This is a genomic window from Streptomyces sp. NPDC048002 (assembly GCF_040653275.1).
In the GTDB taxonomy this organism is placed as follows: Bacteria; Actinomycetota; Actinomycetes; order Streptomycetales; family Streptomycetaceae; genus Streptomyces.
In genome coordinates this window covers 1-54,481 of sequence record NZ_JBEZNL010000049.1, presented here as the reverse complement: position 1 = coordinate 54,481, position 54,481 = coordinate 1, and the positions used below count along the sequence as shown (strand labels likewise).

The following is a 54,481-nucleotide window of genomic DNA, read 5'->3' as shown; positions in this document are numbered from 1 at the left end:
GCACCACCACGTCGACCAGGAAGGTCTGCTCGGACCGCCCGCGCTCGTCGGCCGCCGCGGGCGCCGGGGTCTCCGGGGCCGACAGGTCCCGCGCGGCCTCGGCCGTCATGTAGGTGCGCACCTCGGGCACGTCCAGATGGCTGGGTACGGTGACGACGTCGGCCATCGTGAACTCCGCGACCACCGGCCGCGGCCCCAGCGGCTCGGGGAACGGCCACTCCCGCACGGTCACCGCGTCGTCGTGGTACTCGATCCGCCCCCCGCTGAAGCGGACCCGCTTGCCGCCGCGCCGCTCCCGGGAGACGTCGCCCGCGATCCGCGTCCCCTCGGTCGGGTGCCAGCCGCTCAGCCCGTAGGCCACGTGTACCTCGTCGGCGCCGGTCCGGTCGCCCAGCGCGGCCGTGGCCAGCAGGTCGCCGAGTCCGCCGTAGAAGGCCATCGCGGGCACGACCACCGCCCCCGCCGCGCGGGCGCGCTCGTCGAAGTGCGCGAAGGTGTCGAGATTGGCCTCGATCTCGGCCGCCACGTCCACGTACGGGATGCCGGCGCGCAGCGCCGCCTCGACGACGGGTCCGGCGGTGACGGCGAACGGCCCGGCGGCGTTGATCACGGCCGCGGTTCCGGCCAGCGCCCGGTCCAGCGAGTCCGGGTCGTCGACCGTCGCCACCCTGGCCGCCAGCTCCCGACCCGCCGCCACCTCCCGCAGCCGGCCCGCGTCCCGGCCCGACAGCACCGGCACGTACCCCCGGTCCAGCAGCTCCGCCACCACGAACCGCCCGGTGTGCCCGTACGCCCCGAACACCGCCACCCGCTGGACCGGTCCCATGATCTCTCCCCGCTCTCGTCCGTTCCGTCGGGACCATCCTGGCCGGGCCGGAGGCCCCGGCGTGAGTGTCCGGAACGACACTGCCCATACAATTACGGACATGACGAGAGTCGCGTTCGCCGTCACCGACGGGATGCTGCACTTCGAACTGGCCGTGGCCCAGGAGGTGTTCGGGTCCCGTCCCGACGCCGTGCCCGGCCCCTGGTACGACGTGAGCGTGTGCGGACCGGGTCCGGTGCGCGTCGACCGCTTCCTGGTCGAGCCCGACCACGGCCTCGATCAACTCCCGCGCGCCGACACGGTGATCGTCCCCGGCTGGGCGGACATCGACGTCGAGCCGCCCGCCGACCTGGTCGACGCGGTGCGCGCGGCGCACGAGGCGGGCAGTCGGGTGGCCTCGCTGTGCACGGGCGCGTTCGTGCTGGCCGCCGCCGGTCTGCTGGACGGCAGGCGCGCCACCACGCACTGGGCGCACACGGACGTCCTGGCCGCCCGCCATCCCCGGGTGACGGTCGATCCTGACGTGCTCTACGTCGACAACGGCAGCGTCCTCACCTCGGCGGGCAAGGCCGCCGCCCTGGACCTCTGCCTCCACCTGGTCCGCGAGGACCGCGGCTCCGGCGTCGCCAACGCGGTCGCCCGCCGTCTGGTCGTCCCGCCGCACCGGGCGGGCGGCCAGGCGCAGTTCGTCACCACGCCCGTGCCCGCCCGGGACGACCATCCGGTCGCCGCCCTGCTGCCCTGGGTGATGGCGCGCCTGGACCAGCCGCTGACGGTGGAGGACCTGGCCCGCCGGGCCCGGACCAGTTCGCGCACCCTGGGCCGGCACTTCCGGGCGGCGACCGGCACCACCCCCCTGCAATGGCTGCTCAACCAGCGCATCCGCCGGGCGCAGGAACTGCTGGAGACCTCCGACGACAGTGTCGACGCCATCGCCGCCGCCACCGGCATGGGCACCGCGACGACCCTGCGCCGCCACTTCAACCGCACACTGGGCGTCCCCCCGGACACCTACCGGCGCACCTTCCGAGCCGCCCGCCCGGACGGCGACTGACACCGCGGGGGAGTGGCGCCTTGACTTGGAGCGCGCTCCAGGAACTAGCGTCACGGGCGTCGACGACGGTCGCGTTTCGAAGGGATACGGACATGCGGGTGGGCGTGCACATCAACCGGTTCGAAGTCCCCGGTGGCGACGGCGCGCTGGGCGCCGAACTCGCCGCCGCGGGCCGCGCCGCCGAGGAGGCCGGGGTGACCTGGCTCTCGGTGATGGACCACTACTTCCAGATGGAGAACAACGGCGGGGCCGAGGCGCCGATGCTGGAGGCGTACACGACCCTCGGCTACCTCGCGGCGCACACCTCCACGGTCCGCCTCGGCACCCTGGTCACCGGGGTGACGTACCGGCATCCCGGCCTGCTCGCCAAGATCGTCACCTCGCTCGACGTGCTCAGCGGCGGGCGGGCCGCGCTCGGCATCGGAGCGGCCTGGTACGACCGTGAACACCACGGTCTGGGTGTGGAGTTCCCGCCGGTCGCGGAGCGCTTCGAGCGGCTGGACGAAACCCTGCGGATCGTTCGCCGGATGTGGGATCCGAAGGACAACGGCCCCTTCGAGGGCCGGCACTACCGGCTCGCGGAGACCCTGTGCGTCCCGGCGCCCGTCAGCAGTCCGCGGCCGGAGATCATGATCGGCGGCGGGGGAGAGCGCAAGACGCTCCGGCTGGTCGCCCGGCACGCCGACGCGTGCAACCTCTTCGCGGCGGGCCCCGAGGAGGTCGCGCACAAGCTCGACGTGCTGCGCCGCCACTGCGACACCGAGGGCCGCGACGAGGCGGAGATCCGCCGGACCGTCCTCTATGTGGGGGACGCGGCGGACCGGGGCGACCTGGACGCCTTCACCCGCGACATCGAGGGCTACGCCGCGCTGGGCGTCGACACGGTGATCCTCGCGCCGGGAACGGGCGAGGTGGCCGCGTACATCGAGCGGTTCGCGGCCGGGGCGGTCCGACGGCTGGCGGAGCTGGGCTGAACGCGCGAGGGCGGGGCGGGGACGCAGGCCCCCGCCCCGCCCTTCGAGGAGAGCCTCAGGCGGCCGCGACCTCACCGGCGTGGCCGTGCACCCGCGCGATGACCTCGGTCAGCTGCGCGGCGACCTCGGCGTCGTCGGCCGGGTGGGTCTCGGCGAAGCGGACCACCGAGCCGGGGATGGACAGCTTGACGTCCTCCAGCACCTTGCCGCCGGCGATGCCCACGGCCTTGCGGGTCTCGTCCTGCGCCCACACCCCGCCGAACTGGCCGAAGGCGGTACCGACCACGGCGACCGGCTTGCCGCCGAAGGCGCCCGCGCCGTAGGGGCGCGACAGCCAGTCGATGGCGTTCTTCAGCACGGCCGGGATGGTGCCGTTGTACTCGGGGGAGAAGAACAGGAAGGCGTCGGCGGCCTGGGCGGCCTCGCGCAGCTTGGCGGCCGCGGCCGGGACGCCGCCCTCGACGTCGATGTCCTCGTTGTAGAACGGGATCTCGGCCAGGCCCTCGAACAGCTCGACCACCGCGCCCTCGGGCGCCAGCTTCACGGCAGCCTCGGCGAGCTGGCGGTTGTGCGAACCGGCACGAAGGCTGCCGACGAGCGCGAGGATGCGAACAGACATGGGAACTCCGATACGAAACGGGGATGAGGGGGGAACAGAGGAAACCGGACCGAGGTCCGTTTCGTTTCTAGCATCCTAAACGGACCGCGGTCCAGTTTTACTCCCGATGCTTTACGCTGACTTCATGTCCGCGTCCCTGCCGCCCTTCCCGCTGCCCCAGGACCCCGTCGACGAGCCCGAACTCCTCCAGCTCGGTCCGCCCGAGGACGAGCCCTGCCTGCGCGCCGACGCCGCCCGCAACCGGGCCCGGCTGCTGGAGGCCGCGGCCCGGCTGGTCGCCGAGCACGGCGCGGCCGGGGTCACGATGGAGGCGGTGGCCGCGGCGGCCGAGGTCGGCAAGGGGACGGTCTTCCGGCGCTTCGGCGACCGCACCGGCCTGCTCACCGCGCTGCTCGACCACTCCGAGCGCACCTTCCAGGCTGCCGTCATCACCGGACCGCCCCCGCTGGGACCCGGGGCGCCGCCCCTGGAGCGGCTGAAGGAGTTCGGCCGGGCCCTGCTGCGCCGGTCCGTCGACGAACTGGAGCTCCAACTCGCCGCCGAGCCCGGCCCGGAGCGCCGCTACTCCAACGCGCCCCGCCAGTTCCTGCGCGGCCACGTCCTGATCCTGCTGCGCCGGATCGTCCCCGACGCCGACTGCGAACTCCTCGCCCTGACCCTCATGGCCTACCTGGACCCGGCGATGGTGCACTACCGCAGCAAGGTCTGCGCGATGCCGCCGGAGCGCGTGGAGGCGGGCTGGCTCGATCTCGTCGACCGCGTCACGGGCCACGCGCCGCCGCCCTGAACCAGTCCCGCCCCCGCCCCACGGGGCCTTCACAGGTTCTGCAAGGATGCGGTACGTCATGGTGCAGATACCGAAAACGTCCGCGTCCGCCCCGCCGCGTTCGGTGCCCACGAGCGCCGACGTGGCCCGCCTGGCCGGCGTCTCGCGCGCGACCGTCTCCTACGTCCTGAACAACACCAGCGCGGTACGGATCAGCGAACCCACCCGGCGCCGCGTCCGCGAGGCCGCGAAGGAACTGGGCTACGTACCGCACGCTGCCGCCCGCAGCCTGCGCGCCGGGCACAGCCGGATGGTCCTGATGCCCGCCCCGGACTTCCCGGTCGGCCCCCTCTACGGCCAGTTCATGGGCGACCTCCAGTCCGCCCTCGGCCGCCTCGACTACACGGTCGTGCAGTACGGAAGCGTCGGCCTGCACGGCGACGAGGCGGCCCGCGCCTGGGCCGAGCTGCGCCCGGTCGCCGTCCTGGTCCCCGGCTCCGGGCTCGGCCCGCAGGGCGTGACGGTGCTCAAACGCTCCGGCGCCCGCGCCGTGGTCACCATCGGCGCCGAGTGCGTGGAGGGCGCCCACGCCCTCCAGATGGACCACTCCGCGGTCGGCCACAGCGCCGGCCGCCACCTGTACGAGCGCGGCCGGCGCCGGATCGGCGTCGTGGTGCCCGAGGAAGCGGGCCTGGAGGCCTTCTCCGGGCCCCGCCTGGCCGGTGTGCGGCGCGCCCTGGCCGGTACCGACGCCACCGTCACGGAGCTGCCCCTGGCCTACGAGGAGGAGGCGGCCGCCCGCCTCGCCGCCCGCTGGCGCGGGCTCGCGCTGGACTCCGTGTTCGCGTACAACGACGAGTACGCGATGCTGGTCATGAGGGCCCTCCAGGACGAGGGCGTGACCGTGCCCGGGGAGACGGCCGTCATCGGCGCCGACGACCTGATGCTCGGGCGGCTGCTGCGGCCGCGGCTCAGCACGGTCCACATCGAGCTGCCGTCCGGCCGGGACCTCGCCGAGCTGGTCGACCGCGCGGTCCGCGACCCCGCCGCCGCGCCCGAGACGCACAAGGTGCTGGGAGCCTCGGTGGTGCACCGCGACTCCAGCTGACGCACGGGAGGCACGCCATGCGCACGACCGTCGGCATCATCGGCGGCGGACCCGCCGGCCTCCTCCTGGCCCGTCTGCTGCACCGCGCCGGCGTCGACTGTGTCGTCCTGGAGATCAGGAGCCGGGAGTACGTCGAGAACCGCCAGCGCGCCGGGATGCTGGAACAGGGCACCGTCGACGCCCTGCGCGAGGCCGGAGCGGCCGGACGGCTCGACGCCGAGGGCCTCGTCCACCACGGCATCGAGCTGCGCTTCGAGCGGGAGCGGCACCGCGTCGACTTCCCGAGCCTGACCGACGGCCGCACCGTCACCATCTACGCCCAGACCGAGATCGTCCGGGACCTCGTCGCCCTGCAACTGGCCGACGGGCCACCGCTGTTCTTCGAGGCGCGAGCCCTCGCCGTGGAGGGCGCGGAGGGCGGGCGGCCCGTCGTACGGTTCACGCACGCCGGCCGCGAGCAGACGCTGACCTGCGACTGGGTCGTCGGCTGCGACGGCTTCCACGGAGTGGCGCGCGAGGCGTTCCCGGCCGCCACCAGCCGCACCTACGCGCACGACCACCCCTACGCATGGCTCGGGATCCTCGCCGAAGTGCCGCCGTCCTGCGAGGAGTTGATCTACGCGCGCGGCGAGCGCGGCTTCGCCCTGCACAGCATGCGCTCACCGTACGTCTCCCGCCTCTACCTCCAGGTCCCGGTCGGCACCGAGCTGGAGGAGTGGCCCGACGACCGGATCTGGGACGAACTCGCCGCCCGCTTCGCCGTCGACGCCGACTGGAGCCTGGGGCGCGGACCGATCGTCTCCAAGTCCGTCACCCCGATGCGCAGTTACGTCCACGAGCCGATGCGGCACGGCCGGCTGCTGCTCGCCGGGGACGCCGCCCACATCGTTCCGCCGACCGGCGCCAAGGGCCTCAACCTCGCCGTCTCCGACGTCCGGATCCTCGGCCGGGCACTCATCACCTGGTGCTCCACAGGCGACACACAACTGATCGACCGATACTCGGACGTGTGTCTGGCCCGCGTGTGGCAGGCCACCCGTTTCTCCTACGACATGACTAGGATGTTGCACGCTCAACCAGACGGGGATGCGTTCGATCAGCGGATGCAGCTCGCACGTCTGCGCCGGATCACCGCATCCCGCCACGCGGCCGCCGAACTGGCGGCCAACTACACGGGACTTCCGCTCGCCGGGTGAGTCCCACGGTGACCGAACGGAGAGCCGTCATGCCCTTGCTCGACCCCAAGTCCTGGCAGCCCCGCCCCCTCGCGGGCGGCGAGCACACCGTCACCGAACCCGCCACCGGCGAGGCCCTCGGCACGGTCGCCCTCGCCGCCGCCGAGGACGTCGCACCGGCCGCCGAGGCCGCCCGCGCGGCGCAGGCCGCATGGGCGCGCCTGCCGCACTTCGTGCGCGCCGGGGTCCTGCGCAGGGCGGGTGACCTGTTCACCGCGCACGCCGACGAACTGCGCGGCTGGCTGGTGCGGGAGTCGGGGTCCATCCCCGGCAAGGCCGACTTCGAACTGCACGTCGCCGCCCAGGAGTGCTACGAGGCCGCCGCCCTCGCCTCCCGCCCGGCCGGGCAGGTGCTGCCCAGCGAGGCACCCCGCCTGTCGTACACCCGGCGGGTCCCGGTCGGCGTGGTCGGCGTGATCTCCCCGTTCAACGCGCCGCTGATCCTCTCCATCCGCTCCGTCGCCCCCGCGCTCGCGCTCGGCAACGCCGTCGTCCTGAAGCCGGACCCGCGCACCGCGGTCTGCGGCGGCCTGGCCCTCGCCGCGGTCTTCGCCGAGGCCGGCCTGCCCGAGGGGCTGCTGCACGTCCTGCCGGGCGGCGCGGGGACGGGCGCCGCGCTGGTCGCCGACCCGCGGGTGCCGGTGATCTCCTTCACCGGCTCCACCGCCGCGGGCCGGGCCGTCGGCGAGGCCGCCGGACGCCACCTCAAGCGCGCCCATCTGGAGCTGGGCGGCAACTCCGCGCTGATCGTGCTGGAGGACGCCGACCTGGACGCGGTGATCTCCACCGCCGCCTGGGGCTCCTTCTTCCACCAGGGACAGATCTGCATGACGACCGGCCGCCATCTGGTCCACCGGTCCGTGTACGCCGCATACGTCGAGCGGCTGGCGGCCAAGGCCGACTCGCTCGCCGTCGGCGACCCGCACCGCGAGCAGGTCCACCTCGGCCCGCTCATCGACGACGGCCAGCTCGCCAAGGTGCACGGTCTGGTCGAGGCCAGCGCCGCGGCGGGCGCCAAGCTCGCCGCCGGCGGCACCCACGACCGGCTGTTCTACCGGCCCACGGTCCTCGCCGACGCCGCCGACGACACCCCGGCCTACGCCGAGGAGGTCTTCGGCCCGGTCGCCCCCGTCCGGCCGTTCGCCACCCTGGACGAGGCCGCCGCGCTCGCGTCGGACAGCGCCTACGGGCTCTCCCTCGGCATCGTCACCGGGGACGCGGCCCGCGGTCTTGCCCTCGCCGAGCGCATCCCGACCGGCATCGTGCACATCAACGACCAGACCGTGAACGACGAGGCCGTGGCCCCCTTCGGCGGTACGGCCGCCTCCGGAACCGGCGCCCGGTTCGGCGGCGAGGCCAACCTGGACGCCTTCACCGACGTCCGCTGGACGACGGTCCGCGGCGACGTGGCGCCTTACCCCTTCTAGAGCGCGGTACGCCCCGCCGGGGCGGGGCGGCCGGTGCTACTGGCCGTTCTGCTCGGCCTGGGCCTGCTGGGCGGCGACCGCCTTGCGGACCTCGTCCATGTCGAGCTTGCGGGCCTGTCCGATGACGTCCGTCAGGGCCGACTCGGGCAGCGCGCCCGGCTGCGCGAACACGGCGACCTGGTCCCGGATGATCATCAGGGTCGGGATGGACTGGATGCCGAAGGCCGCGGCCAGCTCGGGCTGCGCCTCGGTGTCCACCTTGCCGAACACCAGGTCCGCGTTCTCCTCGGCGGCCTTCTCGTAGACCGGGGCGAACTGCCGGCACGGGCCGCACCAGGACGCCCAGAAGTCGATCAGGACGAACTCGTTCTCCGTGACCGTCTGGTCGAAGTTCTCCTTGGTGAGCTCCACGGTGCTGCTCATGGCGTTGATCCCTACTTCCTCGGGTCGGGGCGAAGCCGTCCGCACAACACGGTGGGACGGGCGGGTATTCCGTGCGCTGTCGGTCACGCATCCGCGCACGTACCCATGTGGCCACGACGCACACCACCCACCAGACTGACCTCATGACGGAAACGGAACCCATCGCTTACGACGTGGTAGTGCTCGGCGCCGGGCCCGTGGGGGAGAACGTGGCCGACCGCACCCGTGCGGCCGGCCTGTCCACCGCGGTCGTGGAGAGCGAGCTGGTCGGCGGCGAATGCTCGTACTGGGCCTGCATGCCCAGCAAGGCCCTGCTGCGCCCGGTCATCGCCCAGGCCGACGCCCGCCGGCTGCCCGGCCTGAGCGCCGCGGTCCAGGGCCCGCTCGACACGGCGCAGGTGACCGCCCGGCGGGACGGGTTCACCTCGCACTGGAAGGACGACGGGCAGGTCGGCTGGCTCGACAGCATCGGCGCCGACCTCTACCGCGGGCACGGCCGGATCACCGGCGCCCGCACGGTCACGGTCACCGGCGCGGACGGCACGGAACGCGTCCTGACCGCCCGGCAGGCCGTGGCCGTGTGCACCGGCACCCGCGCCGTGCTGCCCCCGCTGCCCGGCCTCGCCGAGGTGAAGCCCTGGACCAGCCGGGAGGCCACCAGCGCCAAGGAGGCGCCCGGACGGCTGATCGTGGTCGGCGGCGGTGTCGTCGCCGTGGAGATGGCCTGCGCCTGGCAGGCCCTCGGCTCGCGGGTCACGCTCCTGGTCCGGGGCGAGGGGCTGCTCGCCCGCATGGAGCCCTTCGCCGGCGAGATGGTCGCCGAGGCCCTCGCCGAGGCGGGCACCGACGTCCGCACCGGCACCTCGGTGACGTCCGTGACCCGCGAGAACGGCACCGTCGTGGTCGTCACCGACGGCGGCGACCGGATCGAGGCCGACGAGATCCTCTTCGCCACCGGCCGGGCCCCGCGCACCGACGACATCGGCCTGGACTCGATCGGCCTGGACCCCGGCTCCTGGCTCTCCGTCGACGACAGCCTGCGCGTCACCGGCAGCGACTGGCTCTACGCCGTCGGCGACGTCAACCACCGCGCCCTCCTCACCCACCAGGGCAAGTACCAGGCCCGGATCGCGGGCGCCGCCATCGCCGCCCGCGCCTCCGGCGTCCCGCTGCTGGAGTCCGACCCCTGGGGCGCCCACAGCGCCACCGCCGACCACTGCGCCGTCCCGCAGGTCGTCTTCACCGACCCCGAGGCGGCCGCCGTCGGCCTCTCCCTCGCCGAGGCCGAAGCGGCCGGCCACCGGGTCCGCGCGGTCGACTACGACCTCGCCAACGTCTCTGGCGCCTCCCTCTACGGCGACGGCTACCGGGGCCGCGCCCGCATGGTCGTCGACCTGGAACGCGAGATCCTGCTCGGCGTCACCTTCGTCGGCCCCGGGGTCGGCGAACTCATCCACTCCGCGACGATCGCGGTGGCGGGCGAGGTCCCCCTCGGCCGCCTGTGGCACGCGGTCCCCTCGTACCCGACGATCAGCGAGGTGTGGCTGCGCCTGCTGGAGACGTTCCGGGACGACTGACCGCCCGCCGGGTTCAGTCCGGCAGGTCGAAGCCGAGTGCCGCCGCCGCCTCCTTCGGGGTCGGCTGCGTCCAGCGCTCGGCCATCGCCCGGCCGGAGGACAGGGAGCGCGGCTCGGCCCGGTCGAGGTAGAGCGTGCCGTCGAGGTGGTCCGTCTCGTGCTGGACGATCCGGGCGGGCCAGCCCGCGAACACCTCGTCCAGGGCGCGGCCGTGCTCGTCCTGCCCGGTCAGGCGGACCGCGGCCGGTCTGGCCACCACCGCCTGCCAGCCCGGCACACTCAGACAGCCCTCGAAGAACGCGGCACGATCGGGGCCGACGGTTTCGTACGCGGGGTTGACCAGGACCCGGAACGGCTGGGGGACCCGGCCGCGCACCAGGCGCACCTCCTCGGAGACCGGGGCCGGGTCCTCGATGACCGCGATCCGCAGCGGCACGCCGACCTGCGGGGCGGCCAGACCCACCCCGGGAGCCGCCCGCATGGTCAGGCGCAGCGCCTCGACGAAGCGGGACAGCAGCGCGGGCGGCAACTGGCCGTCGTAGCGCTGGGTTCCGCGCCGCAGCACCGGATCACCGGCCGCGACGATCGGCAACGGGCCCTCGGGGGCGAGGAGTTCCTCGACGAGTTCGGTCAGGGGCGGGTACGCGCTCGGTGCCGGCATCGGCTCAGGATGCCATGGAGTCCCGTCCTGTGAGCCAGGTCACGGCGAGGCCCGGGAACTCCGGGGGCACGCTCCCCGACTACTGGACCGCCACCGCACGACAAGCGCACCAGTCCCCGGAGTTCCCCCGATGCCCACCGCCCCCTCGACCTCCCCCGCGTCCGGCTCGACAGGGTCACCCCCACCGGACGGGGCCCACGCCCCCGACACCGCCCCGGCCCGCCGTACCTGGGCCACGCTGCGCCCGCTGGTGCTCCGGCTGCACTTCTACGCCGGTGTCCTGATCGCGCCGTTCCTGCTCGTCGCCGCCGCGACCGGGTTCCTGTACGCCGCCGCGTTCCCCGCCGAGAAGATCGTGTACGCGCACGAACTGACCGTCCCCGTGGGCGAGGAGAAGCTGCCGGTCTCCGAGCAGGTCGCCGCCGCCCGCGAGGCGCACCCCGAGGGCGCGGTCGCGGCCGTGCGGCCCTCGCCCGAGGACGACGCCAGCACCAGGGTGCTGCTCTCCGGCGTCGACGGCGTCGACCCGGCCCACACCCTCGCCGTCTTCGTCGACCCCTACACCGCCGAGGTACGCGGCGCGCTCGAACAGTACGGCTCCACCGGCGCGCTCCCGCTGCGCACCTGGATCGACGAGTTCCACCGCGATCTGCGGCTCGGCGAGAGCGGCCGGCTCTACAGCGAACTCGCCGCGAGCTGGCTGTGGGTGGTGGCCCTCGGCGGTCTGGTCCTGTGGTTCTCCCGGCGCCGCGCCCGCAGGAAGCTGCGCGGCACCACCGGGCGCCGCCGCACCCTCGGCCTGCACGGCACGGTCGGCGCCTGGGCCGCCGCCGGGTTCCTCTTCCTCTCCGCGACCGGTCTGACCTGGTCGCAGTACACCGGCGCCCACATCGACGAGCTGCGCACCTCGCTCGGCGGGGCGACCCCGTCGGTCTCGGCGGGCGCGGGCGGCGAGCACTCCGGGCACGGCGCCTCGGCCGCCGCCGGGAACGGGGCGCACGGAGTCGGTCTCGACAAGGTCCTCGCCGCCGCACGCGCCGAGGGGCTCGGCGACCCGGTGGAGATCGTGCCGCCCGCGGACGCGGAGTCGGCCTACGTGGTGAAGCAGATCCAGCGCAGCTGGCCCACCAAGCAGGACTCGGTCGCCGTGGACCCCGCCACCGGCCAGGTCACCGACGAACTGCGGTTCGCCGACTACCCGGTGCTCGCCAAGCTGACCCGCTGGGGCATCGACCTGCACACCGGTGTGCTCTTCGGCCTGGTCAGCCAGATCGCCCTGATGCTGCTGGCGCTCTCCCTGATCCTGCTGATCGTCTGGGGCTACCGCATGTGGTGGCAGCGCGGCCGGGGTTCCGCCTTCGGGCGGCCGATGCCGCGCGGCGCCTGGCAGAAGGTGCCGCCGCAGATCCTGGTGCCCCTGGCGGTGGCGGTGGCCCTGGTCGGCTACTTCGTCCCGCTGCTCGGGATATCCCTGCTGGCCTTCCTCGCCGTCGACATCCTGCTCGGCGAGATCGCCCACCGCCGCGCCCGCACGAAGGCCGCCGCCGGTTAGGGCGTGTGCCGCCCCAGGGCTCACGGCCGCCCGTCGGCGCGTCTACGCGGCGCCGGCCGCGAGTTCGGCGTTGGCCCGCTCGGTGATGAGGGCCAGCACGCGGCCGGCCGCCGCCAGGTCCTCCTCGGGCAGGCCGGCGTAGATCCGGGCGCTGATGGGGGCGGTCTCGGCGGAGGTCCGGTCGTACAGGGTCCGGCCGGCGTCCGTGATGCCGACCAGGGAGGGCCCCGTCCGGGACAGCAGCCCCGCCGCGATCAGCCCGTCGACCACGGTCCCGGCCTCGGCCGCGTCGATCTTCAGCGAGCCGACTATGCCCCCGACGAGAGCCGTCCGCTCCAGCGGCCCGTCGGCGAGCGCGGCGAGGCGGAGGGTGACGGACTGCTGGAAGGTGGCGCCGTGCCGGGCCAGCACGCTCTCCAGGACGGCACGGGAGGCGTAGTGGGCGAGGGCGATGACACGGGGGTTCAGCGGGGGAGTGGCGGTGGTCATGACTGCTCCTTCTGGGACTCGCTGTCGGACTCACTCTCGGACTTGCTGTCGGACTCGTTGTGCTGGGTGAACGGGTCGAGGGGCGCGTCGAGCAGGATCGCGAGGTCGCGCCGGAACTCCTGGGCGCGCGGGCCGTCCGGGCCGCCGAGGGGCGCCAGCAACTGCTGGAGGAGCCCCTGGACGACGTCGATCGCCTGCCGGGTCCGCTCCCGCCCCGGCTCGGTCAGGGCGAGCTGCACCGCGCGCGGGTCGCGAGGGTCCCGGGTGCGTTCGAGGAGGCCCGCGGACTCCAGGGCGCGCGCCAGCTTGGACACGTACAGCGGCTCCAGGCCGGTGTGGTCGGCCATCCTCCGCTGACTGGGGCGCTCACCGCCGCGCTGCATGCCGTACAACGAGGCCACCAGCGCGTACTGCGCGTGGGTGAGGCCCAGTGGTGCCACCGCGCGGTCGACCGCGACCCGCCACTTCGTGGACAGCCGCCACACCAGATAGCCGGGTGACGCCTGCTCGGAACCCTTGCTCATGAGAAATACAATACATAGCTACTATGTACATGGCTACTATTTTCTCGCCCGCACGGGGGCGGCCCGGAGTGACGGACTGACGGGGCGCCCCCGCCGGGTCTAGTTTGGGCGGCATGAGCAATCTTGATCGGGAGGCCGCGCCCTCGGTGTGCGGCGGCCGTGGCTTCGTCGTGGCGGAGCCCGTACGGGAACTCCTCAGCCCGCGCCGGGTCAGGCTCGGCGAGTCCTCCGAGGTGCGCCGGCTGCTGCCGAACCTCGGCCGCCGGATGGTGGGGGCCTGGTGCTTCGTCGACCACTACGGCCCCGACGACATCGCCGACGAGCCCGGGATGCAGGTGCCCCCGCACCCGCACATGGGCCTCCAGACGGTGAGCTGGCTGCACGACGGCGAGGTGCTGCACCGCGACTCCACCGGCAGCCTCCAGCTGATCCGCCCGCGTGAACTGGGCCTGATGACCTCGGGCCGGGCGATCAGCCACTCCGAGGAGAGCCCTCGCGCGCACGCCCGTTTCCTGCACGGCGCGCAGCTCTGGGTCGCCCTCCCGGACAGCCACCGCCACACCGAACCCCGCTTCGAACACCACGCCGACCTGCCCACGGTGACGGCGCCCGGCCTGACCGCCACGCTCATCCTCGGCGGGCTCGACGGGGCGACCTCCCCCGGAACGACGTACACCGCTCTGGTCGGCGCCGACCTGGCCCTCGCCCGCGGCGCCGACGTCCGCCTGCCGCTGGAACCGGACTTCGAGTACGCCGTGCTGTCCATGTCGGGGGAGGCGCACGTCGACGGCGTCCCCGTACTGCCCGGCTCGATGCTCTACCTCGGCTGCGGCCGCACCGAACTCCCGCTGCGCGCCGAGTCGGAGGCGGGTCTGATGCTCCTGGGCGGCGAGCCCTTCGAGGAGGAACTCCTCATGTTCTGGAACTGGATCGGCCGGTCCCAGGAGGAGATCGTCCAGGCCCGCCGGGACTGGACCGAGGGCACCCGCTTCGGCGAGGTGAAGGGCTACGACGGCGACCCGCTGCCCGCCCCCGAACTCCCGGCGACCCCGCTGAAGCCGCGCGGCCGGGTCCGTTGAGCCGGTCGGCGCGACCCCGCTGAGCTGGGGCGGGAGCGCGGTGCGGGTACGGTTCGGGGTGTTGGAGGGGCGGCCCGGCCGCCTCGGCGCGGAAGGATCCGACCCTGAACACCCCGCTCGCGGAGAGCTTGTCCGCGGTCCTGCTCGTCCTCGTCCTGGTCTGCGCGGTCGTCCGCCCCTTCGGGTGGCCGGAGGCGGTGGTGGCGGTCCCGGCCGCCGTCCTGCTGGTCGCCACCGGCGCCCTGCCCCTCGGTGACGCGCTCGACGAGATCGAACAGCTCGGGCCGGTCGTCGGCTTCCTGGCCGCGGTGCTGGTCCTCGCCCACCTCTGCGACGACGAGGGGCTGTTCCGCGCCTGCGGGGCCTGGATGGCCCGCTCGGCGGCGGGCCGGCCGCGCCGGCTGCTGGCCCAGGTGTTCCTGGCCGCGTCCGGCATCACGGCGGTGCTCAGCCTGGACGCCACGGTGGTGCTGCTGACCCCGGTCGTCTTCGTCACCGCCGCCCGGCTGGGCGCGCGTCCCAGACCGCACGTCTACGCCTGCACCCACCTGTCGAACACGGCCTCCCTGCTGCTGCCGGTCTCCAACCTGACCAACCTCCTGGCGTTCAGCGCCAGCGGGCTGAGCTTCACCCGGTTCGCGGCGCTGATGGCGCTGCCGTGGGTGGCCGCCATCGCCGTCGAGTACCTGGTCTTCCGCCGCTTCTTCGCCGCCGACCTGGACGCCGGGGCACAGGCCCCCGCCGCTGCCGAGCCACCGCGCCCGCCGATGTTCGCCCTGGTCACCGTGGTGTGCACGCTGGCCGGGTTCGTCCTCACCTCGGCGGTCGGCGTCGACCCCGCCTGGGCGGCCCTGGCCGGCGCGCTCACCCTCGCCGTGCGGGCCCTGCTCCGGCGGCGCACCACGCCCCGCGCGCTGCTCGGCGCCGCCTCCGTGCCCTTCCTCGCCTTCGTCCTGGCCCTCGGCATCGTGGTCCGGGCGGTCGTGGACAACGGGCTCGACGAGGCCCTCGGGCATCTCGTTCCCGCGGGCACGGGCCTGCCGGCGCTGTGCGCGCTCGCCGCACTGGCCGCCGTCCTCGCCAACGTGATCAACAACCTGCCCGCGGTGCTGGTGCTGCTCCCGCTGACCGCGCCCTCCGGCCCCGGAGCCGTCCTCGCGGTGCTGCTCGGGGTGAACATCGGCCCGAACCTCACTTACGCGGGCTCGCTGGCCACCCTGCTGTGGCGGCGGATCGTGCACGCCCACGACGGCGAGGTGGAGTTGAAGGAGTTCACCCGGCTCGGCGTGTACGCGGTTCCGGCGAGCCTGGCCGCCGCCGTCCTGGCACTGTGGGTGTCGCTGGCCCTGATCGGAGGAGGCTGACGCCCATGGCCGTCGTCGTCTGGACCGTCGAGGGCACCTGGCCCGCCTGTGTGGACGCCGCCCGCGCGCACACCCCGGCCGACGCCGACGTCGTCCTGCTGCACGTCACCCCGGCCGACGTCCCGGGCGCGGCGCACGGCGCCTTCGCCGGACTCCTCGGGCGCGGCCACCCCGAGCGCGACCCCGGCACCCGGCTGGAGCATCTCGCCGGGGACGCGGCACACCGACTGCTCGCGGCGGCCGCCGAGCGTCTCGGGCGGCCCTGCGAGCGCGTCGCGCGCACCGGGCGTGTCGAGCACGAGGTGCTGCGCGCGGCCGAGGGCTGCGACCTGCTGATCCTGGCCCGGGACGGTGATCCCGCCCACCGCGGCCCGCACAGCCTGGGCCCGGCGGGCCGCTTCGTCGTCGACCACGCGCCCTGCCCCGTGCTGCTGGTCCGACCGGAGTCGCCCTCGCGTCCCTGAACGGTACGTCCGCCGTCGACGGGGGAGACATGTGGCACATTCACCGCGTAAAACGTCGCGGCGGGGTACACGGGTTCGAGTGAACGCCATCGCGCAGGTCGTTGCTGTTTGACAATGATGACCATGAGGCAACAGAGTGGCGTGCTGCACGAGCACGGGGAAGGACGGGACATGCACAGGTGGGCGCGGGGTGCCGCGTGCGTACGCGCGCGTGCCTCGGTGTGTACCGGGGTGCGTGCCGGCCGACGGCGCGGCACGCGGGGCGTGGCTCCCGCGCCGCGCGCGCCCGTTCAGGCGCTCCGGCTGCCCGGATCCGCCTCGTCGTGTATCTGCGTCGCGGCGGTGGCGCAGAACGCCTCCAGCCCCTCCAGCAGCGCGATCCGCTTGGTCGTGGGCATCTGCGCCAGCACCTTGTGCAACTCCCGCTCCCTGCGGGTGCGCAGGTCGGCCAGGAAGCCCCGGCCCCGGCCGCTGAGGTGCAGCCGCACCTCGCGCCGGTCCTCCGCGCTCACCACCCGCTCGACGAAGCCGGCGGCCACCAGCCGGTCGCACAGCCTGCTCGTCGAGGGCGGCGTGGACGCCAGCGACTCGGCGAGCGTCCGCAGGTTGATGCCGTCCTGGTGCTCCAGGATGTGCAGCACCCGCAGCTGGGAAGCGGAGGTGGGTGCGGTCGAGGCCCGGCCCCATACGACTTCCAGCAGCTCGACGGCCGTGGTGGTCACACGCGCGACCTCATCGGGCTCGGGGCGGCGGAAGACAGTCACGATCACACTCTCGCAGGCACTGGGGTGCCTGTCAGCGTACTAGCAGCGGCGCTCCCCGCGGCCGACCCGGGGCGGCCCGTCCGTCCCTTCGTGGCATTCGGCCAGGTGAGCGAGGTCCGCACGTCGTCCTGTGAAAGGTTGGTGTACTTAACGTCATGAACAGATTCGCGGCCGCCGAGCGTGCTCTGCGAACGGCGGCTCCCGACGGGCTGCTCGACGCCCTGCGCGCGGTACTGGTCACTCAGTACGACGCCGACGAGGTCGAGTTGTTCATGGCCGACTACGGCCTCAGCGTGCTCCAGGGGGTGTCCCTGCCCCCGGACACCGCGGAGTCGATGTCGGTGCACTCCAGTGCGGCGGGCCGGGCCTTCGGGTCCCAGCAGCCCTACCGCGAGGAGCGGAAGGACGGGCGGGCGCGGCTGCATCTGCCCGTCAGCGTGCGCGGTGACCGGCTCGGCGTGCTGTCGGTGACCCTGCCCGGTACGGACGAGGCCCGCCGCTGGGAGACCGAACTGGCCGAGGTCGCCGAGGTGCTGGGGCGCGAGGTGATGGTGGCCGGCCGCGACACCGACCGCTACCTGCGCGCGCGGCGCCGGGACCGGCTGACCCTGGCCGCCGAGATGCAGTGGCACCTGCTGCCCGGCAGCTCCTGCTCGCGCCCCGAGTACGAACTGGGCGCCCAACTGGAGCCCGCCTACGCCATCTTCGGCGACAACTACGACTGGTCCGCCACCGCCGACCACCTCATGCTGTACGTCACCAACGGCATGGGCGAGGGCATCGAGGCGTCGCTGCTGACCAACCTGGCCATCAACGCGCTGCGCAACGCCCGGCGCGCCGGCATCGGCATCGCCGACCAGGCGGCCCTGGCCGACCAGGCCGTCTACGCCCACTACCGGGGCCGCTGCTACCTCTCCGTGCTCATGTTCGACTTCGACCTGGCCACCGGACGGGCGAGCGTGGTCGACGCGGGCTCGCCCCAACTGCTGCGGCTGCGCGACGGCGTCGTGGAGGCCGTCACCTTCGAGGCGCAACTTCCGCTGGGCATGTTCGAGGAGACCGACTACGTCGCCCAGGAGTTCTCCGTCGAACCCGGTGACCGGCTCGTCTTCGTCAGCGACGGGGTGCACGACGTCGCCTCCCCCAAGGGGGAGGCGTACGGCGAGACGGCCCTGGCCCGGGCCATGCAGTCCACCCGGCTGCTCCCCGCCGCCGAGGTACCGCGCGCCGTGCTGCGCGAACTGACCGGTCACCGCGGCGGTGCCGCACCGGACGACGACGCCCTGGTGGTCTGCCTGGACTGGCACGGCAGGCCCGAGGCGGCGGTCACAGGAAGCGCCGGACGGGGGTGACGGCCGCCTCCTTGACCCGCTCCCACGGGGAGCGCCCCCGCCACCGGGCGGGATCGATCGCGACACTGCGCTCCAGGTCGGCGTCGTAGTCCCGGTCCAGCTCCGCGGTGAAGGACTCGTCCAGCACCGCGAGCATGACCTCCTCGTCGTGGTCCATGGACCGGCGGTTGAAGTTGGTCGAACCGACCAGCGAGGCGACCGAGTCCACGGTGATGATCTTGGCGTGCATCATCGTCGGCTGGAAGTGATGGATCCGCACCCCCGCCTTGAGCAACTGCTCGTAGTGCTGCCGACCGGCGAGCTGACAGGCTCGCTGGTCGGTGTACGGGCCGGGCAGCAGGATCTCCACCCGCACCCCGCGGGCCGCGGTCGCGGCGAGCAGGTCGGCGAAGTAGGCGTCGGGGGCGAAGTAGGCGGTGGCCAGGCGGAAGCGTTCCTCGGCGGAGTCCAGCATCACCCGGATCAGGGTCTGCATGTCCTGCCAGCCGAAGCTCGCCGAGCCGCGCACCACCTGGACCACCGAGTCGCCGACCGCCTCGTGCTCGGTGAAGCGGTCCCGCTCGTCGAAGAGTTCGTCGTGGCACTCGGCCCAGTTCTGCGCGAACGCGGCGGCGATGCCGTCCACCGCCGGCCCGCGCAGCCGGACGTGGGTGTCCCGCCACTCCTCGGGCCCGCGGGCGTCGCCCTGCCACTCCTCGGCGATGCCGACCCCGCCGGTGAACGCGGTGTGCTCGTCGACGATCAGGGCCTTGCGGTGGCAGCGGTGGTTCTGCTTGAACGGCGACACCCGCACGGGCTTGCGGAACCAGGCCACCTCCACGCCCGCCGTCTCCATCCGGTCCAGCAGTTCCTGCTCTATCTCCTTGGCGCCGAACCCGTCGAGCAGCAGCCGCACGCGCACGCCCTCCCGGGCCCGGTCGGCGAGGGCGTCGGCGAACTCGTGGGCGATGTGACCCCGCCAGTACACGAACGTCATCATGTCGATCGTGTACCGGGCCGACCGCACCGCTTCCAGCATCGCGGGGAAGATCTGGTCGCCGTTGCGCAGCGGGAGGAGTTCGTTGCCCTCGGTCGCCGCGATGCCGATCAGCCGCTCCAGCCGCCGGCGCAGACGCTGCTTGCGGGCGGTCGGTCCGGCCTCCGCCGTTTCCGAGGCCGCCGGTCCGCTTTCGGTGATCATGAGGGTGCCCCCTGAGTGCTGAAGGAGGGCCGGAACCTGCTCCGGCCGGTTGGCTCCGGGTCTCCGGATGCCCCGCGGGCGCGCTCTCACGCGTACGCCCGACCGTCGTATCGAACGCGAGATCGGGGCTGAAGCGCCGTCAGGCGGGTAGACGCGCTACTCGACGGCACCAAGGAAAGGGGCAAACCATGCCAGTGGATCCCGAACCCGCCGACGAGTCCGCCACCGCGGACCGGGTCGCCGAGTCCATGATCGGGCTGTGGCGTCAGGCACACGAGGACGTCGCGCCGACGATCTCCGACGAGCAGATGCGCGGACTGCTCGTCCTGGAGACGAAGCGGGGCGATCCCACCCGAGTCGCCGAGGGCCTCGGCGTCGACGGCGCGGCGGCGGACCGGCTCTACGACCGTCTGGAGCGGCGCACCCTGGTACGCCGTGATCCGTCGGGTGAGTTCTGTCTCACCGGCGCCGGGAAGTGTGTGCTCGAAGCCACCCGGCAGCGCCGTCGGCAACTGCTGGAGCGGACCCTCGTCACGGCCGCCCCGGCGGACCGCCCGGTGCTGCGCGACGCCATCGACCAGCTCTACGGAGTGGTGCATCCCCTGGTCAGGCTGCCGCGCAGCCGCTCCCCGCAGTGACCCGGTCCGCCTACCTCCTCGTCCACGGCCTGTGCCAAGTCCTGGAGGATCGGTGACGACAGCGCGCCGCCCTGCCAGTAGTCTTCGTTCGTTGCCTTACGGCAATGACGAGCCGCTCAGCGGCTCGGCCGAGGCGATCGAGGGTGAAGCAGAAGCGAATGATCCCAACACAGCATGGCGTTGCCGGGGTGGGGGTCGCTCAGGGCGTCGCCGACGTGGAGGGCACCGCCTACGACTGGCAGGAGCCCTCCGTCCTCCTGATCGAGGACGACGACGCCGACGCGCTCCTGGTGGAGGAACTGGTCGCCGACTGCTCCCCCGGAATGCGGCTGACCTGGGTGCGCTCCCTCGCCGAGGCCCGTGAGGCCCTGACGACGGCGTCCCCGGACTGCGTCCTGCTCGACCTGCACCTGCCCGACTCCACCGGCCTGGAGGGCGTCGCGGCCGTACGGCAGTACGCCGATGTCGCCGTGGTGGTGCTGACCGGGCTGGCCGAGGAGAGCACCGGGCTCGCCGCGGTCGCCGCGGGCGCGCAGGACTACCTGGTCAAGGGCCGCGTCGAGGCGGAACTGTTCGGCCGCGCGATCCGATACGCGATCCAGCGCAAGCTCGCCGAGCACGCCGCCGCGGCCCTCCAGGCGGGGCAGTTGAGGGCGGAGGAGAACCGGCGGCTCGAACGCGGCCTGCTGCCCACCCCGCTGCTGCGCGACCCGGTCGGCCTGGAGGTCGTCGCGCGCTACCTCCCCGGCCGGGAGCAGGCCCTGCTCGGCGGCGACTTCTACGACGTCGTGCAGACCCCCGACGGCAGCGTCCACGTGCTCATCGGGGACGTCTCGGGCCACGGCCCCGACGAGGCGGCGCTCGGCGTGGGCCTGCGCATCGCCTGGCGGACCCTGGTCTTCAGCGGGGTCACCGGGGCCCGGCAACTGCGCACCCTGGAGGAGATCCTGATCGCCGAGCGCACCGGCGAGCAGATCTTCGCCACCCTCACCAGCGTGGAGGTGCTGCCCGACGGCTGCTCGACGCGGGTCATGCGGGCCGGGCATCCGGGCCTGCTGCTGCGCAGCGGCGACCGCGTGGAGTGGGTCGAGGTGGCGGGCGGACCCGCCCTCGGTGTGCTGCCCGGCGGTGTGGCACGCTGGCCGGTGGCCGAGCTGACCCTGCCGGACGACGAGGCCGGTCTCGTGCTCTTCACCGACGGGCTCTTCGAGGGCCGCATCGGACCGGGCCGCGAACGCCTCGGCGAGGAGGGCCTGCTGGAACTGGCCCGTTCGATGGCGAAGCTGCCCGCCGAGTCGTTCGTGGACGGACTGATCGGCCGCGCCGAGGCACTGGCCGAGGCCTACGGCGGCCTCGCCGACGATGTCGCCGTGCTGCATCTGCGCCGCACCAACCGAGAGAACGAGGAAGACCGACCGTGACCACGCCCGCCCCGGAGGCGCCCGCCGCCCCGGACGACGACCGCACCCGGCGCAGCCGTATCACCGTGCAGGGCTGGTTCCATGTCGCCCTGGCCGTGATGATCGCGCTGGTCGTGACCGGCTCGGTGGTCGGCTCCGCGCTCCTCGACCGGACCGCGCGCGTCTCCGACCGGCTCATAGAGGAGATCCAGCCCGCCCGCTCCGAGGCACTGCAGATGCAGAACGCCCTGCTCAACCAGGAGACCGGAGCCCGCGGCTACGTCATCTCCGCCGACCGGCAATTCCTTGATCCGTACACCGAGGGCCAGCGGGCCGAACACGAGTCCGCGGACCGGCTGCGCAGACTCATCGGCGACCGGCCGGCCCTGCGCGCCGACCTCGACGCCATCGAACGCGCGGCGGACGACTGGCGCCGCACGTACGCCGATCCGCTGATCGCCGAGGTCGACCCGGGCGACCCCCGCACGGCCGACCGGGCGGAAACAGCCCGCGGCAAGGCCGCCTTCGACGACGTCCGCGTGCTGTTCACCGCGCAGAACCGGGAACTGCTCCAGGCCAGGGACGACAGCCGCAGCGAGCTGAGCCATGTGCGCACCGTCCGCGACTGGGTGCTGGGCGGCCTGGTCGCCGCCTTCCTGCTCACCGGGGTGGCGCTGGCGGTGCTGGTGCACGCGCTGGTCGCCCGGCCTCTGGGCCGGCTGCGCACCGCCTCCCGCCGGGTCTCCCGGGGCGACTTCACCCACCGCCTCCCGGCCGGGGGACCGGCCGACATCCGGGCCATGGCGGGCGACGTGGAGGCCATGCGGCTGCGCCTGGTGACGGAGCTGGAAGCCTCCCGCGTCCAGGAGGAGCACCTGAGCCGGCAGGCCGCCGACCTGGACGACCAGGCGGTGGAACTGCGCCGGTCCAACGCCGAGCTCGAACAGTTCGCCTATGTCGCCTCCCACGACCTCCAGGAGCCCCTGCGCAAGGTGGCCTCCTTCTGCCAGCTGCTGGAGAAGCGCTACGGCGACCAGCTGGACGAGCGGGGCACGCAGTACATCGCCTTCGCCGTGGACGGCGCCAAGCGCATGCAGGTCCTCATCAACGACCTGCTCACCTTCTCCCGGGTCGGCCGGCTCAACGACGCCCACCTGCCCGTCGCCCTGGACCAGAGCCTGGACAAGGCACTGGCCAACCTGCGCGCGGCCACCGAGGAGTCCGGCGCGGTGATCGAGCGCTCCGGCCCCCTGCCCGAGGTCACCGGCGACCCGACCCTGTTCGTCATGCTCTGGCAGAACCTGATCGGCAACGCCGTGAAGTTCCGCCACGCCGACCGCCCGGTCCGCGTCGCCGTCACCTGCGAACCCGACCCGGACGCCGAGGAGTCGAGCCCGGCCTGGCGGTTCGGCGTGACCGACAACGGCATAGGCATCGCCGAGGAGTTCGCCGAGAAGGTGTTCGTCATCTTCCAGCGCCTGCACGGCCGGGACGCCTACACGGGTACGGGCATCGGTCTCGCGCTCTGCAAGAAGATCGTGGAGTTCCACGGCGGCCGCATCTGGATCGACACCACCCACACCGAGGGCACCCGTTTTCTCTTCACCCTGCCCGCGGCCCGGCCCGCCGTGTCCGACGGCACCGGCCCGTCGGACGCCGACGGGTCCACCCGTACCGTCCCGGAAGGACAGCCCGTATGACCGCGCCCGCACAGCCCATCGAGGTCCTGCTCGTCGAGGACGATCCCGGCGACGAACTGATGACCCGGGAGGCCTTCGAGGACAACAAGATCGGCAACACCCTGCACGTCGTCCGGGACGGCGAGGAGGCCCTCGACTTCCTCTACCGGCGCGGCGAGCACGGCGACGCGCCCACCCCGGACCTGATCCTGCTCGACCTCAACCTGCCCAAGTACGACGGCCGGCAGGTCCTCGAACGCATCAAGTCCGACCCGGAGCTGGCCCACATCCCGGTGGTGGTGCTCACCACCTCGGCGGCCGAGGAGGACATCCTGCGCAGCTACAAGCTGCACGCCAACGCCTACGTCACCAAGCCCGTCGACCTCGACCAGTTCATCGCCGCGGTCCGCCAGATCGACGAGTTCTTCGTCACCGTCGTACGACTGCCCGGCCGGGACATGACCCGCCCGTGAGCGGGCCCGGTCCCGACCGGGCAGTGGACGTGGGTGCCGGCGCGTGCCGTCACTCGGTGCTGAGCAGCCCCGAGCGCAGGCGCGCCAGTATGCGGGTGATGAGGCGCGAGATGTGCATCTGCGAGACACCCAACTGCTCGCCGATCTGCGCCTGAGTGCGCTCCTCGACGAACCGCAGGTGCAGGATCAGCCGGTCCCGCTCGTCCAGTTCGGCGACGAGGGGCGCGAGCGCGTGGATGTTCTCCACGAGTTCGAGCGCGGTGTCCTCCTCGCCGATGAACTCGGACAGCGCCGCCTCGCCCTCGTCGGCGTCACCGGTGATCGCGGCGTCCAGGGAGGCGGAGTTGTATCCGTTGGCCGCGATCTGCGCCTCTATGACCTCGTCCTCCGAGAGGTTCATCAGGGCGGCCAGCTCCGACACCTTCGGGGAGCGGCCCAGCCGGCTGCGCAGCTCCTCGCTGGCGCGGGCGAGTTCGGTACGGGCCTCCTGAAGGCGGCGCGGCACATGCACGGACCAGGAGGTGTCACGGAAGAAGCGCTTGATCTCACCGACGATGTAGGGCACCGCGAAACTCGTGAACTGCACGTCACGGGAGATCTCGAACCGGTCGATCGCCTTGATCAGGCCGATCGTGCCGACCTGGACGATGTCCTCCATGTCCTGTCCGCCGCTGCGGAACCGGCGGGCGGCGAAGCGCACCAGCGAGATGTTCATCTCGATGAGCGTGTTGCGCGCGTACTGGTATTCGGGGGTGCCTTCCTCCAGCACGGCGAGCCGGTCGAAGAAGGTCTTGGTCAGCGCGCGTGCGTCCTGGGGCGCGATCTTCTGAGGGTCTGCCACCTGGGGCAGCTCCGTGTCGGACTCAGTCGTCGCACCGACGAGTGCCGTCGTCATCCCAGGTCCTCCCAGCGGTCGAGGCCCACTCCCGTGAGGGGGCCGCCAAGAGCGCGGCTACCCGGTCGTGAACACACCATGCCTGCCCCACACGGAGAAATCCGAGAAATTTTTCTCCAAGCCCCGCACACGGTCGACGGGTTCGGCGAACGGCGTGCGCCGGAGCGTGTCGGACGCGGTGTGCGCGGGCACACGACGGCCGTGCGGGCAGCGCCCGCGGCCCCCGCGACAGGGGTCGTCCCCGTGACCGGTCGGCGGGCCACGGTGGGACGGGCCGCCGCCGGAGTGCTCCGGCGGCGGCGCTCGCGGGCCGGACCCCTCACGGGGTCAGCGCCTCGGGGACCGTGGCCGCGCAGGGGATGACCTCGTCGACACCCACCAGCCGCAAGGTACGGAGGACCGGCGGGAGGGGCGCGGCGATCCGCAGCCAGCCGCCCGACTCCGTGGCGCCGTGATGGGCCGCGATCAGTATGTTGATACCGCTGGAATCCATGAACGAGACCCGGCTGAGGTCCACCACGATGCGCGGCCGTCCCGCCGCGCAGGCGTCGAGGGCGGCCGACCGCAGCTGGGGGCTGGTGTCGTGGTCGACCTCGCCGGTCAGGGTGAGCACCTGGATGCCGTCCATGACGGTGGTCGTGACCGTGAGCCCGTGCCACGGTGTCTGCTCGGCTCGTTGGGCATCCATCATTCGTCCTCCGACCACGTCTGTGATACTGGCACCTGCCTGGCCCGCGCCCGGGACGCATGCCCCGCAAGCCTGGTGAACATGCCCCCCGGCCACGGGAGGCCGGTGCGGGGGAGCTTGGCTTTGATTGCGGACACGCGGGTACGTGCGTCGTACGAACGGGGTTGCGGAGGCGGGCGGATATGGGATCAGTGCCGGTGGGCCAGGGCGGCACGGCGCCGGAGGTCATGCAGACCGCCGTCGCCCTGGACGGGGACGGCAGTTGCATCGCGCAGGCCCGCCATCTCGCCGCCGCCTTCCTCGCCCGGGCGCGCACCGCCCTCGGGCTGCCGGTCTCCCAGCGCGGTGTCGAGCTGACCCAGCTGGTCGTCAGCGAGCTGGTCACCAACGCCCGCAAGTACGCGCCGGGCCCGATCGCGATGGACCTGCGCATCGTCGGGGAAGCGGTCGAGATCGCGGTCTGGGACTCCGAACCGGTCCTGCCGCTGGCCCGCGGCGCCGACCCCGCGCGGGTGGGCCGGCACGGCCTGGAGATCGTGATGGCCGTCGCCGACGGATTCGAGGTGAGCCGGGAACCGGTGGGCAAGCGCGTCACCGCCCGGGTCGCCCTCAGGGACGACACAGCGTGACCAACCCCTCGGAGTCGCTGCCGACGCAGACCCTGGCGGGCCGAGCCGGAGAATCCCATCGGCACACCCCGCGCGGTCCGCGGAAGTTGAGCGTCCTGACCGTCGACGGGCAGGTGTTCGTCTCCGCGGTGGACGACAGTTCCACCCCTCCGGTCTGGATGGTGGACGAGGGTTCCGGTGCGGCCCAAGGCGGCCGGGGGCTGCGGATCGTGCGCTCCCTGGCCGACTCCCTGGGGTGGAGCCGCGAGGGAGCCGGCAAAGCCGTGTGGGCCTGGGTGCCCGCCACCGCGGCCCCCTGACCCACCGCGCCTCCGCGTGGCGCCGGGCGGCCGCCGGGCGCGCTGCGGATACGGTCACAGTCATGGACGGTGATCTTCGAGGCTGGCGCCCGTGCCTGCTCGCCGGGGCCGTGTTCGCGGTCTGCATGGCCGGCACCACGCTCCCGACCCCGCTGTACGGGCTCTACCAGGAGAAGTTCGGCTTCTCCGAACTCACGGTCACGGTCGTCTACTCCGTCTACGCCTTCGGTGTCATCGGCGTCCTGCTGTTCGCCGGGAACGCCTCGGACGCCGTGGGCAGACGGCCGGTGCTGTGGTGGGGACTGGGCTGCGCGGCCGCCAGCGCGGTCTGCTTCCTGTGCGCCACCGCGCTGGGCTGGCTGTACGTCGGACGGCTGCTGTCCGGCCTGTCCGCGGGCCTGTTCACCGGGGCCGCCTCCGCGTACGTCATCGAGCTGGCGCCGCACGGATCCCCCAGGGCGACCTTTGTGGCGACCGCGGCGAACATGGGCGGGCTCGGGTGCGGTCCGCTGCTCGCCGGAGTGCTCGCGCAGTACGCCGACTGGCCCCTCTACCTCCCCTTCGCCGTGCACCTCGCCCTGGTGGCCGTCTCGGCCGCGGTGCTGACGCTGCTCCCGGAGACCGTTCGCGAACGGCGGCCGCTGAGCACCGTACGGCCGCAGCGGCCCGGTCTGCCGCCGCCGGTGCGGGCCGTGTTCGGACCGGCGGCCGCCGCGTCCTTCGTCGGATTCGCCCTGTTCGGGGTGTTCACCTCGGTCAGCCCGTCGTTCCTCGCCCACTCCCTGGACGTGACCGACCACGCGGTGAGCGGACTCGTCGTCGCCCTGGCCTTCTTCTCCTCCACGGCGGGACAACTCGCCGTGGGCCGGGTCGGTGTCGCCCGATCGCTCCCGCTCGGCTGCACCGCGCTCCTCGCCGGACTCGCGCTGCTCGCGGGCGCCCTGCACTGGGACCTGCTGGCCCTGGTCGTACTGAGCGCGGTCGTCGGCGGCGCCGGGCAGGGCCTGTCGTTCCGCGCCGCGCTGTCCGCGGTCGCGCAGGCCTCCGAGGCGGACCGGCGCGCCGCCGTGATCTCGGCGCTGTTCGTGGTCGCCTACACGGGCATCTCGGTGCCCGTGATCGGCGTGGGACTGCTGGTGGAACCGATCGGACTGGAGGGCGCCGGGCTGGTGTTCATCGCGTGCATGGCCCTGCTGGTCTCGGCGGCGGGCGTGTACCTGCTGCGCCGCCCGGTGCCGGAGGCGGAACCGGGCGGCGTGCGCTGACCCGCTCAGCCCTCGGCGGCGGGCCAGGTCTTCCAGACGCGCTCCAGCCGCTCGTAGGCGTCGTCGAACCAGGCGTCGTCCATCGGCACGGTCACCGTGACGCAGGTCGGGGGCACCGAGGCGTCCTCGACCGTGACCCGGGCCGTCGCCGCCGAGGCGTCCCGCTCGACGACCAGGGACGCGCCGTGCGAGAACGCCCGCCGGTCCACGTCCTGACCCGAGTCGAGCGCGTCCAGGGCCTCCTGCCACTCCCGCAGGTCCTCGGGCAGGACCCGGACCCCGAGGTGGCCCGAGACGAAGGGGGTGCCGACGACGAGGACGCCGGCGAGCACCGTCCCGTTCGTCCCCTCGTCCCCGGTGAGCCGCAGGACGACGCCGTCGCCCTCGCTTCCCATCCGCACCAGTTCGACGGAACCGTCCATCTGTACCCTCCCCGTTCACCGACCTGGCGGAAGAATAGCCCTCGCTCCCACCGGCCCCGGGCGCCTTCGCGGGCCGCCGTCAGACGACCGGGGGCATCTCGCTCGGCCGTGAGTCCAGGCCCGCGCGGTGGTTGACCCAGGAGCCCCGGGTGAAGTCCGGGACGGCGACCGGACGGCCGCCCGCCGCCAGCGACTTGACGCTCAGGGGGACGGGGGAGCACCAGACCGCGCCGTCGTAGACGTCCATGTCGGGGACGAGCCCGGCCCGCATCTGCTGCACGGTGCGCCACTGAAGGACGTAGTCCATGCCGCCGTGTCCGCCGTTGTTCGCCGCGTCGTCGCCGATCTTCAGCCACAGCCAGTGGTCGAACTCCTTGCGGTAGGCGTCGAAGGCCCGCCAGGTGTGCCCGCCGTGGTCCGGTTCGAGGTAGACCCGGCCGCCTCCGGAGGTGGTGACGCCCGCGTAGTCCTCGAAGATGCCCCGGCTGCCCGCGAGCGAGTTGATACGGCTGTACGGGCGCGGCGAGCTGACCTCGTGCTCGGCGCGGACCACCCGGCCCCTGGCGGTGTCGATCAGACAGGTGACCAGGTCGCCGTTGACATAGGTCTCCCGCCAGCTCGGGTGGGAGCGGGGGACGAAGCGCTCCCGGTAGTCGGCGAGGCCGCGGGGTTCGGTGGCGGTCGCCCGCAGGGTCGTCATGCGGTCGCCGCGGTTGATGTCCATCGCCGCGGCGATCGGGGCGAGGCCGTGCATGGCGTAGAAGGAGGCGGTGCTGCGGGTGTGCCACAGCCGCCGCCAGGAGTCGGTGTAGTAGGTGTCCGAGAACAGCAGGGCCCGGAGGTCGTGCAGATAGCCGCCGTGGCCGTTGGTGATCTCGCCGAACAGGCCGTCGTGGGCCATCTTCAGCATCGCCAGCTCGTTGCGGCCGTAGGAGCAGTTCTCGGAGAGGATCAGATGGCGGCGGGTGCGCTCGCTGGTGTCCACCAGGTCCCAGAGTTCGCGCAGTTCGGTGGCGATCGGCAGTTCGACGAGGGCGTGCTTGCCGGCCAGCAGCGCGGCACGGCCCTGCTCGTAGTGGAACTCCCAGGGCGTGGCGATGTACACGAGGTCGATGTCCTCGCGCCGGAGCATACGGGCGTAGGCGTCGGCGGAGCCGCCGTACTCGGCGGGGCGGGGGCGGCCCTCGGCCACCAGCCGGTCGGCGGTACGCGCGGCGCGGTCGGCGCGGATGTCGCAGACCGCCGTCACGGCGCAGCCGGGGACGGCGGCCCAGCCCGAGGCCATGCCGTGGCCCCGGTTGCCGAGCCCGATCAGACCGACCCGGACGGTCGCGTGGACGTCGAACGGGACCCCGGTCATCGACTTCTGGCCCGGGCGCCGGGACGGCGTGCCGTCGGCGGTGGGGCCGGAGGGGGCGGCGGAGGCTGTGGTGCCGAGCCCGGCGGCGAGGGCCCCCGAGGCGAGGGCCGAGCCCATGACGGTACGGCGTGAGACAGCAGGGATTTCAGGCATGGCGCGGATCGCTCCCAAGACGTGGCGGCCGGCTGCTGTTGCTGCCGCACGACTCTGTCCACGCCCGAGCCGCGTGTCAATAGGTGCTTGAAAACTGCTCGTTTCGAGCAAGAATGAGCAAGTGGTGTGCGAGTGGCTGGCTTTCATGGGCGTGCGCACGGTGATCAGGGCGGGCGCGAGGGGCGCGCCGGGACAGACGAAAACCCGCCCCGGGCGCAGGGCCCGAGGCGGGTGAAACCGTCGTGCGCGCGGGGTGTCCGGCCCGCGCGCCCGGGTGTCAGCGGTTGAGGACCTCCATGATCTGGGCCCGCACCACGTCCCGCAGGTCCAGCGGAAGCGCGCCGATGTCGGTGGCCTCCACCGCGGCCAGTACCGCGTCCACGTCGCCGTCGTGATCCGCGCTCGCCGTCAGGAACTCGTAGCCGTCGCGGACCGCGAGCCGCAGTTGCCTCGTGCCGTCGGAGCCGGCGTGCACCGCGGTGGCGACCACGAACGGCGGCGGGCCGCCCGCGTCCGCCTCCTGCTTGAAGTAGCCACTGGTCAGCGGGGTGCGCCAGCCGATGCTGAGCAGCACCGGACGCTTCGCCAGCAGTTCCGTCAGGTCGGTCTCGTAGACACCGGCCGAGTCCAGGACCGTCGCGCGGGCGTTGAGGACCAGCGCGGCGGGGAGCAGACAGCGCAGCGTGCTGCCCACGATGTTGCCGCCGACGGTGGCGGCCCGCCGCACGGCACCGGTGCCGATCGAGCCGGCCGCCCGCCGCAGCACCTCCGGCACGCGGTCGTCTATTCGGGCCAGGAGCACCGCCGCGCCCAGCACCTCCGGCCCGAGGGTGTTCGCCTCCGGCAGGTTCCGCAGGGACATGACGTGATCGGGGAAGCCGTCGCGTTGGTAGGTCGCCCAGGCGAGGGTGGCCCCACCGATCGGCAGTGCCCCCTCGGCGGTGTGCTGCTGTACCTCGGACACGGACGTGGGCAGATGCAACAACACGGAGCGGCCTGCTTTCCGATCGGTTCCGGACAAACGCGTAACGGATTCTCCCCGCGAGGGTGGGGGCGCATGCAGGGATCACGGATTCACTCCGCGCGCCCCGGATCCGAGTGATTGGACCTCTTGTCCAGCCCCTGGACGTGTAGTCTGGAACCGTTGGTGTGCTCGACGGGCGGGAGTGAGCGATGGCGGCCGGTGCGGCCCTGGAGTCCGAGCGGGACGCGATCGTCGCGGCCCTGACGCCGGTCGTGGACGGGCTGGTGGCGACCTTCGGGCCGCTGTGCGAGGTGGTGCTGCACGACTACCGGCGTCCGGACCGGTCCGTCGTGGCGGTGGCCGGCGCGGTGACCGGGCGGGCCGTCGGCGGGGCGATGAGCGAGATCGGCCTGCGCATGGTCGCCCACGGCCCGGACGCGGAGGACGATCTCAACTACGTCACCCGGACCGGCACGGGGAAGCTGGTGAAGGCCTCCACCCTGCTCCTGCGGGACTCCACCGGCGAGGTCTTCGGCGCCCTCTGCGTCAACCTGGACGTCACCGCGGTCAACGAGGCCCACGCGCTGCTCGGCGCGCTGGCCGGGGTCGGCCGGGCACCGGACGAGGCGCCGGTCACCACCTTCGGCAACGACATCGACTCCGTCGTCGACGCCATTCTCGACGCCCATCAGCTCCGCCAGAACCGCGGCTGGGCCGAGCTGGACCGGGCCGGGCGGCTGGAGCTGTTCCGCGGCCTGGACGGGCGGGGCGTGTTCGCCGTGCGGCGCGCCGTCGAACAGGTCGCCGCCCGGCTCGGAATCTCCCGCGCCTCCGCCTACAGCTACCTCGCCCAGGCGCGCGCCACGACCGGCCCGATCCCCGACTCCGCTGGAGGAGACGCGTGACGACCACCCCGCCCCCGATCATCACCCTCGACGACGTCCGAGACGCGGCCGAGCGTCTCAAGGGCGTCGCCCACCGCACCCCGGTGCTGCGCTCGCGCACCCTCGACGCCCTCGTCGGCGCCGAGGTCCACCTCAAGTGCGAGAACTTCCAGCGCGTCGGCGCCTTCAAGTTCCGCGGCGCCTACAACGCCGCCTCCCGGCTGGCGCCGGAGCAGCTCGCCCGGGGCATCGCCGCGTACTCCTCCGGGAACCACGCCCAGGCCGTCGCCCTGGCCGCCCGGGAACTCGGCACCACCGCGGTCATCGTCATGCCCGACGACGCCCCGCCCTCGAAACGGCGCGCCACCGAGGCGTACGGCGCCGAGATCGTCACCTACGACCGCTACACCGGCGACCGGGTCGCCCTCGCCGAGGCCCTCGCGGCCGAGCGCGGCCTCGCGCTCATCCCGCCCTACGAGCACCCCCATGTCATGGCCGGGCAGGGCACGGCCGCGCTGGAACTGCTCGAAGAGACCGGCGCGCTGGACGCGTTGGTCGTCCCGGTCGGCGGCGGCGGGCTCATCGCGGGGAGCGGCACCGCGGCGAAGGGACTCCATCCCGGGCTGCGGCTCATCGGGGTCGAGCCCGAGGCGGGGGACGACACCAGGCGGTCCCTAGAAGCGGGGCGGCGGGTGGAGATCCCGGTACCGCGGACCATCGCCGACGGCCAGGCCCTGCACACCCCCGGCGAACTCACCTTCTCCGTCAACCGACGGCTCGTCGACGCGGTGGAGCTGGTCGGCGACGACGAGATCCGGGACGCGATGCGGTTCGCCTTCGAGCGGCTGAAGATCGTCGTCGAGCCGAGCGGTGCCACGCCGCTCGCCGCGCTCCTGTCCGGCCGGGTGGGCGCGCTGCCGCCCCGGGTCGGGGTGATCCTCTCCGGCGGCAACGTCGACGCCGAGCGCTTCGCCCGGCTGTGCGGCGGTGCCGGCTGACACCGGCCGTTCTCGTTGGGCTGCGCGGTGGTGAGGGCTGACGCCGGCCGTCCGGCCCGCCTGTGCGTCCGGTGTCGGCTGACGTTGGCCGTCCGGCGCCGACTGCGCGGCGGTGCCGGCTGACACCGGCCGTTCTCTCGGGTGTGCGGTGGTGAGGGCCGACGTCGGCCGTGCGGCGCCGACTGCGCGGCGGTGCCTGCTGACGTCGGCCGGCCCGCGCCGGCTGTGCGTCCGGTGCCGGCTGGCGCCGGGCGGCCTCGGGCGGCTGTGCGGCGTCGCCCGTGGGCAGGAGCCCGCCGCCCTCATCCGGCTGTACAGCGGCGCCAGTTGACGTCGTCGGCCCCGGGCGGCCCGTGCCGGTCGCCCTCGCCCGTATGGCGGCGCCCACGGGAGAGGCGGACCATGGTAAGCGGGGTCCGGCCGCGGCGCGGCCGCTCGGATCGGCGGCCCGGCAGAGCACGACCGGACCCCGTCGGCACCGGAGCGCGGCCGGAAGGAGAGCCGTGATGATCGAAGTGAAGATGCTCGAAAAGCCGGACGAGCGGCGTGATTTCCCCAAGGGGCACCTGGAGGCCGTCCACCTGACCGGACTCGACTTCGCCATAGGGACGTTCGAACCGGGCTGGCGCTGGTCGGAGTCCGTGGCCCCGATCGCGGGGACCAAGAGCTGCGAGGTCCACCACAACGGCTATGTCGTCCAGGGCCGGATGCACATCGTGATGGACGACGACGGCGGCGAGGCCGAGGTCGGACCGGGTGACGTCTTCGTCATCCCGCCCGGGCACGACGCCTGGGTCGTGGGCGACGACCAGGTCGTCGTGTACGACTTCGCGGGCGCGATGGCCACGGACTACGCCAAGGCCAAGGACTGAGTCCCCCTCGGGGAGCCGTCACTCCCGCACGATGACGACGACCTTCGCGCGCGCGTGCTCCACCTCCAGATAGCGGATGGCCTCGGCCGCCTCGCTCAAGGGGTACGTACGTTCCACCACCGGGGTCAGACGCCCGGACTCGGCGAGTTCCCTCAGGGCCGCCAGGTTCTCCTTGCTCTGGTGCGCGGGGAGTTCCAGCAGCCGTTGGCGCGTGAAGGGCGCCGTCAGCCGTCGCCGTACGAACAGGCCCATCGGTCCCACGAGGCTGCCGCCCTCGTACACCCCGCCGCCGGAGAGCACGAGCCGGCCGGCCGGGGTGACCGCGCGCCGGAACGCGGTCAGGGAGTGGTTGCCGACCAGGTCCAGCACCGCGTCGTAGCGCAGGCCCGCGCGGGTGAAGTCCTCCCGGGCGTAGTCGATGACGTGGTCCGCGCCGAGCGTGCGGGCCGTCTCGGCGTTGCGCGCGCTGCACACCGCGGTGACCTCCGCGCCGTACGCCCTGCCCAGCTGCACGGCGAACGTGCCCACGCCCCCCGAGGCGCCGTTGATCAGGAGGCTCTGCCCCGGCCGCACCGCCGCCACGTCCCGCACGCCGATCAGGGCCGTGTTCCCGGCGAGGGGTATCGCCGCGGCCTGCTCGAAGGTCAGGTTGGACGGCTTGGGGCCCACCGAGCCGCCCGGCGCGCACACGTACTCCGCGAAGGCGCCGTCCGCCTCGCCGAACACCTCGTCGCCGGGCTTCAGGCCGGTGATCGCGGCGCCCACCTGTTCCACGAGGCCCGAGAAGTCCCGTCCCCTGACCCTCGCCCTGGGGGCCCGCAGCCCCATCATCCCGCGCGCGAGCTTCGGATCGCCGTGCATGAAATGCCAGTCGTAGGCGTTGACCGAGGCCGCGTGCACCCGCACCAGTACCTCGCCGGGGCCCGGGACGGGCCGATCGATCTCGCTGAGCTCCAGCACGTCCGCCGGGCCGTACCGGTCCTGCACCACTGCCTTCATGACCTCCCCCTTCGCCACTTCCGACAGTAGAGATCCGGACGGGTCGGGGCATCAGGGACGGACCCTGAGGTTTCTGCGGGACGCCACCCCGCCTTGCCCCCGGAAACCGATCGGTTTACTCTCGTGGGGCGGGTAGGGAAACCGATCGGTTTCCGGGTTTCGTCCCCGCAGTCCCAGCCGTGTGCCGAAACGGGAGAGTCACCATGACCGCCATCGAAGGATCCGTCGCCCTGGTCACCGGCGGCAGCCGCGGGATCGGCCGCGCGCTGGTCGCCGCGCTGTACGAGCGGGGCGCGAGGAAGGTGTACGCCACCGCCCGCGACCCGCGGACGGTCACCCACCCGGACGCCGTACCGCTGGCCCTGGAGGTGGGCGACCCGGAGTCCGTCGCGGCCGCCGCCGAGCGGGCCCAGGACGTCACCCTGCTGATCAACAACGCGGGCGCGAGCGTCAACGCCAACTTCCTGGAGTCCTCCGTCGACGACGTGCGCCGCGAGTTCGAAACGAACTTCTACGGACCGCTCCTGGTCACCCGCGCCTTCGTCCCCGTCATCGAACGCAACGGCGGCGGGCACCTCCTCAACGTCCACTCCGTGCTGTCCTGGGTCGGGCTCGCCGGCTCCTACAGCGCCTCCAAGGCCGCCCTGTGGTCCCAGACCAACTCGCTGCGCCTGGACCTCAGGCCGCGCGGCATCGAGGTGACCGGTCTGCACGTCGGCTACGTCGACACCGATATGACCACGGGTGTCGACGCCCCGAAGTCCACCGCCGAGAGCGTCGCTGCCCAGGCCCTCGACGGCATCGAGGCCGGCGCCTACGAGGTGCTCGCCGACGACATCAGCCGACAGGTCAAGGCAGGGCTGGCCGCGGACCTCGGTGCGCTCTACCCGCAGTTGGCGGCCTGATCACACCGGCAGCAGCCGGGACACCAGACCGCTGAGCTGACGGGTGGTGCGGCACTCGTGCATCTCCACCAGCGCCGCGTACTCGGGCGCCGCCGAGTCGCCGGTGCCCCAGCTCGACCGCTGTTCGGGGTTGAGCCAGTGGACGCGCCGGGCCCGGTCGGCGATCTCCCGGAGCGCCGGGAGGTTCGGGTCGCTCATGTTGGTGCGCGCGTCGCCGAGGACGAACACCGTGGTCCGCGGGCCGACCGCGTCGCCGTACCGCTCGGCGAACTCGCCCAGCGCCATGCCGTAGTCGCTGCTGCCGTGCCAGCCGGTGAGGGTGGCCTCCGCCCGGATGCGGGCGCCGAGACCCCCGGCGTCGGCCGCGCCGTGCGAGAGCAGGCCGGTCACCTCGTCGACGCGGTTGACGAAGGCGAACACCCGGACCTTGCTGAACTGGTCGTGCAGCGCCTGCACCAGCAGCATGGTGAAGTCCGAGAAGCCGGACACCGAGCCCGACACATCACACAGCAGCACCAGTTCGGGACGGGCGGGCCGCCGTCGGCGCAGCACCGGCCGCATCGGCACCCCGCCCGTCGACAGCGAACCGCGCAGGGTCCGCCGCAGATCGATCGAGCCGCGTGCCGCCCGGCGCCGACGGGCCGCCAGCCGCGTGGCGAGCTTGCGGGCGAGGGGCTGGACCGCCCTGCGCAACTCGGCGAGCTGGGCCTTCCCCGCGAACAGGAAGTCGACCCGGTCGGCGGTCGGGGCCACCGCGCGCCGGGCCAGTTCGTCCCGGTCGCGCCGCTCCGCCACCCGGCGCCGCGCCTCCACGGCCACCAGGGCCCGGAACGCCTCGATGCGCCGCCGGATCTCGTCCTCCAGCAGCCGGTCGGTGAACCCCTGACTCCCGCCCCGCGCGCGGACGTCGTCCCGGACCCGGGCCAGCAGGGTCTGCGGGCGCAGCCGGTCCAGCGCCTGGTACGAGGACCAGCCCTCCGAGCCCGGCGAGGAGCCGTAGCCGCCGAAGCCGTCGACCGCCTCCACCGCCAACCGCCCGAGCAGCGCACGGTCGTTGTCGGCGAGCGCGGAGGCCAGCCGGTCACGCAGGTCCTCCCGGTCCGCCGTCGCCCCCTCGGGCGCGCCGACGCCGCGCGGGAAGTACAGGTCGAAGACCGGGTCGAACACGGTCCGTTGGGCGGTGCCGTGCAGCAGGGTCGCCGCCAGTCCCTCCCGCAGGCGCTCCCGGTCCGCCAGACCCAGCGCCGCCACGGCCTCGGCCGCGTCCACCGTCTCCCCGGTGCCGATCCGGATGCCGTGCGCGCGCAGCGCCGCGACCAGCGAGGTCAGCCGTTCGGTGACCCCGGCGGGCGTGGTCACAGGGCGTCCAGATCGAGTTTGGCCGATGCCTTGAGGATGTCGTCCTGGTGCTTGAGCAGCACGCCGAGGCTGTCCCGTACGACGGACTCGTCCAGGGTGTCCGCGCCCAGGGCCAGCAGGGTGCGCGCCCAGTCGATCGTCTCCGCGACCGACGGCAGCTTGCGCAGGTCCATCTCCCGCAGCGCACCCACCACGCGCACCACCGAGCGGGTCAGCGCCTCGTCTAGCCCCGGCACCTTCAGGCGGACGATCCGCCGCTCCAACTCCTCGTCGGGGAAGCCGATGTGCAGGAAGAGGCAGCGGCGGCGCAGCGCCTCGGAGAGTTCGCGGCTGGCGTTGGAGGTGAGGACGACGAAGGGGCGGCGGGTCGCGGTGACGGTGCCGAGTTCGGGCACCGTCACCTGGAAGTCGCTGAGCACCTCCAGCAGCAGGCCCTCGACCTCCACGTCCGCCTTGTCGGTCTCGTCGATCAGCAGCACCTTGGGGTCGTCGCCGCGGATCGCCGTGAGCAGGGGGCGGGGGAGCAGGAACTCCTCGCTGAAGATGTCGGTGCGTGCCTCGTCCCAGGTCTCGTCGCGGCCCGCGCTGATCCGCAGCAACTGCTTGGCGTGGTTCCACTCGTACAGGGCGCGTGACTCGTCCACGCCCTCGTAGCACTGGAGGCGGACGAGCCGGGCGCCGGCGACCTGGGCGACGGCCTTGGCCAGCTCCGTCTTGCCGACCCCCGCGGGGCCCTCCACCAGCAGGGGCTTGCCCAGCCGGTCGGCGAGGAAGACGGTCGTGGCGACCGCGGGCGAGGCGAGATAGCCGGTCTCGGCCAGGCGCGCGGAGACGTCGTCGACGGATGAGAACACGCGAGCCTCCAGATCGGCGGCGACACGGGCCCCGAGCGCGTAGCGCGGGTACCGGGCGCGGTGGGTGCGGGTCCCGGGCAGGGCGTACGGACCCCGCGGGCGGGGATACGGCCCTATCTAAGCGCTTGTTCAGTGCTCGTGTCACGCCCCGGTCCGGCGGGAGGGGCGAGGGATACCGATCGGTTTCCTCCGGGGTCCGATCCGCGGTAGCCTCGCCGTATGGCCACAGACAAGGCGTCCACCAGGGACCGGCTCCTCGACGCGGCCGCCGAGCTGTTCTACCGCGACGGAGTCTCCGTCGGCGTCGAGGCGCTCTGCCGGTCCGCCGGGGTGTCCAAGCGCTCCATGTACCAGCTCTTCGCCGGCAAGGACGAGGTGCTGGCGGCCAGCCTGGAGCGGAGCATCCCCGCGTACGAGGCACGGCTGGTGCCCGCGCCCGGCGAGGCGGGCACGCCCCGCGAGCGGATCCTCGGCCTCTTCGAGCGGCTGGAGGCGGCCTCCGCCGAGCCCGGCTACCTCGGCTGCGCCTACCTGGCCGCGCTGGTCGAGCTGAAGGACCCCGCGCACCCCGCCAGCGAGGTCGCCCGCACGGTCAAGGAACGCCTGCGCGCGTTCCTGCGCGCCCAGGCGGAACAGGGCGGCGCCCACGACCCGGACCTGCTCGCCCGCCAGCTGATGCTGGTCTTCGACGGGGCCGGCGCCCGCGCCGGAGCGGGCATCGAGACCCTGGACGGCCTCCTCACGGTCACCGTCACCGCGCTGCTGGACGCGGCCGGCGTGAAGTGACCTCCGCACCTCCGGAGCGGCCGCCGCCCGCGTGCGCCCCGGACGGGTGACCACAGCGGGCGGAGCCACCGGCCCACCCGGTGCAATGGAGCGGTGACCGCGCCCCCCGACGACTGCCTCGCGCGCAACGAATGGATCTGCGGCGAGTACCTGAGCACCCGCCGCGAGATCCTCTGGGACGCGGTGGTCCAGCACCTCCAGCTGACCGCGCTCGCCGTGCTGATCGGACTGGTCCTCGCCGTACCGCTGGCCGTACTGGCCCGCCGCTGGGGCTGGGCCGCGCCCTGCGTCCTCGCCCTCACCACGATCCTCTACACGGTGCCGTCCCTGGCCATGTTCTCCCTGCTGCTGCCCGTGTACGGCCTCTCCGCGAGCCTTGTCGTCGCCGGGCTCGTGCTCTACTCGCTCACCCTGCTCGTGCGCAACATCCTCGCCGGACTGCGCGCGGTCCCCGAGGAGACGAGGCAGGCCGCGCTCGGCATGGGCTACGGCCCGGTGCGCCGGCTGCTCACCGTCGAACTGCCGCTCGCGCTGCCCGCCGCCATGGCCGGACTGCGCATCGCGACCGTCTCCGCCGTCTCCCTGGTCACCGTCGGCGCCATCGTCGGCTTCGGCGGGCTCGGCAACCTCATCTACGCCGGGATGAACACCTACTTCAAGGCGCAGGTCCTCACCGCCTCCGTGCTCTGCGTGGTCATCGCGGTCACTGCCGACCTGCTGCTGCTCGGCGTCCAGCGGCTGATCACCCCCTGGACCAGGACGGCGCGCGCGTGAACACCCTCACCGCCGCCTGGGACTGGCTCACCGACCCCGCCAACTGGAGCGGCGAGGGCGGCATCCGGCAGCGACTCCTGGAGCACCTCGCGCTCACCGTCGTCTGCCTGCTGATCAGCTGCCTGATCGCGCTGCCCGTGGCCGTCGTCCTGGGCCACCTCGGCAAGGGCGGCGCGCTCGCCGTCAACATCTCCAACATCGGCCGCGCGGTGCCCACCTTCGCCGTGCTCGTCCTGCTGCTGCTCACCCCGGTCGGCCGCTGGGGCGAGGGACCGACCGTCGTCGCGCTCGTGCTGTTCGCCCTGCCCCCGCTGCTCACCAACGCCTACGTCGGCATGCGGGGCGTCGACCGGGACGTCGTCCGGGCCGCGCGCGGCATGGGGATGACCGGCCGGCAGGTCATGTTCCGGGTGGAACTGCCCCTCGCCCTCCCGCTGCTGCTGACCGGGGTCCGGATCGCCGCCGTCCAGCTCGTCGCCACCGCCACCATCGCGGCCCTGGCGGGCGGCGGCGGACTCGGCCGGATCATCACGGCCGGCTTCAACCTCGCCAGCACCCCTCAGGTGGTGGCGGGAGCGGTGCTCGTCGCCGCCTTCGCGCTGACCGTCGAGGGCCTCTTCGAACTCGCCGAGCGACGCGCGCCGCGCCGGGCGAAGGGCACGTCATGACCGGCCGCCGCACCCGGCGGTACGGCCTCGCGGCCCTGCTGCTGCTCACCGGCTGCGCCTCGGGCCCGTCCCTGGAGAACCGCGGCGCGGTCACCGCGCCACCCGGAGACAGCCGGAGCCTGACCATCGGCTCCGCCGGATTCACCGAGAGCGACCTGCTCGCCCAGATGTACGCGCTGCTGCTCGGCCGGGCCGGCTACGACACCACCATGATCACCGTCGCCAACCGTGAACTGTACGAACCCGCCCTGGAGTCCGGGCAGATCGACGTCGTGCCCGAGTACGCGGCGACCTTCGCGGACTGGCTCAACGCCAAGACCCACGGCGCCGACGCGACCCCGGTCGGCTCCCCGGACCTCGACGAGACCATGACGGCGCTGCGCAGGCTGGCGGAGCCCCGCGGGCTGACCGTCCTGGACCCCGGGCGGGCCGTCGACCAGAACGCGTTCGCGGTGACCACCGCCTACGCCCGCGAGCACCGCCTGAAGACCCTCAGCGACCTCGGGGCCTCCGGCCTCCCGGTCCGCCTCGCGGCGGGCGACGAGTGCGTGCAACGCCCTTACTGCGCACCCGGGTTGAAGAAGACCTACGGCATCGACGTCACCGCCGTCGACCCCAAGGGCGTCGGCACCACCCAGGCGAAACGGGCCGTGCAGAACGGTCAGGTCCAGATGATGCTGACCACCACGACCGACGCCACCCTCGACGAGTTCGGCCTGGTGCTCCTCGCCGACGACAGGGGCCTCCAGAACGCCGACCACATCGTCCCCGTCGTCAACCGGGCCCGCGCGGGCGGCGACCGGGTCGGCGCGGCCCTCGGCGGCCTCAACGACGTCCTCACCACCGCCGACCTCGCGGCCCTCAACCAACAGGTCGACAGCTGGCGGCGGTTGGCCTCCGACGTGGCCCGCGCCTACCTGGAGGGCAAGGGCCTGCTGACGTGACACACCCGTGACATCCGTCACGGCACCGGTGCGGCGCGCCGTCTTCCGGGCCGTTCGCGGCGGCGGTACAGGTACCTCATGACGACGGTCGACGGGGGACGCCACCGCACGTGGTGGCAGGGCATGCGGGAATCGGTCGAAGGGGCGGAGACGGAACTGCGCCCGGAGGGGCTCACCGACATCGTGCCGGCCGGACTCGGCCCGGCCTACGCGAAGTTCGGCGACCTCTATCCCGAACAGCAGCTCCAGCTCCAGCTCCTGTACGGGGCCTCGCAGCGGGCCTTCGAGCACAACACCAGGGTCTCGGCACGCGTCACCGTGCGGCGCGTCCTCGGCAACGCCCTCGCCGACCCGCGCCTCGGCGACGTCAAACCCGACGACCATCTCGCCGAGTACCTCGACGAGGAGATAGCCGACCTGCGCGGACGGCTCGCGCAGGACAGCGCCATCGCCGTCAGCCGCGGTCTCAACGTCGGCCTGACCCTGGGCTGCGCCGCGAGTCTCGTGCTGCTCGTCGTGCCACTGCTGTGGGGTGTGGGCCTGCTCCAGGCGCTCGGCGTCACCCTCAACTGCACCAACCGCTGGCATCTGCTGGGCGCGTTCGTGTGCGGCGGGGTCGGCGCGTTCGGCGCGGTGCTCAGCGTACTGGTGCGGCTGCGGGGCAACGCCGAGCAGTTGACGAAGCGTCAGAACAGTTCCAGGGAAGGGCTGATCGTGCCCGGCCAGATGGCCCGGAGCATGCGCCACGAGGGCGTGTACCGGGTGGTCGTCGGGTGGATCCTCGCCCTCGCGGTGTACTTCCTGCTCAGCGGCGGTCTGGTGCCGGTCTTCGCGGTACCGGCCACCGCCGCCGAGATCTGCCCCTCCGCGGGGAGCCCGGGGTCGGCGGCCAAGGGCACCGACTTCTGGGGCTTCTGGTGCGCGATCGGCTTCGTCGCGGGCTTCAACGAGCGGTGGGCGTTCGGCATCCTGGGCCGCGAGGCCACCCGCAGGCCGAAGAACGCCTGAGCCGCCCGGACCGGGAGCACCCGACCCGTCGGCCGCCCGAGCCGCGCCGGGTCCTCAGGCGTCGTGGACCGAGTCGAACCGCACCCGGTCCCGGGGCACCCCGCGCGCGTCCGCGTCCACCGAACGCCGCAGCGCCTCATGGAGCTTGGCCGGCGTCAGCACTCCGAGGAAACGCGCCCCGTCCAGCACGGCGACCCACCCGGCGTCGTGCTGGAGCATCTCCCCGAACGCCTGCTTCAGCGGCGCGCCCACCGGTACCCACGCGTTCATCCGGTGCGCGTGGTCACCGACCGACCCGCCCGCCGCGAGGTCGTCGAGACCGGCCCAGCCGTGCAGTTCGCCCGCGTCGTCGAGGACCACCACCCACCGGCCGCCCTCCTCGCGGAGCCGTCCGGCCACCGAGGACGCCGTCTCACCCGTGCGGGCCACGGGCGGCTGCTCCAGGTCGGCCGCCTCGATCGCGGTCACCGACAGCCGTTTCAGGCCGCGGTCCGCGCCCACGAACTGGGCGACGTAAGAGGTCGCCGGCGCCCCGAGCACCGCCCCGGGCGTGTCGAACTGCTCGATCCGCCCCTGCCCGTACACCGCGATCCGGTCGCCGAGCCGGACCGCCTCCTCGATGTCGTGCGTGACCATCAGCACCGTCTTGCGCACGGCCGCCTGCATCCGCAGGAACTCGTCCTGCAACTGCTCGCGCACCACCGGGTCCACCGCCCCGAACGGCTCGTCCATCAGTAGCACCGGCGGGTCGGCGGCCAGCGCCCGCGCCACACCGACCCGTTGTCGCTGCCCGCCGGAGAGCTGGTCCGGATAGCGCGAGCCGTACGTCTTCGGGTCGAGCCCGACCAGGTCGAGCAGTTCGGCCGCCCGCGCCCGTGCCCTGGCGCGCTTCCAGCCGAGCAGCGTCGGCACCGTCGCGGTGTTGTCGAGGATCGTGCGGTGCGGGAAGAGCCCGACCTGCTGGATGACGTACCCGATGCGGCGGCGCAGGCGTACCGGGTCCACCGTCATGACGTCCTCGCCGTCCACCAGGATCCGCCCGGCCGTCGGCTCGATCAGCCGGTTGACCATCATCATGGTGGTGGTCTTGCCGCACCCGGACGGACCCACGAGCGTCACCAGCTCACCCTCGGCCACCTCGAAGCTCAGCCCGTCCACGGCCGTGGTCCCGTCCGGGTACCGCTTGGCGACCTGCTCGAACCGGATCATGACCACACGCTAAGGTCCCCGCGCCCGGCCGACCCTCCGGCACCGGCGAATGGCGGACCCTCGGCTAGGGCGTGCCGACCAGCACCACCTCCAGGGTGCGCGGGCCGTGCACCCCCTCCACCCGGTCCAGCTCGATGTCGCTGGTCGCCGACGGACCCGAGATCCAGGTCTGCGGACGGACCGGATCGAGCCGTTCGAGCGCCTGCGGCACCGAGGAGACGACCTGCTCGGCGACCCGGACGACGCAGATGTGGTGATCGGGCACGAGGGTGATCCGGCGGCGGCCCTGGTCGGGGGAGCCGTCCAGCACGAGGGTGCCGGTCTCGGCGATCGCCAGGGCGCAGGCGGTGACGACGCTGTCGACCCGGTCGAGTTCGCCCGCGGTGCTCGCCGCCCGGTCCGCGACCCGGGTCGCGTCCACCGCCGCCAGCCAGTGCGCCGGCAGCTCCGCCGGTACGAGCACACTCCCGGCGCCTCGCCCGGCCAGCAGCCGGGCCAGGAGCGCGGGCAGTTCCTCCTCGGAGCACCGGTGCACGAGTGCCCGGTACTCCGCCAGGTTCTCCGCCAGCAGATCCACCGTCTGCCCGGCGGTCCGCTCCCCGTGCTCGCGGAGGTAGTCCCGCGCCACCGCCCGCTCGTACGGCCGCTCGTCCGGGGTCACATCGGCCAGGGCGCGCCGCACCCGGCCGAGTACCCTCTCCCTGCTGCTCACTTGGCGCCGTCCTCTCCGCCGTGCGTGCGCTTCCACCAGTCCCGGAACGGCTCCGGCGGCACCGTAGGCAGCTCCCGGGTACCGCTCCACGCCCTGCCCGGTCCGGGCAGCCTGCGGGGGTGCAGGCGCCGCGTGCGCGAGGCGAGCCGCTGACCGGTGGCCAGAGCGGCCGGGTGCGCGAACGCCCAGCCCGCCGCCCGCATCGCCGCCCGCTCGGCGGCGTGCCCCTTCGCCGGCTTCAGGACGACCTTGTTGCCGTCCCGGACGACCTCCCCGCCCTGGACCACCCGTTCCCGCAGGTGCACCAGCACCTCGGGGATGTCGATGGCGACGGGGCACACCTCGTAGCAGGCGCCGCAGAGCGAGGACGCGTACGGCAGGGACGCGTCGATCTCGCTGCCCGTGCCGCGCAGTTGGGGGCTGAGAATGGCGCCGATCGGACCCGGGTAGACCGAGCCGTACGCGTGGCCTCCCGCGCGCTCGTACACCGGGCAGACGTTGAGACAGGCCGAGCAGCGGATGCAGCGCAGGGCCTGGCGGCCGACCTCGTCGGCGAGGGTGTCGGTGCGGCCGTTGTCGAGGAGCACCAGATGGAACTCCTTCGGCCCGTCCCCGTCCGCCGTGCCCGTCCACATGCTCGTGTACGGGTTCATGCGCTCGGCGGTGGAGGAGCGCGGCAGCGTCTGGAGGTAGACCTCCAGGTCCCGCCAGGTCGGTACGACCTTCTCGATGCCGACCACCGAGATCAGCGTCTCGGGCAGGGTCAGGCACATCCGGCCGTTGCCCTCGGACTCCACCACGACCAGGGTGCCGGTCTCGGCGACCATGAAGTTGGCGCCGGAGACGCCGACCTTGGCGCGCAGGAACTTCTCCCGCAGGTGCAGCCGGGCGGCCTCGGCGAGTTCGGCGGGCGTGTCGGTGAGGCCCTCGGGAGCGGGGCGGCCCCACTCGCTCATCTCCCGGGCGAAGATGTCCCGGATCTCACCGCGGTTGCGGTGGATGGCGGGGACGAGGATGTGCGAGGGCCGGTCCTTGCCCAACTGCACGATCAGCTCGGCGAGATCGGTCTCGTAGGCGTGGATGCCCTCGGCCTCCAGGGCCTCGTTGAGCCCGATCTCCTGCGTCGCCATCGACTTGACCTTGACGACCTCCGTCTCCCCGGTCGCCTTCACCAGGTCCGCGACGATCCGGTTGGCCTCGTCGGCGTCGGCGGCCCAGTGCACGACCCCGCCCGCCGCGGTCACCGACTCCTCCAACTGGACCAGATAGCGGTCCAGATGACGCAGTGTGTGGTCCTTGATCCGGGCACCGGCGTCCCGCAGTTCGGCCCAGTCCGCCATCTCCGCCACGGCCTTGGCGCGCTTGCCGCGGATCGTGTGCGTGGCATGGCGCAGATTGCCGCGCAGGGTCTCGTCGTTCACCGCCTCGTGCGCGGCCTTCGGGAAGGACGGCATGCCCAGGTACGTTCCGCTCATGCGGCCGTCTCCTCCTCCGTGCTCGCCAGGATCTCCGCGATGTGGACCGGACGCATGCCCGTCCGCAGCCGGGCCATCGTCCCGCCGATGTGCATCAGACAGGAGTTGTCGGCCGCGCACAGCATCTCGGCGCCCGTCGACTCGGCGTTGCGCACCTTGTCGGCGCCCATCGCCGCGGAGACGTCCGCGTTCTTCACGGCGAACGTGCCGCCGAAGCCGCAGCACTCGTCGGCGCCCGGCAGTTCGACCAGGTCGATGCCCTTCACCGCCCGCAGCAGCCGCTCGGGCCGGTCGGACAGACCCAGCCCGCGCAGCCCGTGACAGGCCGGGTGATAGGTCACCCGGTGCGGGTAGTAGGCGCCGACGTCCGTGACGCCGAGCACGTCCACCAGGAACTCCGTCAGTTCGTACGTCTTGGGCACCACCGGCGCGAGGGTCGCCGCGAGCGAGTCGCCGCGGCCCTCCGCCCGGGCCCGCTCGCCCATCCGCGGGTACAGCTCCCGCACCATCGCCCCGCACGACCCGGAGGGCGTCACGATCGCCTCGTACTCCCCGAACACCTCGGAGAAGTGCCGGGCCAGCGGCTCCGCGCCGTGCCGGTAGCCGGTGTTGTAGTGCGCCTGGCCGCAACAGGTCTGCGCCATCGGGAAGTCGACCTCGACACCCAGCCTGGTCAGCAGCTTCACCACGGCCCGCCCGGTGTCCGGATAGAGCGTGTCGTTGACACAGGTGAGGAACAGAGCGACTCGCATCGCGGCTCCTTTGTCGATCATCGGATGAGTGCAGGGTAGTGCGGGGCCGAGGCCCGGCCGGGGCGCCGCTCAGGCACCGGCGAGCCGGGCCGCCGCCTCCCGCCAGCGCGCCGCGTCGCCCCGCGGCTCGTAGCGGGTCAGCGGCTGGGTACGGGTGAGCAGCCGGCGCCCCTCCGCGAGGTCCCGGACCAGGCCGTGCGACCTGGACTGGACCAGCACGTTGCCGAGCGCGGCGGCCTCCGTCGGACCGGTCACCACCGGCAGCCCGCAGGCGTCGGCGGTGAGCTGGCACAGCAGCGCGTTGCGGGTGCCGCCACCGACGACGTACACCACGTCCACCGGCCGGTCGGCCAGCCGCACGGCGTCCTCGACGGCCTTGCGGTGGGCCAGCGCCAGGGAGTCGAGGATGCACCGGGTGACCTCGCCCGGTGACTCGGGCACCGGCTGTCCCGACGCCCGGCACGCCTCGGCGATCCGCTCCGGCATCCGGCCCGGCGCCAGGAACGCGGAGTCCCCCGCGTCCACCACCGACCGCAGCGCCGGAGCCTTGGCCGCCTGCAGCAGCAGCCCGCCCAGATCCGGTTCGCCCCAGGCGCGCAGGCACTCCTGGAGCAGCCACAGGCCCATGATGTTGCGCAGGTAGCGGACCGTGCCGTCCAGCCCCAGCTCGTTGGTGAAGTTGGCAGCCCGGCTCTCCTCGGTCAGCACCGGGGAGTCCAGCTCCAGGCCGGCCAGCGACCAGGTGCCGGTGCAGATGTAGGCGAACCGTTCGCCGTCCCTGGCCGGCACGGCGGCCACCGCGGACGCGGTGTCGTGCGAACCGACGGCGGTCACCGGCACCGGCCCGGTCAGCCCGGTCTCCTCCAGCACCTCGGGCCGCAGCAGACCCGCCGGGTCGCCCGGCCGGCGCAGCGGCGCGAACAGCTCCAGGCCGATACCGAGCCGCGCCGCCAGGTCGTGCGACCAGTCGCGGGTGCGCGGGTCGATCAGCTGGGTGGTGGAGGCGTTGGTCAGCTCGGTGCCCTGCTCGCCGGTGAGCCAGTACGTCAGCAGGTCGGGGACGAGCAGCAGCCGCTCGGCCCGCGCGAACTGCCGGTCGGACCGGGCCGCCACGAGCTGGTAGAGGGTGTTGAAGGGCGCGTACTGCAAGCCCGTGGCCGCGTACAACTCCTCGGCGGGCACGCTCGCCCACACCTTCTCGGCGATCCCCTCGGTGCGGGAGTCGCGGTAGTGCACGGGGTTGCCGAGCAGCGCGCCGTCGGCGTCCAGCAGCCCGTAGTCCACGGCCCAGCTGTCGATGCCGACGGAGTCCACCTGCCCGGCGGCCCGCAGTCCGTCGAGCACACCGGCGTAGAGCCCGAGGACGTCCCAGCGGAGCCCCTCCGGGACCCGTACCGGCCGGTTGGCGAACCGGTGCGCCTCGGTCAGCTCCAGACGGTCCGGCCCGACGCGGCCGACCATGACACGTCCGCTGGACGCGCCGAGGTCGACCGCGGCGTACGCCTTCACGGAGCCGCTCACCGAAGGAAGGCGGCCGCGACGCCGGCGTCGACGGGGATGTGCAGCCCGGTGGTGTGGGTGAGGTCCCCGCCGGTGAGCGCGAAGACCGCGCTCGCGACGTGCTCGGGCAGCACCTCGCGCTTGAGGATGGTCCGCTGGGCGTAGAACTCGCCGAGCTTCTCCTCCTCGATGCCGTACGTGGCGGCGCGCTGGGCGCCCCAGCCGGCGGCGAAGATCCCGGAGCCGCGCACCACTCCGTCGGGGTTGACGCCGTTGACGCGGATGCCGTGCTCACCCAACTCGGCGGCGAGGAGGCGCACCTGGTGGGCCTGGTCGGCCTTGGTGGCGGAGTAGGCGATGTTGTTGGGGCCGGCGAAGACGGCGTTCTTGGAGGCGATGTAGACGATGTCGCCGCCCAGGCCCTGCGCGATCATCACCCGGGCCGCCTCGCGCGACACCAGGAAGGAGCCGCGGGCCATGATGTCGTGCTGGAGGTCCCAGTCCTTGGCGGAGGTCTCCAGCAGCGGCTTGGAGATGGAGATCCCGGCGTTGTTCACGACCAGGTCGACGCCGCCGAAGGCGAGCGCGGCGGCCGCGAACGCGTCGGCGATCTGCTCCTCGGAGGTGACGTCGACGGTCACCGCGACGGCCTTGTCGGCACCGCCCAGCTCCTCGGCGACGGCGGCCGCGTTCGCGGCGTTGAGGTCGGCGACCACGACGCACGCGCCCTCGGCCACCAGCCGGTGCGCGATGGCCTTGCCGATGCCGCTGCCCGCACCGGTCACCAGCGCCACCCGGGTGGCGAGCGGCTTGGGCTTCGGCATCCGCTGGAGCTTGGCCTCCTCCAGGGCCCAGTACTCGATGCGGAACTTCTCCGACTCCTCGATCGGCGCGTACTGCGACACCGCCTCGGCGCCGCGCATCACGTTGATCGCGTTGACGTAGAACTCGCCGGCGACGCGGGCGGTCTGCTTGTCCTTGCCGAAGGAGAACATGCCCACGCCGGGGATCAGCACGATCGCCGGGTCCGCGCCGCGCATCGCGGGGGAGTCGGGCAGGGCGTGGCGCCGGTAGTAGGCGGCGTACTCCTCGCGGTACCCGGCGTGCAGTTCCCTCAGCCGTGCGACCGCCTCCTCCAGGGGCGCGGTGGGCGGCAGGTCCAGGACCAGCGGGCGGACCTTGGTGCGCAGGAAGTGGTCCGGGCAGGAGGTGCCGAGCGCGGCGAGCCGGGGGTGCTCGGCGCGGGCGAGGAAGTCCAGCACGACGTCGGAGTCGGTGAAGTGGCCGACCTGGGCCCGGTCCTGGGAGGCGAGGGCCCGGACGTACGGCGCCAGGGCCGCGGCCCGCTCGCGCCGCTCGCTCGCGCCGAGGGCCCCGTACCCGTCGACGACGGGACCGAAGGGCTCGGCCTTCCCCTTCTCCGCGAGGAACGCCTCGGCGGTGCGGATGATGTGCAGGGAGTTGCGCTCGCACTCCTCGGAGGTGTCGCCCCAGGCGGTGATGCCGTGACCGCCGAGCACGCACCCGATCGCCTGCGGGTTGGCCTTCTGCACGGCCGCGATGTCCAGACCGAGCTGGAAGCCCGGCCGCCGCCAGGGCACCCACACCACCGTGTCGCCGAAGCACTCGGCGGTCAGCTTCTCGCCGTCGGCCGCGCAGGCGAGGGCGATACCGGAGTCGGGGTGGAGGTGGTCGACGTGGGCGGCCTCGACGAGTCCGTGCATGGCGGTGTCGATGGAGGGCGCGGCGCCCCCCTTGCCGTGCAGGCAGTAGTCGAACGCGGCGACCATCTCGTCCTCGCGCTCGACACCCGGGTAGACGTCGACGAGGGCGCGCATCCGGTCCAGGCGCAGTACGGCCAGCCCGGACTCGGTGAGGGTGCCCAGGTCGCCGCCGGAGCCCTTGACCCACATCAGGTCGACCTCGCCCCCGGTGACGGGGTCGGTCTCGGCGCCCTTCGCGGACGCGTTGCCACCGGCGTAGTTGGTGTTCCGCGGATCGGAACCGAGCCGCCGGGACCGACCAAGGAGAGCGGCAGCTTCGGAATGCGTTGTCATGGGAGATCCCTTACTGATCAAAAGAGGACAAGCGGACACACCTAGGGGCGCGGGGCTGCGTCACTGTGCGGCTCCGCCGCGCGGGCGCGACAAGCCACAGCAGACCCGCACCCGCGACGCACCGAACCCGGCAGCCGCTCACGCCCCCCACCCCGCCTGCTCCCCGCCCACCCGCTCGGCGACGATCCGCTCGCCCCACCCGGACCGCGCGTACGCCGCCATCGGATCGGGGTCCAGCCCCATCTCCTCCCGCAGCTCCCGCAGCAGCGGCCGCACATCCGTGTTGTACGCGTCCATCACCACGGCATTGGCACCGAGGACATCCCCCGCCCCCTGGGCATCCGCCAGAGCGACGCGGTCAATCAGCAGCGCCTTCGCCGTCGCCTCCTGCACGTTCATCACCGAGCGGATGATCGCCGGGATCTTCGCCTCGATGTTGTGGCACTGGTCGAGCATGAACGCGACCTCGGGCGTGAAGCCGCCCCCGCGTACCACCTCGTACATGATCCGGAAGAGCTGGAAGGGGTCCGCCGACCCGACCATCAGGTCGTCGTCGGCGTAGAACCGGGAGTTGAAGTCGAAGGCGCCGAGCTTCCCCTCGCGCAGCAGCGTGGCGACGATGAACTCGATGTTGGTGCCGGGCGCGTGGTGCCCGGTGTCGACGACGACCTGCGCCTTGGGGCCGAGCTTCAGGCAGTGGGCGTAGGCGGTGCCCCAGTCCGGGACGTCGGTGGTGTAGAAGGCCGGCTCGAAGAACTTGTACTCCAGCAGCATCCGCTGCCCGTCGCCGAGCCGCTCGTACACCTCGGCCAGGGCCTCGGCCAGCCGGTCCTGGCGGCCGCGGATGTCGTCCTGGCCGGGGTAGTTCGTGCCGTCGGCGAACCACAGCTTCAGATCGGTGGAGCCGGTCGCGTCCATGATGTCGACGCACTCCAGCAGGTGGGCGACGGCCTTGCGCCGCACCGCCGCGTCGGGGTGGCAGACGCTGCCGAGCCTGTAGTCGTCGTCCTGGAAGGTGTTGGAGTTGATGGCGCCGAGCCGCACGCCGCGCTCCTCGGCGAACTTGGCGAGGGCCGCGTAGTCCTCGACCTTGTCCCACGGGATGTGCAGCGCCACCGTCGGGGCGACCCCGGTGAAGGCGTGGACCTGCGCCGCGTCCTCCAGCTTCTCGAACGGGGTGCGGGGCACCCCCTGCTGGGCGAACACCTTGAACCGGGTTCCCGAGTTCCCGTACGCCCACGACGGCGTCTCGACGGCCTGGGTCCTGAGCGCGGCCTTCACCGCGGCTGGCTCGGTCACTTCGGGCTCCTGTGACATCGGTGCGGAAAGTCTTCGGAAAAGCATCGCTGTGAAACGATTCAACACCGGAAGCTATGAGTCCTGCGCAGGGGTGTCAACCCCTGAGGTCGAGGCTGTTGCCCGTGACTCGGGCGTGACCTTAGTCCATCGAAAGTTTTTCGATACGGACCCATTGACGTGACATGCGCAGCGTGCCTAACGTCCCGGCAACCAAGTTGAAACCTTTCACGACGTCGGGAGGGCCATCCCGCCGATGTCGTCGAGGAGCCCCCATGACCCTCCCGTCCACCACGGGTCCGGCCCCGGTCCTGGCGCTCAGGGACGTTTCGAAGTCCTTCGGCGCGGTCCGCGCCCTGCGGGACGTCTCCCTGGAGCTGCTTCCCGGGGAGGTGCACGCCCTCGCCGGCGAGAACGGCGCGGGCAAGTCCACCCTGATCAAGACGCTCGCCGGAGTGCACCGACCGGACGCCGGCCAGGTGCTGCTCGACGGCGCGCCGGTGACCTTCCACGGCCCCGGCGACGCGCGGGACGCCGGCATCGCCGTGATCTACCAGGAGCCGACGCTCTTCCCCGACCTGTCGATCGCCGAGAACATCTTCATGGGCCGGCAGCCCCGCCGGGCGCTCGGCCGCATCGACCACCGGGCCACCCACGCGGCCACCCTGGACCTGATGCGCCGCCTCGGCGTCGAACTCGACCCCGACCGGCCCGCACGCGGTCTGTCCATCGCCGACCAGCAGATCGTCGAGATCGCCAAGGCGCTGTCCTTTGACGCCCGCGTCCTGATCATGGACGAGCCGACCGCCGCCCTCACCGGCAGCGAGGTGGCCCGCCTCTTCGGTGTCGTGCGCACCCTGCGCGAGCAGGGCGCGGCCGTCCTGTTCATCTCCCACCGGCTGGAGGAGATCTTCGAGATCTGCCGCCGGGTCACCACCCTGCGTGACGGAGCCTGGATCGCCAGCGAACCGCTGGCGGGCATGACCGAGGACGACCTGGTCCGCCGCATGGTCGGCCGCGACCTGGAGGAGCTGTACCCCAAGCAGGACGTCGAACCCGGCGAGGTCGCGCTCAGCGTGCGCCGGCTGACCCGGGAGGGCGTCTTCACCGACGTCTCCTTCGAGGTCAGGCGCGGCGAGATCGTGGGCCTGGCCGGACTCGTCGGCGCGGGCCGCACCGAGGTCGCCCGCGCGGTCTTCGGCATCGACCGCTGGGACGCCGGCGAGGTCACCGTGGACGGCAGGGCCCTGCTCAACGGGGCACCCTCGACGGCCATGGCGAGCGGACTCGCCCTCGTCCCGGAGGACCGGCGCGCCCAGGGCCTGGTGATGGACATGTCCATCGAGCGCAACATCGGCCTGACCGGACTGCGCAGCACCGCGCGGGCCGGGCTGATGGACCGCGGCGCGGAACGCAGCCGCTCCCTGGACTGGGCGGTGAAGCTCCAGGTGAAGTACGCCCGGATCGCCGACGCCGTCTCCACCCTCTCCGGCGGCAACCAGCAGAAGGTCGTCCTCGCCAAGTGGCTCGCCACCGGCCCCAAGGTACTCGTCGTCGACGAGCCCACCCGCGGCATCGACGTCGGCACCAAGGCGGAGGTGCACCGGCTGCTCTCCGAACTCGCCGCCGACGGCGTCGCCGTCCTGATGATCTCCTCCGACCTGCCCGAGATCCTCGGCATGGCCGACCGCGTGCTCGTGATGCACGAGGGCCGCCTCACCGCCGATATCCCCCGCTCCGAAGCCACCGAGGAATCCGTGATGGCCGCAGCCACGGGGAGGGCCGCCGCATGACGGTGACCACCCCTCAGCAAGCCCCCGCCGCCCCGGCGCCCGAGGCGGGCGCGACCCGGCTGGTGGACCGCGTCTTCAAGATGCGCGAACTGGCCATCCTGGTCGTGTTCCTGGTGATGATCGGCGTCACCCAGGCGGGCAACAGCGAGTTCCTCACCGAACAGGGCATCAAGGACCTGCTCCTCAACGCGACCATCCTGGTGCTGGTCGCCGTCGGCCAGTCCCTCGTCGTGATCACCCGCAACGTGGACCTGTCGGTCGGCTCGACCCTGGGCATCAGCGCCTTCGCCGCCGGCACCTACCTCCAGGGCGGCGGCAACGGCGTCGTCGCCGTGGCGCTGGCCGTGCTGACGGGCGTCGGCTTCGGGCTGCTCAACGGACTGCTCGTCAGCCTCGGCCAGGTGCCCGCGCTCGTTGTCACCCTCGGCACGCTCTACATCATCCGCGGCATCGACTCCATCTGGGTCGGCTCCCGGCAGATCACCGCCGCCGACCTCCCGGACGGCTTCGTCGACTTCGGCTCCGGAGGCCTCTCCGCGGTGCCGTGGCTGGCCCTGATCGCGCTGGCGGTGCTGGTCGCCACCGCGTACTACCTCAAGCACTTCGGCAGCGGGCGCGAGCTGTACGCGCTCGGCTCCAACCCGGAGGCCGCCCGGCTCGCCGGCATCCCGGTCCGCAAGCGGATCCTCGCCGCCTACACCTTCTGCGGCGCGCTCGCCGGACTGGCCGGCGCGCTCTACCTGGCCCGGTTCGGCAACGTCGACTCCGGCACCGGCAACGGCTACGAACTGACCGTCGTCAGCGCCGTCGTGGTCGGCGGCGTCGTCTTCACCGGCGGCTCCGGCAGCGTCTACGGCGCCGCCCTCGGCGCGATGCTGCTCACCTCCATCAACAGCGTGCTGCCCGCCCTCGGTGTCAGCTCCGTCTGGGTGCTCGCCATCAACGGCATCCTGCTCATCCTCGCCATCGCGGTCGACCGGGTCGTCGCGCTGCGCGTGGCCTCGGCCCTGAAGAAGAGGAACGCCCGCCATGCCTGAGTCCTTCGTGCGCGCGATCCGCTGGGACACCGTGGTCGGCGCCCTCCTGATCGTCGTGCTGCTGCTCTCCTTCGGCACGGTCGACGGGTTCGGCAACGCGCTCAACCTGTCGTTCCTGATCGGCAACACCCTGCCGATCGCCCTGATCGCCCTGCCGATGACCCTGCTGGTCGTCTCCGGCGAGATCGACCTCTCGGTCGCCTCCACCGCCGGACTCTCCGGCGCCGTGATGGGCGCCCTGTGGAACCAGGGCATGACGATCGAGACGATCATCCCGATCTGTCTGCTGCTCGGCGTGGTGTGCGGCCTGATCAACGGTCTGCTCGTCACCAGGCTGGGGCTGCCGTCCCTCGCCGTCACCATCGGCACGCTCGCCGCCTACCGGGGCATCGCGCAGATCGTGCTCGGCTCCGACGCGGTCACCGACTTCCCCTCCCCGTACCTGGAGTTCGCCTCCGGACGGATCGGCGACACCTTCCTCCCGTCCGCCTTCCTGCCCTTCCTGGTGCTGCTGGCCATCGCGGTGGTCGCGCTGCACGCCACCCCGTTCGGCCGCTCGCTGTTCGCGATCGGCGCGAGCGAGGAGGCCGCGCGCTTCGCCGGGATCCGCGTCAAGCGGCAGAAGCTCCTGCTGTTCACGCTGACCGGCCTGATGGCCTCCCTCACCGGGATCTTCTGGGCGCTGCACTACGCCAGCGCCCGCTACGACAACGCCACCGGGCTCGAACTGTCCGTCATCGCCGCGGTCCTGCTCGGCGGCATCGACTTCGACGGCGGCAAGGGCACGTTGGGCGGCGCGATCGCGGGTGTCTTCCTGCTCGGTGTCCTCCAGAACGTGATGAGCCTCCAGGACGTCTCCGCCCAGTCGCAGATCCTCGTCACCGGTGTGCTGCTCGTGCTGTCCGTGCTCGGACCCCGCGTCGCCCGGCAGATCGCCGTCGCCCGCGCCGGCCGAAAAGCCGCCGCCGCGCCCCCGCCCAAGGCCGCCGCCCCCACCTCGTAGGACCCGGCCGACCACCCCCACCTCGTCAACGCTCCGCTCACCCACCCTCCGTAAGGAAGAGCCGACATGCGCAAGTCATCGCTCCGCCGTGCCTCCGCGGCCCTCGCCGCCGCCACCTCCCTCTCCCTCGCCCTCACCGCCTGTGGCGGTACCACCAAGGAGGACGTCGCCAACGAGGACGTCTCCGCCGCCGCCGGCGCCGGCAAGGCCGACCCCAACGCCGAGCTGAAGAAGGGACTCACCGTCGGCTTCCTGCCCAAGCAGGTCAACAACCCCTACTTCACCTCCGCCGA

The 54,481-nt window shown here is 72.9% G+C and carries 54 protein-coding genes and 1 pseudogene (1 of these 55 cut by a window edge); 32 read left to right on the top strand and 23 right to left on the bottom strand.

Annotated features, from left to right (window positions below; all coding sequences use genetic code 11):
• Nucleotides 1-826, bottom strand: partial view of a saccharopine dehydrogenase NADP-binding domain-containing protein gene (locus tag AB0E07_RS35735; protein WP_362261394.1) — the 5' portion only. Its footprint begins 203 nt before the window's first position; 826 of the gene's 1,029 nt are visible here — the first part of the coding sequence; the start codon lies at nt 824-826; its stop codon lies off the left edge, out of view.
• 100 nt (nt 827-926) lie between these two features.
• Here AB0E07_RS35735 and AB0E07_RS35730 point away from each other — a divergent pair, with 100 nt between their 5' ends.
• Nucleotides 927-1,880 carry a helix-turn-helix domain-containing protein gene (locus tag AB0E07_RS35730; RefSeq protein ID WP_362261392.1) on the top strand — a complete coding sequence of 318 codons (954 nt, stop codon included), beginning with the start codon at nt 927-929 and terminating at the stop codon, nt 1,878-1,880.
• Between the two features lie 92 nt (nt 1,881-1,972).
• Complete coding sequence (locus tag AB0E07_RS35725) at nt 1,973-2,854, top strand: LLM class F420-dependent oxidoreductase (protein WP_362261390.1); 882 nt, start codon at nt 1,973-1,975, stop codon at nt 2,852-2,854.
• Nucleotides 2,855-2,909: 55 nt separating this feature from the next.
• Here the strand turns inward: AB0E07_RS35725 and AB0E07_RS35720 are convergent, their stop codons facing one another.
• A complete protein-coding gene (locus AB0E07_RS35720; RefSeq protein ID WP_362261388.1) occupies nt 2,910-3,473 on the bottom strand; it encodes an NAD(P)H-dependent oxidoreductase in 564 nt (187 codons plus the stop codon).
• A 106-nt stretch (nt 3,474-3,579) separates the two neighbouring features.
• Here AB0E07_RS35720 and AB0E07_RS35715 point away from each other — a divergent pair, with 106 nt between their 5' ends.
• Genes AB0E07_RS35715 through AB0E07_RS35700 form a run of 4 tightly spaced genes read left to right on the top strand, consistent with a single transcriptional unit; the run spans nt 3,580 to nt 8,009 of the window.
• Nucleotides 3,580-4,260: a TetR/AcrR family transcriptional regulator gene (locus AB0E07_RS35715; RefSeq protein ID WP_362261386.1), complete on the top strand. Its 681-nt coding sequence runs from the start codon at nt 3,580-3,582 to the stop codon at nt 4,258-4,260.
• A 46-nt stretch (nt 4,261-4,306) separates the two neighbouring features.
• Nucleotides 4,307-5,347: a LacI family DNA-binding transcriptional regulator gene (locus AB0E07_RS35710; protein WP_362261384.1), complete on the top strand. Its 1,041-nt coding sequence runs from the start codon at nt 4,307-4,309 to the stop codon at nt 5,345-5,347.
• Nucleotides 5,348-5,364: 17 nt separating this feature from the next.
• Nucleotides 5,365-6,543, top strand: coding sequence for a 4-hydroxybenzoate 3-monooxygenase (locus AB0E07_RS35705; protein WP_362261382.1), 1,179 nt, complete (start codon nt 5,365-5,367; stop codon nt 6,541-6,543).
• 29 nt (nt 6,544-6,572) lie between these two features.
• The gene (locus AB0E07_RS35700; RefSeq protein WP_362261380.1) at nt 6,573-8,009 is read left to right on the top strand and encodes an aldehyde dehydrogenase family protein; all 1,437 of its coding nucleotides are present in this window, start codon (nt 6,573-6,575) and stop codon (nt 8,007-8,009) included.
• Between the two features lie 36 nt (nt 8,010-8,045).
• Here AB0E07_RS35700 and trxA read toward each other — a convergent pair whose 3' ends face one another.
• Nucleotides 8,046-8,432: a thioredoxin gene (gene trxA / locus AB0E07_RS35695; protein ID WP_362261378.1), complete on the bottom strand. Its 387-nt coding sequence runs from the start codon at nt 8,430-8,432 to the stop codon at nt 8,046-8,048.
• A gap of 143 nt (nt 8,433-8,575) precedes the next feature.
• On the opposite strand from trxA, the gene AB0E07_RS35690 reads away from it, so the two are divergent.
• Nucleotides 8,576-10,009, top strand: coding sequence for an NAD(P)/FAD-dependent oxidoreductase (locus AB0E07_RS35690; protein ID WP_362261376.1), 1,434 nt, complete (start codon nt 8,576-8,578; stop codon nt 10,007-10,009).
• A 13-nt stretch (nt 10,010-10,022) separates the two neighbouring features.
• Here the strand turns inward: AB0E07_RS35690 and AB0E07_RS35685 are convergent, their stop codons facing one another.
• The gene (locus AB0E07_RS35685) at nt 10,023-10,670 is read right to left on the bottom strand and encodes a peptide deformylase (RefSeq protein WP_362261374.1); all 648 of its coding nucleotides are present in this window, start codon (nt 10,668-10,670) and stop codon (nt 10,023-10,025) included.
• 130 nt (nt 10,671-10,800) lie between these two features.
• On the opposite strand from AB0E07_RS35685, the gene AB0E07_RS35680 reads away from it, so the two are divergent.
• Complete coding sequence (locus AB0E07_RS35680; RefSeq protein ID WP_362261372.1) at nt 10,801-12,222, top strand: PepSY-associated TM helix domain-containing protein; 1,422 nt, start codon at nt 10,801-10,803, stop codon at nt 12,220-12,222.
• A 42-nt stretch (nt 12,223-12,264) separates the two neighbouring features.
• Here the strand turns inward: AB0E07_RS35680 and AB0E07_RS35675 are convergent, their stop codons facing one another.
• Together AB0E07_RS35675 and AB0E07_RS35670 are read right to left on the bottom strand one after the other, a co-directional pair.
• Nucleotides 12,265-12,711: a MarR family winged helix-turn-helix transcriptional regulator gene (locus AB0E07_RS35675; RefSeq protein ID WP_362261370.1), complete on the bottom strand. Its 447-nt coding sequence runs from the start codon at nt 12,709-12,711 to the stop codon at nt 12,265-12,267.
• On the bottom strand, nt 12,708-13,235 hold the full coding sequence (locus AB0E07_RS35670; RefSeq protein WP_362261368.1) for a MarR family transcriptional regulator: 528 nt from the start codon (nt 13,233-13,235) through the stop codon (nt 12,708-12,710). Before AB0E07_RS35670 ends, AB0E07_RS35675 begins: the two co-directional genes overlap by 4 nt.
• A gap of 113 nt (nt 13,236-13,348) precedes the next feature.
• Here AB0E07_RS35670 and AB0E07_RS35665 point away from each other — a divergent pair, with 113 nt between their 5' ends.
• From AB0E07_RS35665 to AB0E07_RS35655, 3 genes are all read left to right on the top strand, one after another.
• Nucleotides 13,349-14,314, top strand: coding sequence for a pirin family protein (locus AB0E07_RS35665; RefSeq protein WP_362261366.1), 966 nt, complete (start codon nt 13,349-13,351; stop codon nt 14,312-14,314).
• 104 nt (nt 14,315-14,418) lie between these two features.
• Nucleotides 14,419-15,678 (top strand): SLC13 family permease, encoded by a 1,260-nt coding sequence (locus tag AB0E07_RS35660; RefSeq protein ID WP_362261404.1) that lies wholly within the window; start codon nt 14,419-14,421, stop codon nt 15,676-15,678.
• Between the two features lie 5 nt (nt 15,679-15,683).
• Nucleotides 15,684-16,142, top strand: coding sequence for a universal stress protein (locus AB0E07_RS35655; protein ID WP_362261364.1), 459 nt, complete (start codon nt 15,684-15,686; stop codon nt 16,140-16,142).
• Between the two features lie 290 nt (nt 16,143-16,432).
• Here AB0E07_RS35655 and AB0E07_RS35650 read toward each other — a convergent pair whose 3' ends face one another.
• Nucleotides 16,433-16,864, bottom strand: a complete 432-nt coding sequence (locus tag AB0E07_RS35650) for a MarR family transcriptional regulator (protein ID WP_362261402.1) — start codon at nt 16,862-16,864, stop codon at nt 16,433-16,435.
• A gap of 197 nt (nt 16,865-17,061) precedes the next feature.
• Here AB0E07_RS35650 and AB0E07_RS35645 point away from each other — a divergent pair, with 197 nt between their 5' ends.
• The gene (locus AB0E07_RS35645) at nt 17,062-18,258 is read left to right on the top strand and encodes a PP2C family protein-serine/threonine phosphatase (RefSeq protein ID WP_362261362.1); all 1,197 of its coding nucleotides are present in this window, start codon (nt 17,062-17,064) and stop codon (nt 18,256-18,258) included.
• Here the strand turns inward: AB0E07_RS35645 and AB0E07_RS35640 are convergent.
• A complete protein-coding gene (locus tag AB0E07_RS35640) occupies nt 18,233-19,438 on the bottom strand; it encodes a phospholipase D-like domain-containing protein (protein ID WP_362261360.1) in 1,206 nt (401 codons plus the stop codon). The two genes, AB0E07_RS35645 and AB0E07_RS35640, sit on opposite strands and share 26 nt — an antisense overlap.
• Nucleotides 19,439-19,626: 188 nt before the next feature.
• On the opposite strand from AB0E07_RS35640, the gene AB0E07_RS35635 reads away from it, so the two are divergent.
• The 4 genes from AB0E07_RS35635 to AB0E07_RS35620 all read left to right on the top strand — a co-directional run bounded on the left by AB0E07_RS35635 (nt 19,627) and on the right by AB0E07_RS35620 (nt 23,628).
• Nucleotides 19,627-20,076 (top strand): hypothetical protein, encoded by a 450-nt coding sequence (locus AB0E07_RS35635; RefSeq protein WP_362261358.1) that lies wholly within the window; start codon nt 19,627-19,629, stop codon nt 20,074-20,076.
• A gap of 188 nt (nt 20,077-20,264) precedes the next feature.
• On the top strand, nt 20,265-21,497 hold the full coding sequence (locus AB0E07_RS35630; RefSeq protein ID WP_362261356.1) for a fused response regulator/phosphatase: 1,233 nt from the start codon (nt 20,265-20,267) through the stop codon (nt 21,495-21,497).
• Between the two features lie 98 nt (nt 21,498-21,595).
• A complete protein-coding gene (locus tag AB0E07_RS35625; protein WP_362261400.1) occupies nt 21,596-23,176 on the top strand; it encodes a CHASE3 domain-containing protein in 1,581 nt (526 codons plus the stop codon).
• On the top strand, nt 23,173-23,628 hold the full coding sequence (locus tag AB0E07_RS35620; protein WP_362261354.1) for a response regulator: 456 nt from the start codon (nt 23,173-23,175) through the stop codon (nt 23,626-23,628). Before AB0E07_RS35625 ends, AB0E07_RS35620 begins: the two co-directional genes overlap by 4 nt.
• Before the next feature lie 49 nt (nt 23,629-23,677).
• Here AB0E07_RS35620 and AB0E07_RS35615 read toward each other — a convergent pair whose 3' ends face one another.
• Together AB0E07_RS35615 and AB0E07_RS35610 are read right to left on the bottom strand one after the other, a co-directional pair.
• Complete coding sequence (locus AB0E07_RS35615; protein ID WP_362261352.1) at nt 23,678-24,523, bottom strand: RNA polymerase sigma factor SigF; 846 nt, start codon at nt 24,521-24,523, stop codon at nt 23,678-23,680.
• 319 nt (nt 24,524-24,842) lie between these two features.
• Nucleotides 24,843-25,211: an STAS domain-containing protein gene (locus tag AB0E07_RS35610; protein WP_362261350.1), complete on the bottom strand. Its 369-nt coding sequence runs from the start codon at nt 25,209-25,211 to the stop codon at nt 24,843-24,845.
• A 182-nt stretch (nt 25,212-25,393) separates the two neighbouring features.
• Here AB0E07_RS35610 and AB0E07_RS35605 point away from each other — a divergent pair, with 182 nt between their 5' ends.
• The 3 genes from AB0E07_RS35605 to AB0E07_RS35595 all read left to right on the top strand — a co-directional run bounded on the left by AB0E07_RS35605 (nt 25,394) and on the right by AB0E07_RS35595 (nt 27,404).
• A complete protein-coding gene (locus tag AB0E07_RS35605; RefSeq protein WP_362261348.1) occupies nt 25,394-25,840 on the top strand; it encodes an ATP-binding protein in 447 nt (148 codons plus the stop codon).
• Nucleotides 25,837-26,139 (top strand): ATP-binding protein, encoded by a 303-nt coding sequence (locus tag AB0E07_RS35600; protein ID WP_362261346.1) that lies wholly within the window; start codon nt 25,837-25,839, stop codon nt 26,137-26,139. The genes AB0E07_RS35605 and AB0E07_RS35600 overlap by 4 nt, the downstream gene beginning before the upstream one ends.
• Nucleotides 26,140-26,201: 62 nt before the next feature.
• Nucleotides 26,202-27,404, top strand: coding sequence for an MFS transporter (locus tag AB0E07_RS35595; RefSeq protein ID WP_362261344.1), 1,203 nt, complete (start codon nt 26,202-26,204; stop codon nt 27,402-27,404).
• Between the two features lie 5 nt (nt 27,405-27,409).
• Here the strand turns inward: AB0E07_RS35595 and AB0E07_RS35590 are convergent, their stop codons facing one another.
• The 3 genes from AB0E07_RS35590 to AB0E07_RS35580 form a co-directional block, all read right to left on the bottom strand.
• On the bottom strand, nt 27,410-27,826 hold the full coding sequence (locus tag AB0E07_RS35590) for a DUF5959 family protein (protein ID WP_362261342.1): 417 nt from the start codon (nt 27,824-27,826) through the stop codon (nt 27,410-27,412).
• Nucleotides 27,827-27,905: 79 nt separating this feature from the next.
• Entirely contained in the window at nt 27,906-29,339 is a 1,434-nt protein-coding gene (locus AB0E07_RS35585) for a Gfo/Idh/MocA family oxidoreductase (protein WP_362261340.1), read from the bottom strand.
• 277 nt (nt 29,340-29,616) lie between these two features.
• The gene (locus AB0E07_RS35580) at nt 29,617-30,327 is read right to left on the bottom strand and encodes an FAD binding domain-containing protein (RefSeq protein ID WP_362261338.1); all 711 of its coding nucleotides are present in this window, start codon (nt 30,325-30,327) and stop codon (nt 29,617-29,619) included.
• Between the two features lie 185 nt (nt 30,328-30,512).
• On the opposite strand from AB0E07_RS35580, the gene AB0E07_RS35575 reads away from it, so the two are divergent.
• The 3 genes from AB0E07_RS35575 to AB0E07_RS35565 all read left to right on the top strand — a co-directional run bounded on the left by AB0E07_RS35575 (nt 30,513) and on the right by AB0E07_RS35565 (nt 33,057).
• On the top strand, nt 30,513-31,208 hold the full coding sequence (locus AB0E07_RS35575) for a PAS domain-containing protein (protein WP_362261336.1): 696 nt from the start codon (nt 30,513-30,515) through the stop codon (nt 31,206-31,208).
• Nucleotides 31,205-32,185, top strand: coding sequence for a pyridoxal-phosphate dependent enzyme (locus tag AB0E07_RS35570; RefSeq protein WP_362261334.1), 981 nt, complete (start codon nt 31,205-31,207; stop codon nt 32,183-32,185). Before AB0E07_RS35575 ends, AB0E07_RS35570 begins: the two co-directional genes overlap by 4 nt.
• Nucleotides 32,186-32,691: 506 nt before the next feature.
• Nucleotides 32,692-33,057, top strand: coding sequence for a cupin domain-containing protein (locus tag AB0E07_RS35565; RefSeq protein ID WP_362261332.1), 366 nt, complete (start codon nt 32,692-32,694; stop codon nt 33,055-33,057).
• Between the two features lie 18 nt (nt 33,058-33,075).
• Here AB0E07_RS35565 and AB0E07_RS35560 read toward each other — a convergent pair whose 3' ends face one another.
• Nucleotides 33,076-34,056, bottom strand: coding sequence for an NAD(P)-dependent alcohol dehydrogenase (locus AB0E07_RS35560; RefSeq protein WP_362261330.1), 981 nt, complete (start codon nt 34,054-34,056; stop codon nt 33,076-33,078).
• Between the two features lie 203 nt (nt 34,057-34,259).
• Here AB0E07_RS35560 and AB0E07_RS35555 point away from each other — a divergent pair, with 203 nt between their 5' ends.
• A complete protein-coding gene (locus tag AB0E07_RS35555; RefSeq protein WP_362261328.1) occupies nt 34,260-34,961 on the top strand; it encodes an SDR family oxidoreductase in 702 nt (233 codons plus the stop codon).
• On the opposite strand, the gene AB0E07_RS35550 is transcribed toward AB0E07_RS35555, so the two are convergent.
• Together AB0E07_RS35550 and AB0E07_RS35545 are read right to left on the bottom strand one after the other, a co-directional pair.
• Nucleotides 34,962-36,320, bottom strand: coding sequence for a VWA domain-containing protein (locus AB0E07_RS35550; RefSeq protein WP_362261326.1), 1,359 nt, complete (start codon nt 36,318-36,320; stop codon nt 34,962-34,964).
• Entirely contained in the window at nt 36,317-37,174 is an 858-nt protein-coding gene (locus AB0E07_RS35545) for a MoxR family ATPase (RefSeq protein WP_362261324.1), read from the bottom strand. Before AB0E07_RS35545 ends, AB0E07_RS35550 begins: the two co-directional genes overlap by 4 nt.
• A 219-nt stretch (nt 37,175-37,393) precedes the next feature.
• On the opposite strand from AB0E07_RS35545, the gene AB0E07_RS35540 reads away from it, so the two are divergent.
• The 5 genes from AB0E07_RS35540 (at nt 37,394) to AB0E07_RS35520 (ending at nt 41,354) form a co-directional block, all read left to right on the top strand.
• Nucleotides 37,394-37,960, top strand: coding sequence for a TetR/AcrR family transcriptional regulator (locus AB0E07_RS35540; protein ID WP_362261322.1), 567 nt, complete (start codon nt 37,394-37,396; stop codon nt 37,958-37,960).
• Nucleotides 37,961-38,053: 93 nt separating this feature from the next.
• Nucleotides 38,054-38,734 (top strand): ABC transporter permease, encoded by a 681-nt coding sequence (locus tag AB0E07_RS35535; protein ID WP_362261320.1) that lies wholly within the window; start codon nt 38,054-38,056, stop codon nt 38,732-38,734.
• Nucleotides 38,731-39,402 (top strand): ABC transporter permease subunit, encoded by a 672-nt coding sequence (locus tag AB0E07_RS35530; RefSeq protein ID WP_362261318.1) that lies wholly within the window; start codon nt 38,731-38,733, stop codon nt 39,400-39,402. Before AB0E07_RS35535 ends, AB0E07_RS35530 begins: the two co-directional genes overlap by 4 nt.
• Nucleotides 39,399-40,346, top strand: coding sequence for an ABC transporter substrate-binding protein (locus tag AB0E07_RS35525; RefSeq protein WP_362261316.1), 948 nt, complete (start codon nt 39,399-39,401; stop codon nt 40,344-40,346). The genes AB0E07_RS35530 and AB0E07_RS35525 overlap by 4 nt, the downstream gene beginning before the upstream one ends.
• A 78-nt stretch (nt 40,347-40,424) precedes the next feature.
• Nucleotides 40,425-41,354 (top strand): hypothetical protein, encoded by a 930-nt coding sequence (locus AB0E07_RS35520; protein WP_362261314.1) that lies wholly within the window; start codon nt 40,425-40,427, stop codon nt 41,352-41,354.
• A gap of 54 nt (nt 41,355-41,408) precedes the next feature.
• On the opposite strand, the gene AB0E07_RS35515 is transcribed toward AB0E07_RS35520, so the two are convergent.
• From AB0E07_RS35515 to rhaI, 7 genes are all read right to left on the bottom strand, one after another.
• Nucleotides 41,409-42,563 (bottom strand): betaine/proline/choline family ABC transporter ATP-binding protein, encoded by a 1,155-nt coding sequence (locus AB0E07_RS35515; RefSeq protein WP_362261312.1) that lies wholly within the window; start codon nt 42,561-42,563, stop codon nt 41,409-41,411.
• Nucleotides 42,564-42,627: 64 nt separating this feature from the next.
• Nucleotides 42,628-43,275: an LUD domain-containing protein gene (locus AB0E07_RS35510; protein ID WP_362261310.1), complete on the bottom strand. Its 648-nt coding sequence runs from the start codon at nt 43,273-43,275 to the stop codon at nt 42,628-42,630.
• Nucleotides 43,272-44,750 (bottom strand): LutB/LldF family L-lactate oxidation iron-sulfur protein, encoded by a 1,479-nt coding sequence (locus tag AB0E07_RS35505; RefSeq protein ID WP_362261308.1) that lies wholly within the window; start codon nt 44,748-44,750, stop codon nt 43,272-43,274. The genes AB0E07_RS35510 and AB0E07_RS35505 overlap by 4 nt, the downstream gene beginning before the upstream one ends.
• Nucleotides 44,747-45,502: a (Fe-S)-binding protein gene (locus tag AB0E07_RS35500; protein ID WP_362261306.1), complete on the bottom strand. Its 756-nt coding sequence runs from the start codon at nt 45,500-45,502 to the stop codon at nt 44,747-44,749. Before AB0E07_RS35500 ends, AB0E07_RS35505 begins: the two co-directional genes overlap by 4 nt.
• A gap of 69 nt (nt 45,503-45,571) precedes the next feature.
• The gene (locus AB0E07_RS35495) at nt 45,572-47,011 is read right to left on the bottom strand and encodes a rhamnulokinase family protein (RefSeq protein ID WP_362261398.1); all 1,440 of its coding nucleotides are present in this window, start codon (nt 47,009-47,011) and stop codon (nt 45,572-45,574) included.
• An 8-nt stretch (nt 47,012-47,019) separates the two neighbouring features.
• Nucleotides 47,020-49,059 carry a bifunctional aldolase/short-chain dehydrogenase gene (locus AB0E07_RS35490; RefSeq protein WP_362261304.1) on the bottom strand — a complete coding sequence of 680 codons (2,040 nt, stop codon included), beginning with the start codon at nt 49,057-49,059 and terminating at the stop codon, nt 47,020-47,022.
• A gap of 138 nt (nt 49,060-49,197) precedes the next feature.
• Nucleotides 49,198-50,358 (bottom strand): L-rhamnose isomerase, encoded by a 1,161-nt coding sequence (gene rhaI / locus AB0E07_RS35485; protein ID WP_362261302.1) that lies wholly within the window; start codon nt 50,356-50,358, stop codon nt 49,198-49,200.
• A gap of 272 nt (nt 50,359-50,630) precedes the next feature.
• Here rhaI and AB0E07_RS35480 point away from each other — a divergent pair, with 272 nt between their 5' ends.
• The 4 genes and pseudogenes from AB0E07_RS35480 to AB0E07_RS35465 all read left to right on the top strand — a co-directional run.
• Nucleotides 50,631-52,148: a sugar ABC transporter ATP-binding protein gene (locus tag AB0E07_RS35480; RefSeq protein WP_362261300.1), complete on the top strand. Its 1,518-nt coding sequence runs from the start codon at nt 50,631-50,633 to the stop codon at nt 52,146-52,148.
• Nucleotides 52,145-53,185, top strand: coding sequence for an ABC transporter permease (locus AB0E07_RS35475; RefSeq protein WP_362261298.1), 1,041 nt, complete (start codon nt 52,145-52,147; stop codon nt 53,183-53,185). Before AB0E07_RS35480 ends, AB0E07_RS35475 begins: the two co-directional genes overlap by 4 nt.
• Nucleotides 53,178-54,188 (top strand): ABC transporter permease, encoded by a 1,011-nt coding sequence (locus AB0E07_RS35470; protein WP_362261296.1) that lies wholly within the window; start codon nt 53,178-53,180, stop codon nt 54,186-54,188. Before AB0E07_RS35475 ends, AB0E07_RS35470 begins: the two co-directional genes overlap by 8 nt.
• A 66-nt stretch (nt 54,189-54,254) precedes the next feature.
• Nucleotides 54,255-54,481, top strand: a pseudogene (locus tag AB0E07_RS35465) (rhamnose ABC transporter substrate-binding protein); the annotation flags it as partial.

Excerpts from the sequence above, each read along its gene's own strand:
- AB0E07_RS35730 (WP_362261392.1), top strand. The coding sequence starts at position 927 with ATGACGAGAGTCGCGTTCGCCGTCACCGACGGGATGCTGCACTTCGAA.
- AB0E07_RS35725 (WP_362261390.1), top strand. The coding sequence starts at position 1,973 with ATGCGGGTGGGCGTGCACATCAACCGGTTCGAAGTCCCCGGTGGCGAC.
- AB0E07_RS35720 (WP_362261388.1), bottom strand. The coding sequence starts at position 3,473 with ATGTCTGTTCGCATCCTCGCGCTCGTCGGCAGCCTTCGTGCCGGTTCG.
- AB0E07_RS35715 (WP_362261386.1), top strand. The coding sequence starts at position 3,580 with ATGCTTTACGCTGACTTCATGTCCGCGTCCCTGCCGCCCTTCCCGCTG.
- AB0E07_RS35710 (WP_362261384.1), top strand. The coding sequence starts at position 4,307 with ATGCGGTACGTCATGGTGCAGATACCGAAAACGTCCGCGTCCGCCCCG.
- AB0E07_RS35705 (WP_362261382.1), top strand. The coding sequence starts at position 5,365 with ATGCGCACGACCGTCGGCATCATCGGCGGCGGACCCGCCGGCCTCCTC.
- AB0E07_RS35700 (WP_362261380.1), top strand. The coding sequence starts at position 6,573 with ATGCCCTTGCTCGACCCCAAGTCCTGGCAGCCCCGCCCCCTCGCGGGC.
- trxA (WP_362261378.1), bottom strand. The coding sequence starts at position 8,432 with ATGAGCAGCACCGTGGAGCTCACCAAGGAGAACTTCGACCAGACGGTC.
- AB0E07_RS35690 (WP_362261376.1), top strand. The coding sequence starts at position 8,576 with ATGACGGAAACGGAACCCATCGCTTACGACGTGGTAGTGCTCGGCGCC.
- AB0E07_RS35685 (WP_362261374.1), bottom strand. The coding sequence starts at position 10,670 with ATGCCGGCACCGAGCGCGTACCCGCCCCTGACCGAACTCGTCGAGGAA.
- AB0E07_RS35680 (WP_362261372.1), top strand. The coding sequence starts at position 10,801 with ATGCCCACCGCCCCCTCGACCTCCCCCGCGTCCGGCTCGACAGGGTCA.
- AB0E07_RS35675 (WP_362261370.1), bottom strand. The coding sequence starts at position 12,711 with ATGACCACCGCCACTCCCCCGCTGAACCCCCGTGTCATCGCCCTCGCC.
- AB0E07_RS35670 (WP_362261368.1), bottom strand. The coding sequence starts at position 13,235 with ATGAGCAAGGGTTCCGAGCAGGCGTCACCCGGCTATCTGGTGTGGCGG.
- AB0E07_RS35665 (WP_362261366.1), top strand. The coding sequence starts at position 13,349 with ATGAGCAATCTTGATCGGGAGGCCGCGCCCTCGGTGTGCGGCGGCCGT.
- AB0E07_RS35655 (WP_362261364.1), top strand. The coding sequence starts at position 15,684 with ATGGCCGTCGTCGTCTGGACCGTCGAGGGCACCTGGCCCGCCTGTGTG.
- AB0E07_RS35645 (WP_362261362.1), top strand. The coding sequence starts at position 17,062 with ATGAACAGATTCGCGGCCGCCGAGCGTGCTCTGCGAACGGCGGCTCCC.
- AB0E07_RS35640 (WP_362261360.1), bottom strand. The coding sequence starts at position 19,438 with ATGATCACCGAAAGCGGACCGGCGGCCTCGGAAACGGCGGAGGCCGGA.
- AB0E07_RS35635 (WP_362261358.1), top strand. The coding sequence starts at position 19,627 with ATGCCAGTGGATCCCGAACCCGCCGACGAGTCCGCCACCGCGGACCGG.
- AB0E07_RS35625 (WP_362261400.1), top strand. The coding sequence starts at position 21,596 with ATGATCGCGCTGGTCGTGACCGGCTCGGTGGTCGGCTCCGCGCTCCTC.
- AB0E07_RS35620 (WP_362261354.1), top strand. The coding sequence starts at position 23,173 with ATGACCGCGCCCGCACAGCCCATCGAGGTCCTGCTCGTCGAGGACGAT.
- AB0E07_RS35615 (WP_362261352.1), bottom strand. The coding sequence starts at position 24,523 with ATGACGACGGCACTCGTCGGTGCGACGACTGAGTCCGACACGGAGCTG.
- AB0E07_RS35610 (WP_362261350.1), bottom strand. The coding sequence starts at position 25,211 with ATGGATGCCCAACGAGCCGAGCAGACACCGTGGCACGGGCTCACGGTC.
- AB0E07_RS35605 (WP_362261348.1), top strand. The coding sequence starts at position 25,394 with ATGGGATCAGTGCCGGTGGGCCAGGGCGGCACGGCGCCGGAGGTCATG.
- AB0E07_RS35595 (WP_362261344.1), top strand. The coding sequence starts at position 26,202 with ATGGACGGTGATCTTCGAGGCTGGCGCCCGTGCCTGCTCGCCGGGGCC.
- AB0E07_RS35590 (WP_362261342.1), bottom strand. The coding sequence starts at position 27,826 with ATGGACGGTTCCGTCGAACTGGTGCGGATGGGAAGCGAGGGCGACGGC.
- AB0E07_RS35585 (WP_362261340.1), bottom strand. The coding sequence starts at position 29,339 with ATGCCTGAAATCCCTGCTGTCTCACGCCGTACCGTCATGGGCTCGGCC.
- AB0E07_RS35575 (WP_362261336.1), top strand. The coding sequence starts at position 30,513 with ATGGCGGCCGGTGCGGCCCTGGAGTCCGAGCGGGACGCGATCGTCGCG.
- AB0E07_RS35565 (WP_362261332.1), top strand. The coding sequence starts at position 32,692 with ATGATCGAAGTGAAGATGCTCGAAAAGCCGGACGAGCGGCGTGATTTC.
- AB0E07_RS35560 (WP_362261330.1), bottom strand. The coding sequence starts at position 34,056 with ATGAAGGCAGTGGTGCAGGACCGGTACGGCCCGGCGGACGTGCTGGAG.
- AB0E07_RS35555 (WP_362261328.1), top strand. The coding sequence starts at position 34,260 with ATGACCGCCATCGAAGGATCCGTCGCCCTGGTCACCGGCGGCAGCCGC.
- AB0E07_RS35540 (WP_362261322.1), top strand. The coding sequence starts at position 37,394 with ATGGCCACAGACAAGGCGTCCACCAGGGACCGGCTCCTCGACGCGGCC.
- AB0E07_RS35525 (WP_362261316.1), top strand. The coding sequence starts at position 39,399 with ATGACCGGCCGCCGCACCCGGCGGTACGGCCTCGCGGCCCTGCTGCTG.
- AB0E07_RS35520 (WP_362261314.1), top strand. The coding sequence starts at position 40,425 with ATGACGACGGTCGACGGGGGACGCCACCGCACGTGGTGGCAGGGCATG.
- AB0E07_RS35515 (WP_362261312.1), bottom strand. The coding sequence starts at position 42,563 with ATGATCCGGTTCGAGCAGGTCGCCAAGCGGTACCCGGACGGGACCACG.
- AB0E07_RS35505 (WP_362261308.1), bottom strand. The coding sequence starts at position 44,750 with ATGAGCGGAACGTACCTGGGCATGCCGTCCTTCCCGAAGGCCGCGCAC.
- AB0E07_RS35500 (WP_362261306.1), bottom strand. The coding sequence starts at position 45,502 with ATGCGAGTCGCTCTGTTCCTCACCTGTGTCAACGACACGCTCTATCCG.
- AB0E07_RS35490 (WP_362261304.1), bottom strand. The coding sequence starts at position 49,059 with ATGACAACGCATTCCGAAGCTGCCGCTCTCCTTGGTCGGTCCCGGCGG.
- AB0E07_RS35480 (WP_362261300.1), top strand. The coding sequence starts at position 50,631 with ATGACCCTCCCGTCCACCACGGGTCCGGCCCCGGTCCTGGCGCTCAGG.
- AB0E07_RS35475 (WP_362261298.1), top strand. The coding sequence starts at position 52,145 with ATGACGGTGACCACCCCTCAGCAAGCCCCCGCCGCCCCGGCGCCCGAG.
- AB0E07_RS35470 (WP_362261296.1), top strand. The coding sequence starts at position 53,178 with ATGCCTGAGTCCTTCGTGCGCGCGATCCGCTGGGACACCGTGGTCGGC.